The sequence below is a fragment of the Aliivibrio sp. S3MY1 genome (assembly GCF_028765575.1).
Classification (GTDB): domain Bacteria; phylum Pseudomonadota; class Gammaproteobacteria; order Enterobacterales; family Vibrionaceae; genus Aliivibrio.
The window spans coordinates 57672-115342 of record NZ_JARACO010000003.1; the positions used below are offsets into that span (position 1 = coordinate 57672).

The following is a 57671-nucleotide window of genomic DNA, read 5'->3' on the forward strand; positions in this document are numbered from 1 at the left end:
GTACACAGCTTTGGCATGCAAGTGGGTGATTACACCATTGCTTCTTGTGACTATGGACAACCGTTTACTGCTGCATTACAAATGGGTAATTATTACGGTGTTCAGTTTCACCCAGAGCGCTCAAGTAAAGTGGGTTCAAAGCTTATTCAGAACTTTTTGGAGTTGTAAGAAAAGCAGGGTTCAGAATAGAAAGAGTTCAGATCGGTCGCAAGCTCCCTTGCAGAGTTCAGAGGAAGGTGAGGTGATAATCAATGTTATAGCGGCTTTTCTGAATTCTTTAAGCGAAGCGATCTGAACTCTATTACTCTGAAAGTACAGTATTGATAGCGTAAATAAAAATTAGGAACTCACCGTAAAGTGAGACGTAAAAGGATATTTATGATCATTCCAGCATTAGATTTAATTGAAGGCCAAGTAGTTCGTCTTTTCCAAGGTGACTACGGGCAAGTAACAGAATACAAAGTTGATCCGGCTGAGCAGTTCAATCTGTATCACCAAGCAGGTGCAAACTGGCTACACCTTGTCGATTTAACGGGGGCAAAAGACACAACGGCGCGTCAATTGGACTTAATTTCTCGTTTGTTAGCAAGTACCCCTGCTAATATCCAAATTGGTGGTGGTGTACGTAACGAAGCAGATGTTCAAGATCTATTAAACGCCGGTGCACAACGTGTGGTTGTTGGTTCAACAGCAGTAAAGCAACCAGAATTAGTTAAAGGTTGGATGGAAAAATACGGTGCTGAAAAAATCGTATTAGCACTAGATATTAACATTGATGAAAACGGCACGCGTAACGTGGCTATTTCAGGTTGGCAAGAAGACTCAGGCGTGACGATTGAAGCGCTGCTTGACGATTACCTAACGGTTGGTCTTAAGCACGTGTTATGTACTGACATATCACGCGATGGTACGTTACAAGGCTCGAATGTAGAACTGTACGTAGACCTATGTAAACAGTACCCACAAGTGCAATTCCAATCATCAGGTGGCATAGGGTCATTAGATGATATTGCAGCGTTAAAAGGCTCTGGTGTTGCAGGTGTGATTGTTGGTCGAGCACTGCTTGATGGTAAGTTCACCGCAGAGGAGGCATTCCAATGTTGGCAAAGCGAATAGTTCCTTGTCTTGATGTAAAAGATGGGCAAGTGGTCAAAGGCGTTCAATTTCGTAATCATGAGATCATTGGTGATATTGTTCCGTTAGCACAGCGTTATGCAGAAGAAGGTGCGGATGAGTTGGTATTTTATGATATTACCGCATCAAGTGATGGCCGCGTAGTAGATAAAAGCTGGGTTGCACGTGTCGCTGAGGTGATTGATATTCCATTCTGTGTCGCGGGTGGTATTAAGACCGCCGAAGATGCCGCAAAGATTTTAGAGTTTGGTGCTGATAAAGTATCAATTAACTCACCTGCACTGGCGAATCCAGAGCTGATCACAGAGCTTGCGGATAAATTTGGTGTTCAGTGTATCGTGGTAGGTATTGATTCTTATTTTGATAAAGAAACGGGTAAATACCAAGTTTATCAATTTACTGGTGATGAAGAGCGTACCAAAGCAACCAAATGGGAAACCAAAGATTGGGTGCAAGAAGTTCAAAAACGTGGAGCAGGCGAAATCGTATTAAACATGATGAACCAAGATGGTGTTCGTAATGGTTACGATTTAGAACAATTGAACATGGTACGAGAAGTGTGCCATGTTCCATTAATTGCGTCAGGTGGTGCCGGTGAAATGGTTCACTTTGCGGATGCTTATAAGAAAACCAATGTTGATGGTGCGTTAGCAGCGTCAGTATTTCATAAACAAATCATCAATATTGGTGAGTTGAAAGAATATTTAGCCGAACAGGATGTAGAGGTGCGCCGATGAGCCAACAAGAACTAGCAACACGAATTGATTGGGAAAAAGTGGATGGTTTAGTGCCTGCTATTATTCAAGATTTTGCTTCAAGCCAAGTCTTGATGATGGGTTACATGAACCAAGAAGCCTTGGCGAAAACGCTAGAGACAGAAAAAGTCACGTTTTTTTCTCGTACTAAAAACCGTTTATGGACCAAAGGTGAAGAGTCTGGCAACAGCTTGAACTTAGTTAATATTTCACTGGATTGCGATAACGATACACTGCTTATTAAAGTAAACCCCGTGGGTCCAACGTGTCATACCGGAACCACTACCTGTTGGGATGGTGATAAAACCGAAGAAACGCAATTGGTGTGGCTTCATCAGTTGGAACCGCTACTTGCCGAGCGTAAGAATGCTGATCCTGATTCCTCTTACACAGCAAGTCTCTATGCCCGTGGCACCAAACGTATTTCGCAGAAAGTGGGTGAAGAAGGCGTTGAAGTCGCGCTTGCAGCGACGTCGGGTGACAAGGCGGAGCTAGTGTGTGAATCAGCCGATTTAATGTATCACTTGTTTGTTCTGCTTCAAGATCAAGGCCTATCGTTCGATGATGTGATTAATAAACTAAAAGAACGTCATAAGTAAGCCTCTTTAATTATAAATAATAACTCAACGCCGATCATCAGATCGGCGTTTTTATTGGAATTGAGATACCATCCTCGCTATACTCTGCGCTCAATTTTAGGAGCGCCAATGTTCGATATCCTTTATCAAAATTCAGATTTTCTTGTTATAAATAAGCACCCAAACATCAGTGTTCATAAAGACGATGGTGAAACCTCATTATTGATTGAGTTAGCTAAAGTTACTGGTGATAAACAGCTTTATTTAATTCATCGTTTAGACAAGATGACATCAGGGCTATTGCTTATTGGTCGTAATCAGTCTGCTGCAAGTGAATTATCACAGTTATTTGCAAAGCGTTTAGTTGAAAAATACTACCTTGCTATCGGTGATAAAAAGCCTAAGAAAAAACAAGGTTTGGTTATTGGCGATATGGAACGTTCACGTCGAGCGTCATGGAAGCTGATTAACAGTAAAGAGAACCCTGCGATTACTCAGTTTTTCTCAACGGCTGCACATAATGGTAATCGCCTGTTTTTATGTAAACCTCATACAGGTAAAACTCATCAAATTCGAGTCGCATTAAAGAGTGTTGGTTCAGGCATACTAGGCGATTCAATTTACAGCTCATCTAAAGCTGATCGCGGTTATCTTCATGCGTATGCTTTACGCTTTACTTATCAAGAGCAAGCGTTTGAATTTGTTGAAACACCAAAGCAAGGCGATGAGTGGCAAGATGACACCATTCAAGCAGGATTAGCGCAGTGGCAAACACCGTGGACATTAACTTGGCCAGAGATTAAGAAGAAATCATGAAGATAGAAGCATTAGATACCTTATTTACCCATTTAGAAGCACAGTTAGCAACCCCACAGAATGAGCTTCGACGTTTATTTCATGGCCGAGGTCAGTGCTTTGAAGGCTTAGAACAACTTACCGTTGACTGGCTTCAAGGTCAGGGTTCTCAAAGTCAGAGCTCTCAAGGCCAACTAGTGGTGGCGTTATTTAAAGAGCAAGAACCTACTTTTGTTGAAGCTTTAGAATCAAAGCTGAACGCATTTGCTGGATCTGATACATGGAAAAATGCTAAAGGCCAAGCCATTTTATTGCAACATCGTTATCAAGAATTAGCACCGACTCAAGTGGTGTGGGGCAATGAAGAGACTTTCCCAGTTGCGATTGAAAATGGCCTAAAATATCAGTTAGAGCTTAAAAAGAACCAGAACATGGGGCTATTTTTAGATATGCGCTATGGTCGTAAATGGGTTCAAGCGCACAGTGAAGGCAAATCAGTATTAAACTTGTTTGCATATACGTGTGGCTTTTCTGTTGCTGCGATTGCGGGTGGCGCGACTCAAGTGGTTAATTTAGATATGGCGAAAGGGCCGTTGAGTCGTGGTCGTGATAACCATCGTTTAAATGAGCATGACCTGTCTAAAGTTAAATTCTTGGGTCATGATATTTTTAAGTCGTGGGGTAAGATTAAGAAATTAGGCTTGTATGATTTGATCATCATAGATCCGCCAAGTTTCCAAAAAGGCAGCTTTGCACTGACCAAAGATTACCAAAAGATCTTACGCCGTTTACCAAGTTTATTGAGTGACACCGGTGAAGTATTAGCTTGTGTGAATTCGCCAGCAGTATCAACTGACTTCCTGATTGATGGTATGGCTGAAGAAGCGCCAGAGCTGAAGTTCGTAGAGCGTTTAGATAACCCGCCAGAATTTGCAGATATTAATCCTGAAAGCGGCTTAAAAGTGATGCGTTTTACACGCTAGATCAGTAATTAGCTGCATTGGTATTACAATATTAGCCATGCCCATTTAGAAAAAAGCCCTCTCACTTACACTCAGTGAGAGGGCTTTGTATTTAAAGTTATTACTTGTCGTTCAGTTATTCTCTATCTAAACAAGATTGCTCTGTGACTAAAATATCATTCTGTTTTTGGCCACGAGAATTACGAATAAGATAACGATATGAAACGCCTTTTTCTAGTACCGGACGGATTTCTTGGTCTTTGCAGTAAGTCGTGATGCTGTTCTCGATAATTTGCGTGGTACTAACCTCGCCATTACCGCCATCTAAAAATACCATTTCAACCACACCTTGCTTCTCTTTTACTTGAATTAAGGTGAGTTGTCCCATCTCTAATGGAAGAGTACTAGCAAGAATACTGGCGCGATAATCGGCCAACATTTCTATTTTTTGTTGCTGTTCGTTAGAAGCACAACCTGAAAGCAGAATAGCGCTTAACGCAGTAAGAATAAGTATTTTCATTGTGATTCTTTTTAGTTAAATACAAGTGAGTTATGAACATGAATAGAGTAATGGATCATGTTTAAACAGGAAATTAAGCAGGAAGCACTTTTTTAAATGGTTTCACGATGACATTCGCATAAACCCCAGCATCAATATATGGGTCGTTATTTGCCCATTCTTTAGCTGCATCGAGTGAATCAAATTCTGCAATAACGGTGGAGCCAGTAAAGCCTGCTTCACCCGGGTTTTCTGAATCGATTGCTGGCATTGGACCTGCTACTAATAAACGACCTTCATTTTGTAGTAGGGTAAGACGTTCTAGATGTTTTTCACGAACACTTAAACGACGTTCTAAACTGTTTTCAACATCTTGAGAAAAAATTACATACCACATAGTTGAGTCCTTTTATTTTGTATCATCATTGATATAACCATCATAAAAAAAGCTCCGGCTATAAACCAGAGCTTTTTACTAATTAATCAGAAAAATTCTAATAACTACGCAGTTTTAGGGATTGGACGCGGTTTTCCTTTCGCATCAATCGCAACATAGTTAAATGTAGCGTCACATACCATAAAGCGGTCACCAATACCGTGCTCTTTAATTGGTTTAACCCACACCTCAAGATTAATCGACATTGAAGTATGGCCAATTTTTACACATTCGCCATAGCAACAAACAACATCACCTACTTTTACTGGTTTTTTAAAAGTAATACTAGAAACAGACACGGTAACAATACGGCCACCAGAAATTTCTTTAGCTAAAATACCACCAGCTAAATCCAGCTGTGACATGATCCATCCGCCAAAGATATCACCATTGGCATTGGTGTCTGCTGGCATTGAAAGAGTACGTAGAAGGAGTTGGCCTTTAGGCGCTTGTCCAAGAGATGATGGAGTTGTCAAATTGATTTCCAATACAACTAAAATGAAATTATGCAGAGTCTACCATAAAAAAACAGATATAAAAAAGCCGTGCGATAAAGCAGCACGGCTTATGTCTTTTTGTTTGAGTTTTTTGTTACTCTTGTTTTTCTTTTTTCTCTTTTGGCATGTGTTTATAAACGTACATACCAGTAAGCAGTGTATATAAAAAGGTTAATCCAAGTAAGCCAAAGACTTTAAAGTTAACCCATACATCCAATGGCATTTCGAATGCTACGTATAAGTTGGCAATTGCACATACGGTGAAAAATAAGATCCAAGCGTAGTTGATCTTGTTCCACTGAGAGTCAGTAAGCGTCACTTCTTTGCCTAGCATACCTTTGATTACAGGCTTTCCAATGATCTGAGAAACCATTAAACCAGCAGCAAAAACGCAGTATACAATCGTTACTTTCCATTTAATGAAGTTGTCATCATGTAAGAAGATCGTCATTCCACCGAAGACGGTTACCATAAGAAAGGTGATTAGCTGCATTTTTTCAACTTTCTTATAAAGAACGTAAGTCAAAACAAGTTGAACAGCTGTTGCTATGATAAGTGCGCCTGTTGCGGTGTAAATATCGTACATTTTGTACAGGGTAAAAAAGATAATCAGTGGGATAAAATCTAAAATCTGTTTCATATTTATAGGTTGAGCCAATAATTAATTATGTAGCGAGTGTATCTAAAATTTAGAGGGGAGGGAATCGCTAAAAATTGCTTGTTACATTTTATGCGTGCTTGTTGGTGAAAAAGAAAAGCCAACTCATATGCTTTCAGCTAGAAAGAGCAAATGTGAGTCGGCTTAATAATATCTGATGTAAAGAAGTAATGAATTTATGCTTCTTTATTTTCTGTCGCTGTTTCGACTGTTTCTTCAACCATTGAGTCAACAATCACTGCACACGCAGCATCACCAGTGATGTTCAGAGCAGTACGGATCATGTCAAAGATTCGATCCAATGCAAATAGAAGTGGTAGACCTTCGATTGGGATACCAGCAGCAAGTAGAACAGCAACGACTAGGAAAGAGGGACCAGGAACACCGGCTTGACCAACAGCACCTAGCGTTGATGTCACAATAATTGCAACATAAGCCCCAATTGACAGATCAATGTTGAACAGTTGAGCAAAGAAGATAGCTACGAGACCGTAGTAAATTGCATTACCAGACATGTTGATCGTTGCGCCTAATGGCAGAACAAATGATGCGGTAGAGTTACGAACACCTAAATCTTTTTCAACGGTTTCCATAGTGACAGGAAGTGTTGCCATTGATGACGCTGTTGATAATGCAACAGCTTGTGGCTTCTTCATTGCAATCAGGAATTTCTTTGCAGAGGTTTTAGTTAGTAGGCCAACCATTAATGGATAAGCAATAAAACCAAACACAAGAATAGCAGCAACATAAACAACGAATAGTTTAAATACGACCATTAGCGCGCCGAAACCAAACGTACCTACAGCCTCAGCCATTAAACCAAACACACCGATAGGGGCGATGATCATTACTTTATTTAATATGGTAAGTGATTGAAAAGGTTTGATTAATTATTTTTTATTGTTTTAGCTAGCTAAGTGTCTGATTGAAAGGAATTGTTTTCTAAACTTTACTTTTTATTACTGTTTTGTTCACAACTAGGCATAAAGCTACTCAAATTGTGCTTTATGCCCGTTACATTGACAATTAGTTCCAGTTTTTAATTATGTTTTCTAGCTCTAAGCAAGAATTATTTTCTTCCATTACTTTTCTTAGATTAGAAAACTCTTTTGAAATTTCATATGAGTTTTGATTGCGTTTCTTTTTATCAGTAAATCTAGTTTTTTTTATGACATTAAGGCTGACCAATTTGACAAGTGTCTGAGAATCTTTCTTCATCTTTCTTTCTATATCTTCTTTGGTCATCACTTTAAATTCACTATTAAACCAAAATAAGGAAATGCATTTCAGAATCTTGCTCTTCAAGTCAAAGCTATCAGAATTTTTATTGGAAAGGTGCTTCAATATTCCAGTCATATTACAATTCGATGTTTCGAAGTTATCTAAACTTAAGTCAATGTTTCCTGAAACTAATTTCCCTAAAAACTGGGAATTGTTGAAGAAAGTTTTTTCATCAAACTTACAATGAGACAGGCAGTCATAATTTTCAAAGTGACTCTTATCAACTGTTAAACCAGTGAAGTTAAACGTTGGTTTTTTAGCTGATGATGAATGAACATTGAATAAGCATAAGTTGTTGATTTTATTATCTGAAACTCCAAATAAATCCATCATTAATATGGTTCTTTCATTTATGTCTTTTAATTCTAGCAAAGTTAGAAGGAATAAAAATAACGATGATACCAACTTTTTATTTTGGATTTCCATTTCATCAGATTTTAATGATTCAATGAAGATCCATATGTTGTCTTTTATGTCGCTACTATTAATATCCTCACTTTTTAGTCTATTAAATAGCTCCTTTTCAATAAAACCGCCGTATTGAACATCACTAGTAAAAATATCTTGAATATGCTCATCAATATTTTCTAAATGATCATCTCGAATCGACTTTAGAATGCTGAGACATTTGAAATGATCGTTAAAGAAATCATATCGGAACCAAGCTAAAGTCGAGTCTTGGTTAGAGCGCATTAGAGGATGAGCAAAAAATTTGTCAATATTTTTCTCTGAATTTCTAATCGTACTCTTACTTAGTATTTTAGATAGCTGTTCTTTTGTAACTGTACCACTATATTTATTTGCGATATCTAGGAAAACATTAACCTGCGAGTCGATGCTATTATTATCTAGTTTTTTTATTTCACGTTCACATGACTTTGCTATGATGACGTCATTCGTAAAATTTTGGTTAAGTAAACTGGATTCTGAAATTAATGCTTCATCTTTGGAACCAAACAGGTTGTCTTTTATCATATCCAAAATATAAGGAATATAAGACTTATCATCATCTTTATTTAGTGCGAAATGTTTCGCTAAATCAATTGCTTGTTTGTATTGCCTTTCTGTTTCATCAAAATGTTTTTTGAAGTATTCTTCTGTTAATTTCTTATCAAATGGTAATAATTTCACTTTCTTTATTTGTGAACTGTACTCTGTTTCATCCTCCCAAAAATAATCTCTACATGTTAATAGAATTTTAGCCTTTGCAAAATTATCTGAGTATTTTTCAAAAATTGTTTTTATAAACTCTGTATTGTTAAATTTTTCACCTAACTTACTTATTACTTCATCAATTCCATCAATTGCAATAATTAATTGACCATTATCTATGGAAAGCTCAAGTTGACTAGCATCGATACTGTTATTAACGTTTTTCTTTTGAGCTAGGGCTTTGTAGAAGTCAAAAATGTTATCAATTTTTCCATTGTTAATAATCTCATTTATTATCTCGTGAGAGTTAATGAATAGTACATTACAATCATTATTTTTTGATTTACTTACTTGGTCTAAGAAATATTTAACAACGGTTGTTTTTCCAATACCACCAGTTCCTTTAAGTACCATTAAGGGGCACTCGGTAGCATTAAACCATTCCCATAGTAAAATATCAGCTGTTTTATCTTCCGATTTTTCAGTATATGGTCTAACAAAATCATCAATATTAAATCGTCCTTGATGGAAAATGTTCATTTCGAACAGGTCGTTACACAAACTCTGATTTGAAAATTCTGATAAGGTATAAATGTCAATATCGGATATTTTTTTAGAAAAAAGATCTTTAATTCTTGATTTGTCCAAACTACCACCTTGCCTATTTTCATTATCTACAAGAATGATAGTTTTGATGTTTTCTATAATTTTAGTTTCTATTAGATGCTTAGCTATTCTATTTTGGCTAGTATACTTACTGAAATAAATAAACTGAACATGACCGAACATGCCGTTCAGTTTATATACTTCATGACAGTTTCCATTTGAATAAGTATATTCACGGGATACTTCATCTAACTTCGAAGATGGGAGGTGTTTTGATTTGAAGATATTGACATATTTACTAACCGATATGTTTCGTTTTGGCATATTTTGGTCGGAAATTAACTTTAATATTTTTGATATTTCAGTGTGACTAGCTATACAATTTTCTGGATCGCTTTCTTCTTTGTAATTCCGAATCAATACAGTATTTTTTCTGTACGTTGACTTCTTATCAACGATATCTTTTTTTATCTCAAGTATATATGGTGCGTTGTCAATTGAGATTGCGAGTAGTTTCTTCCCTTGATACTCAAAAGTATTAATTTGATATAAACTATCAATTTCAGGTAAATCAATGTTTTTATCTTCAGGGAGTGTTGAGAAGTGCTTCTTAACTCTTTTTGTTAACTCATCCTTCAGTTTTTCGGTCTTTTTAATTAAGTCGGGGGCTAGTTCATCGCTAATATGAAAATCACAGAATTCTTTAGAGTCATCATCATAACCAAAAATTAAATGTTTTTTAGATTCGTCAGAGCTTTGGACATTAAATAGTGCGGAGAAATCCTTTAAAAATTCCCCCCATTCTTTTTGAATATCTTTATCTTTATCTTTATTTGTCCAATACCAAGTTTTTTTAAACTCAGTGGTTAAAGTTTCCCCATTAGCTGTGAAACTTTCAATTGTGATTTCGTTCATATTAAATAGTGCCAATCCGATAGTTTATTAAACTATACAGTCTTGTATGCTGGAATGCGATCGGAGTATGATTTTATTTTGATTCTACTCAAAAAAAGCCACTTATAAAAGTGGCTGTTTCTAATCAGAGTGAAGAATTGAAGCTTCTATTTCTTTACCTCTACTGCCTTTTCGTCTTCAACCATTGAGTCAACAATCACAGCACACGCAGCATCACCAGTGATGTTCAGAGCGGTACGAATCATGTCAAAGATACGGTCTAATGCGAATAGAAGTGGTAGACCTTCGATTGGAATACCTGCAGAAAGTAGAACAGCAACGACTAGGAAAGAGGGACCAGGAACACCGGCTTGACCAACAGCACCTAGCGTTGATGTCACAATAATTGCTAGATAAGCCCCAATTGACAGATCAATATTGAATAGCTGAGCAAAGAAGATAGCGACTAGACCGTAATAAATGGCATTACCAGACATGTTGATGGTTGCGCCTAATGGCAGAACAAATGATGCAGTAGAGTTACGAACACCTAAGTCTTTCTCAACCGTTTCCATTGTTACTGGCAGTGTAGCCATTGAAGAGGCTGTAGATAGTGCAACCGCTTGTGGTTTCTTCATTGCAAGAAGGAATTTTTTGGCTGAGGTTTTAGTTAGTAGGCCTACCATTAATGGATAAGCAATAAAACCAAATATAAGAATAGCAGCAACATAAACAACGAACAGTTTAAACACCACCATTAGCGCGCCAAAACCAAACGTACCTACGGCTTCTGCCATCAAACCAAACACACCGATAGGGGCGATGATCATCACTTTGTTGATCATCCAAACCATGACATCAACAATGCTATTAACCGCATTGATCATTGGCTCGCGACGCGTTTTTTCTAGTTTAGAAAGACCAATACCAAAAAATAAGCAGAAAACGAGAATTTGTAGAATGTTTGCTTCATTTAATGATTGGAATACGTTAGTTGGGATCATTCCTGTGATGGTTGCCCAGAATGTTGGTAGCTCACCTTTCGCAGCGTATGCTGATGAGAACATGCCTTCAACACCAGAGAGATCAATGCCTTTACCCGGTTCAAAAATCTCACCCATGAACAGTGCAAGTACAACAGCAAGCGCTGAAGTGATACCAAAGTAACCTAAAGTCGTTAAACCAACTTTACCTGCGTTACTACTATTACCCAGACCTGCGGCTCCAGAGATTAGAGCAACAGCAACCAGTGGGATCACTAGCATTTTTATTAGGTTAATAAAGATTGTACCTAAAGGAGCAAACATCGCGGCAGATTGCCCCATTGTTGCACCAACCATGGTACCTACGATCATCGCAATAACGACTTGAACGCCAATATTGTTGAGAAGTCCTTTTTGTTGTAACACTTTGTTCACCTCTGTTCTGTTTTAGTAACAAGATAAGGCCTGCATATCTTGTTAAATATGTGTTTATTGGTTAAATATATTGGAGGTTGTTTTACACGTAATATTTACATCTATCAACAGTTTTATCAAATAGATCTCAACTTATGTGGTTTTATGTAGGGTGTTTGTTTCTTTTTTGTGCGCAGTGATGGTTGTTATTACTTATTGGATAAGTAGACCCTTAATTAATATTTAACGTAATAAAGCGAACAGAAAAAGGGAGGGATAAAAAAGAGCTCGTGATGAGCTCTTTTGGGGTGGGGTAATATGTTAAATGTTACTTTTGTGTTGCAGCTTTCATCGATGAAGTAAATGATGAAAGCGCTTCAAGTAAAGCGGCTGGATTATTTTGATGTTGTTCAATGAGCCTTACGGTCGCAGAGCCAGAAATAGCCCCTGCTGCGCCCGCTTTAATCGCTTCTTCAACTTGTGCTGGCTCTGAAATACCAAAACCTAGGATAGCAGGTGGTGCATCAAATTGGTTTAAGCGCTCTAATAGTTGAGCAACAGGCATACCTGCTTTGGTTTCTGCGCCAGTAACACCTGCACGAGAAAGAAGGTAAGTGTAGCCGCCACCTAATTTAGCAACGGTTTCTAACGTTTCATCTGATGCTGATGGTGGAGCGATGAAGATTGGATGAACATTATGCTTAAGTGCATTTGCTCTAAATTCTTCAGATTCATTGGTTGGTACATCTGCAATTAGTACTGAATCCACACCGGCTTGTTGGCATTTAGCATAGAAAGTATCAATGCCATTTGCGAACACAAGGTTAGCGTAAACCAATAGGCCAATTGGCGTTTCAGGGTATTTAGCGCGGATTTTTGAGATCAATTCAAAACAAATTGTTGGCGTTGTTTTGCTGTCTAGCGCGCGAATGTTTGCGCCTTGAATAGTGGGGCCATCCGCTAAGGGATCTGAAAATGGAATGCCCAATTCAAGTGCATCTGCCCCTGATTCAATTAAGGTTTCCATGATCTGATAAGAAAGCTCTGGGTTTGGATCGCCAATGGTTACAAAAGGAACAAAGGCACCTTGGTTTTTGTCTGCTAATTTAGCAAATAGGTCTTGATAACGATCCATTAGATCTCTCCCTTTTCTTTTAGAATGTCATGAACAGTGAAGATGTCTTTGTCACCACGGCCTGATAGGTTAACAACTAACAACTGTTCTTTTTCTGGTTCAGCATGCGCTAATTGAAGTGCATAAGCCAGAGCGTGAGACGATTCTAATGCAGGAATAATCCCTTCGCCTTTTGCTAAGGTTTGGAATGCTTCTAGTGCTTCATCATCGGTAACGGATCCATATTCAGCACGACCAATGGCATTTAAATGCGCGTGTTGTGGACCAACCGATGGGAAATCAAGCCCAGCAGATACAGAGTAAGATTCTTCAATTTGACCATGTTCATCTTGCATCAATGGTGCTTTCATACCAAAGAAGATACCCGTTTTACCATGCTTAAGTGGCGCGCCATGTTGGTCGGTATCAATGCCTTTACCTGCGGGTTCTACACCAATTAATTTCACATCTTCTTCTTCAATGAAATCAGCAAACATACCAATCGCGTTTGAACCGCCACCTACACAAGCAATCACCGCATCAGGAAGACGGCCTTCACGAGCAAGGATCTGCATTTTTGTTTCTTCGCCAATCATTCGTTGGAAATCACGAACAATGGTTGGGAATGGGTGAGGGCCCGCGGCTGTCCCTAATAGGTAATGCGCAGTTTCATAAGTTGCAGACCAGTCACGTAGTGCTTCATTACACGCATCTTTTAGCGTTGATGAACCTGAATGAACAGGGATCACTGTTGCACCCATTAACTCCATTCGGAATACATTTGGGCTTTGACGTTCAATATCTTTAGCGCCCATGTAAACACGACACTTTAAGCCAAGCAGAGCACAAGCAAGCGCAGTTGCAACGCCGTGTTGACCTGCTCCCGTTTCAGCAATGATCTCTTCTTTACCCATGCGTTTTGCAAGTAGTGCTTGACCTAATACTTGGTTGGTCTTGTGAGCGCCGCCGTGCAGTAAATCTTCACGCTTTAGGTACAGTTTCGTTTTAGTGCCCTTGGTTAGGTTACGACAAAGCGTAAGTGCGGTAGGACGGCCTGCGTATTCTTGCAGTAACGTCATAAACTCAGCGCGGAAATCGTCATCTGCTTGTGCATCAATAAACGCTTGCTCAAGTTGGTCCAATGCAGGTACTAAAATTTGTGGAACGTATTGACCACCATATTCACCGAAGTAGGCATCTAATTTTGCCATGATATTTTCCTTAATAATCTCGTAATGCGCTAAATACGGCGCGTAATTTTTTGTGATCTTTTTTACCAGGTGCCGATTCGACCCCAGAGTTGAAATCTAACCCGTAGCAGCCAAGTTGCGCAGCTTGTTTGGTATTTTCTAGTGATAAGCCACCAGCTAACATAATGTCGTTATGTGGCAGTTTGCTCCAATCAAAACTAACGCCAGTTCCGCCTTCTTGTGAGCCAACTTTGCAATCTACCAATACCTTATCAGCAAGGCTTTGAGCAAGGGAAATGCTTTGTGCCTCATCTGACACAGAAATAACATTCCACACTTGGCAACCCGCTGGTAGCAGTTGTTTTAGCTCTGCAATGTAGTCTTCGCTTTCAGACCCATGTAGCTGAATTACCGCAAGAGAAAGCTCATTCGCTATCTTTGCTACATTTTCTATGCTGCCATTTTGAAACACACCAACGTAATTCAATTTTGTCGCTTGAGTAATTGTTTTCGCCATTTCTACTGATACATAACGAGGGGATTTCTCTACAAAGATTAATCCCCCGTATACGGCTCCTGAATCATAGACTGCTTTTGCATCTTCAATAGAGGTTAAGCCACACACCTTGTTTTCACCCAAAATAACTTTACGCGCCGCAAGCTCTAGATTGTCTTCTGCCATTAATGAACTACCAATTAAAAAGCCTGTAGCGTGTTTTGCTAGATCTTTTACTTGCTGATGGTTATAGATACCAGACTCAGAAATAATGGTTGTGCCTTTTGGCAGCAGTGGGGCAAGCTCTTTAGTGCGGTTCAAATCGGTGGATAAATCACGTAGATTACGGTTGTTAATGCCGATCACTTGCGCTTTTAATGCGACCGCTCGGTGTAACTCTTCTTGATTACTGACTTCAGTGAGTACCCCCATGCCAAATGAATGAGCGATTTCTGCAAGCGCTTTGTACTCTTCATCGTTAAGCACAGAAAGCATGAGTAGAATCGCATCGGCACCGTAATGGCGAGCTAAATAGACTTGGTATGCATCAATCATAAAATCTTTGCATAGAATAGGCTGATTAACTTGGTCACGAATAATGGGTAAGAAATCAAAACTGCCTTGAAAATATTTTTCGTCCGTTAACACAGAAATTACACTGGCGTGCTTGTTGTAGACTGAAGCAATGTATTTAAGATCAAAATCTTGGCGAATTAAGCCTTTTGATGGCGATGCTTTTTTGCATTCCAGAATAAATTCGGTTTTGCCTGTTTTTAAGGCTTGGTAAAAACGGCGATCAGAGTTGGTTAGGCTATTCTTAAAGGTATCAAGAGGCTGTGTTTCTTTGCGCTCATTTATCCAAATCGCTTTATCTTTGACAATTTTTACTAGCACTTCGGCCATTTGGGTGTTTTCTACTGAGATGTGCTCAGACAATTGGTGTGTCATCTTTCTTATCCTCGTGCCGCCAGTTGTTGAACTAGCTCAAATGCTTTACCTGAGTTCATCGCATCAATGGCTTTTTGTGCATTGGCTTTTAAATCTTCATGACCAAACAGGCGCATTAATAGTGAAACGTTAACCGCAATGGCACCTAATTGAGCGTCGGTTCCTTTACCAGTCAGAATATCGGTAATAATCGCTCTGTTTTCTTCTGGCTCTCCGCCTTTAATTTCGTCAAGCGGATAAGTGTCTAAACCAAAATCTTCAGGCGTTAATGTGTATTCTTTGATTTTACCATCAATAATTTCAGCGACGGTGGTTGGGCCATGAATCGCGACTTCATCTAAACCTGACCCAAAGACAACGGCTGCGCGTTTCATTCCCATATTCACCATGGTTTCTGCGATAGGGCGAACCAGAGACTCATCGTATACCCCCATTAATTCAATATTTGGGCGAGCAGGATTGATTAATGGACCAAGGATATTAAAAATGGTACGTGTTTTCATGGTTTGACGAATTGGCATCGCGTGTCGAACCCCACCGTGATAATGAGGTGCAAATAAGAAGGCAACACCTAAGTCATCGACTGCTTTTCGTGTGTCTTTTGCTGACATGGCTAAATTAATACCAAATGAATCTAATAAGTCTGAAGATCCTGATTTACTTGATACACCACGGTTGCCGTGTTTTGCGATTTTAAGACCACATGCTGCAGCAACAAATGCGGCAGTGGTGGAGATATTTATCGTATTTGAACCGTCACCACCTGTACCAACAATGTCGGCGAAATCGTAATCAGGGCGAGGGAATTCATTGGCATTATCAAGCAGGGCTTTTGCTGCGCCTGCAATTTCGTTTGGTGTTTCCCCTTTGATTTTTAAACAGGTTAGGGCGGCGGTAAGTAGAATAGGCTCTAACTCGCCTTTAATGATGGCATCAAAAAGAACTTGGCTTTCTGTTTCTGAAAGCGAATGTTGGTCATACAATTTAGTGAAGATGGCTTCAATTGGAGTCATGAGAATATCCTTATTCTTTATTATCTGAATGGCTTGAATCTAAATTTAAAGCCCAGTTTAATGTATTAATTAGCAGCTCAGCGCCTTGCGTCGTTAAAATGGATTCAGGATGAAATTGGAATCCACACACCTTATCTTCTTCCTGAATAACTGCCATGACTAAATCATTAACAGTTGCGGTAACAGTGAGTTGCTTTGTCACTTTTGTTGCGACTAAAGAGTGGTAACGAGCAATAGAGAGTGGATTTGGTAACCCACTAAAAATTGCGTGTTGGTTATGGCTCATCATCGCCGATTTACCATGAACGATTTCACCCGCACCGGCAACTGTCCCGTCATACGCTTCTACAATCGCTTGGTGGCCAAGACAAATCCCAATCATAGGTACTTTGCCTTTTAAACGTTGAATGACGTCAGGCATACAGCCTGCCTCGGATGGCGCGCCAGGCCCTGGAGATAACACAACCACGGGGTTTTCTAGTTTATTTACCGCCTTTTCAAAAGCGCTTGCAGACAAACTATTTCGGTAAATAGTGACTGGGTAACCAAGAGAGCGAAATTGATCAACCAAGTTATAAGTAAAGGAGTCGAAATTATCGAGCAATACAATATGAGCCATTAGTTTTTCTCCTTGATGTTTGTTGGTTGAGCTAAGTGCGCTTTTTGAATCGCAGAGATCACCGCTTGGGCTTTACCTCGTGTTTCATCCGCTTCAGCTTGTGGTTCTGAGTCATAAACCACACCAGCTCCGGCTTGAACTTGAGCGATACCATCTTCAACATAGGCTGAGCGAATAACAATACACGTATCCATGTTGCCATCGCCTGTTAAATAACCCACCGCGCCACCATAAGTGCCTCGGCGTGTTTTTTCTACATCACGAATGAGCTGCATTGCACGAATTTTTGGTGCGCCAGTTAATGTCCCCATATTCATGCATGCTTGGTAAGCATGAAGGGCATCAAGATCGCCACGCAGTTGACCAACCACACGAGAAACAAGGTGCATGACATGACTGTAGCGGTCTACTTTTAATAAATCAGCCACATAACGAGTGCCGGCTTCTGAAATACGGGCCACATCATTACGAGCTAAGTCAACCAACATCATGTGTTCTGCGTTTTCTTTAGTATCACAGCGCAGTTCTAATTCAATGCGGCTGTCTAAATCATGGTTAATAGAACCATCGCTGTTTTTTCCGCGCTGACGAGTACCTGCAATTGGGTAAATCTCAACTTGGTTGGTTTCTTTGCCGTATTTCAATGCAGATTCTGGCGATGCACCAAACAGGGTGAAATCACGATCTTGCAGATAAAACATATAAGGGCTTGGATTGCCGATTTTGAGTTCACGATAAGCCGCTAAGGGAGCAGGGCATGGCAAAGTAAAACGTCGAGAAGGAACAACTTGGAAAATATCACCTTTAATTACAAATTCTTTTAAATTTAATACGGTTTGACAGAAATCTTCATCAGACACACTTGGAATGGCGTCACAGTTTTCTAGCGTAGGTGCGCTGGGCACGGTATGTGGCTCTGAGCAAAATTCTTTAATTTCAGCAAGTCGAGCAGAAACACTGGTTTTGATGGTCTCACCAGCATTAAACAGTGAACCCTGAAGTACCGAAGACTCGGTTTGGTGATCGATGACCAAAAGTGATTCGGCAACATAAAACACATAGTCAGGACACTTATTGGTTGTTTCTGCATTACCAAGGTTTTCAAAATTCGCGACTAAGTCATAAGCAAATAGCCCACCTAAAAAGAGCGCATTAGAGGGCAATCCAGTTACATCAAAGTGATTCTGAATAAAACGCAGAGCATCAAAAGAAGAAAGCTCACGTAAACGACTGTCTTCATCCAGATCTTGATTAATATTTGGGAACTGTAATGTCAGTATGGAGTTAGAAGAAAGGGTAATAAGAGAAATAGGAATAGATTGAGCTAAGGAGTGTAATAAGGATTCTCCATTTGCTGTTAACGCTTCTAGTGTCACTTCTTTATCAAAACAATGAATTCGTACCGCCGCATCAATCAGCATTAAGCTTATGATATTTTGTTTTGAATTAACTTCAGCCCCTTCGAGTAATAGACTCATCTCTTTATTTTCACATAGAGTGGCATAAAGTTGGGTTGGATCAGAGACGTATGGAACGTCAAGGGAAAGCACTTCTAGTTGACCATCATTGGACATTACTGACTGCATTTCAGCCTCCCTGCTAATGCGTTGAATTGATGTTAAATTTTTATTAGTTTTCATAGTCGCATATTTCACTTTTGTTGCCACTCTTTTCTTAAAACTTGTGAGGGCTGAATGACTGACTGTTTAGATTTTCATCTATTATTAGTTTACTTATTGGTCGTGCTTAAGGCATAAAAAAACCCGCTAGATGGCGGGTAAGGTTTTTATGTCAAATTAACTAAGCACAAAAACACTACCCGAAGTAGTGCCACCAACGTTTAGTCATCACGCTAGTTTTTAAGAATGCTTGTTGTTTGCTAAGCTGTGACATAAAGTACCTACTATTAAAACAAAGATAATATCAATTATTTATTGAGAAAGCGTTTAACTGTGTACCAGTAAACTAGTACGCGAGATGGAAGTCAAGAATTATTATGAAAATAGACCTACATAGTCACACAACTGCGTCGGATGGACGTATGTCTCCTGCTGAATTAGTAGAAAGAGCGGTTACTTTTGATGTGAAGGTGCTTGCTATCACCGATCACGATACCGTTGCAGGCTTAGCAGAAGCTCACCAAACGATTAAAGAAAAAGCATTACCAGTGCATTTAATTGATGGTATTGAAATTTCTACATTATGGAGCAACAAGGATATTCATGTTGTTGGCCTTAATGTTGACGTTAATCACCCTGAATTAATTGCATTGATAGAAGAACAAGCGCAACGTAGAGACTCAAGAGCACGAAAAATGGCTGAGCGTCTTGAGAAAGCCGGTTATGTGGGAGCATTTGAAGGTGCGGTGGCTCTTGCTAATGGCGGATCATTAACACGAGCGCATTTTGGCAAGTGGTTAGTTGACCAAGGTCACGCAAAAACGATGCAAGCGGTATTTAAAAAGTTCTTAACACGCAATAACATAGGGTATGTTCCACCGGATTGGTGCTCAATCGAAGAAGCCGTTAAAGTGATTCATAATGCGGGAGGAACGGCAGTATTAGCTCATCCTGGGCGTTATAATTTAACAGCAAAGTGGATTAAACGACTATTAATTGCTTTTGTTGAAGCAAAAGGGGACGCAATGGAAGTTGCTCTACCTCAGCAAGGCGTACAAGAGCGACGAGTGCTAGCAAACTATGCAATTGATTATGAATTACAAGCGTCACAAGGTTCAGATTTCCATTATCCGTCCCCTTGGACTGAGCTTGGAAGAAATTTATGGCTACCTGAAGGGGTAGTTCCAGTATGGCAAGAATGGGATTTACCAACATTTGAGTAGGCTTAATCCTTAAATAATAACAATGACCTGCTAGGCAGGAGGAATAATGAGCCAATTTTTTTATGTACATCCAGATAATCCACAAGCCCGCTTAATTAGCCAAGCGGTTGCTATCATTCGTGATGGTGGGGTGGTTATTTATCCAACCGATTCAGGCTATGCATTAGGTTGCCAGCTTGAGAATAAACAAGCATTAGAACGTATCTGTCAGATCCGTCGTTTAGACGATAAACATAACTTTACGTTGTTATGCCGCGATCTGTCTGAGCTTTCAATTTATGCTCGTGTTGATAACAGTGTTTTCCGTTTATTGAAAAATAATACGCCAGGTGCGTACACATTTATCTTTAAAGGCACTAAAGAAGTCCCTCGCCGTCTAATGAATCCAAAACGTAAGACAATTGGTATGCGTGTGCCGGACAATAAAATTGCGTTAGATCTGCTCGAAGCATTAGGGGAGCCGCTAATGTCGACAACCTTAATCTTACCGGGTAACGAGGTGGCTGAGTCTGATCCAGAAGCGATTCGTGATCAACTTGAGCATGCGGTGGATTTGATTATGAATGGTGGTTACTTAGGTGAACAACCAACAACGGTTGTTGATTTTAGTGATGATGAAATCAATGTGGTTCGTATTGGTGCCGGTGATCCTACTCCGTTTCAATAATTAGAAAAAACAGAGTGTTTAAATAGCCAGCAGTGTCTGGCTATTTTTTTATCCATTTTTCGAGAGTGTGCAGTAATTGTGGTTTAACTATTGGTTTGGTTAAATAATCATCCATTACTGATGTGATGTTTACTATCTCTTCATGACTCGATTCACCAGTTAGAGCGATGATGGGAATGGATGGGTGAGTCGCTTTAATTGCTGCAGCCGCTTCAGCGCCATTCATCACAGGCATTCGGGAATCCATGAAGATCAGGTCAATATGGATTTTACTCACAATTTGAACCGCTTCAGATCCGTTTTCGGCTTGAATAATAGTGAGATGCTCATTGGCAATGAAAGTTTGTATTAACATTCGTTGTACTTTTTTATCATCAACAATCAGTATTGTTTTTTCCGAGTTATTGTTTGCAATATTCATTTCTAATGTGATGTCTTGCTGCACTTGTCGAGGCTGAATTATTGGCTGTTTATCATTACTAACTTTAGGAAAACTCAGAACGAATTCAGTAAATTCCCCTTTTTTTGAATAGCAGGCAATATTTCCACCAAAGGAGTGCATAACTCTTAGGCAATAAGATAGCCCTAAACCAGTGCCTCCTTTCTTATTATGAGTAAAAAAGTCATCAAAGATATTTGGTAATATATTTGCATCAATTCCAGGACCAGTATCCTTAAAGATTAAAGAATTGGTTGTATTCCCTTTAGTTAACTGTATTGATATTTTACAGTCTGAGTCATCAAAATAATGAATGGAGTTACGTAATAAGTTAAAGAGGATAAAACCAAATAAAGTATCGTTAACATGTATGGTGAAATCATCGCTTAGATTAACGTTAATACGGTTACGAATCTTTTCTGAGTCAAAAGCATATTCATTTATAAACTGATTGGTTAATTCTGAAATTGAATAATAGTTAAATAAATGTGGGTTTATTTCTGAACCTTTACTTTCATTGAGAATGATATCAATGAGTTGGGCGCCACGTTGGATCGCCAATTGGCCTTTTTGTAATTCATTCTTGATCGTTGTTTCGTTTGAATGCGCGCCAATACGTTCAAAGTGGTACTGGAGTTGTGATAAAGGGTTACGCATCTCATGGGCGATAGAGTTTGCAAGAGCTTGAGACTGGCGTACTTTACGTTCATTTTCAATATACCCTTGAACTTTAGTTAATACCCACTGTACAGCGGTAATCTCTTCATTAGAAAAAGTGGATCCATCTTGTTTGTTTGCAGAGATAAGTAAATGAGAAATCAGCTTATTTTTTCCAAAAACAGGCAGTATTAAGGCTGTTTTATGGGAATCCATCTCTTTTTGGATTTGATGCAGCTCAGAATGATTTGATTCTGGAGCATAATGAATTTGATAATCTAACTCATCCTTCACCAATGCCGAATTTGATCGGTTCAAATGTGGTATGAAGATATTGTAGTTTGTGTTTTTACCGACTAAGAGCAGATCATCTTGTGGTGTTCCAAGCAGAGAAGCCAATTTCTCGATAGCATGTTGAGTTGAATATTTAAATTCATCCGCTATTTCATATATTTTATCGACCGGTGTTTTTTTATCTTTATAGATTAATAAGCTAGAGAGCACTTTAGCTTTTGAAAGTATTTTATTCCAAAACAAACCAGTGAGTATTATTAATAAAATACTACTATAGAATAAACCGCTTTCTTGGTGGTTATTATAGAAATACAGAAAAGGGCTAAGGAAGACGATTAAGGTCATCGTATAGGATGCTACCCAAAAAGAGATATAACGTAAGCTGTATAAGCGATGATAAAGTAAGGTATAACCAATTAAAACGGCTTCTGTGACAGAAAGAACGGGTGGTATCCAAGCAAATGAAAAGTCGTGCCATACCGTCGGTATTATTATTTGAGAAATAATAGTGGAAGACATAAAGATTAAAATACCAAACAATAAGTAAGTCGATTTTTCTTTATTCAGTTTTATTTTACTTTTTCTTAATTTTGAAAAGTTATAAATTATTAAGCCAATAAATACGAAGGCATTAAGAAAAAATAGAGTCGCAAATGGACCGAAATGAATAGTAAAAAGTCCTTTGTCAATAATAGTAACGCCAGTAACGGTTAAGTTTGGTATTAGATTGATAGTAAGAGCAAATGTCGTTTCTGCATAAAAAAGAATCACGTGCCAAGTTTTTAATTTTTTGTTTTTCTCTGTTGATACCAGTCGACAGGAAAATAAGAAGGCAAAACTAAATGCAAAATATGAGCTTAAGTTAGCAAGTAGAGCTACTTTTATCGCGGTACTCTCAGTAAATGTAACTAATAGATTAGATTGAAAATAGTAATTAGTCAAAATCCAAAGAATGATAAAAATAGAATAGGCAATATATGGATGATAAATTTTAGGGTCAACTTCCATCCGATCTTTAAATAAAGAGCGAATAAAGTAGGCCACCCATAATAAGATAAAGACGGCAATAAACAGTAATAAATTATCTTTTGGGAGGCCACTTAACATCTATAACAAACTCATCATTATTTTAATAATTTTCTTCTTTGGATAATTTTAACATTATATTCTTTAAAATTATATCGGTTGAAAACATAACGGGCATTTTTTGTAAGACAAATTCCTTTATATGTGACTAATCCTGAATTATTTATATCTTGGGAGCCAGTAAAAACAAAAGGCATATGCTCTCTTTCTATGTTATTCATCTCTTGATAGAACAGTATCATTGCAGGTTGTTCTATAATAGAAAAAATCATATCCCTTCCTGAAAGGAACAAGGCATTTGCTAATCCTTTTTGTGCGAGATACAGGTGGTAGTTAAGTTTTATTTTAGGTCCGTTGACGGTAAAGCGAATGACACCACACATACGTGTTTTATCTACTATAGAAGAAAACATCGCATTTTCGAGTTCAGAGCAAGAAAGGGTATTAAAATAATCATGCGGTTGGTTTTTTTGGGAAGCTAGATCTGGAAAGAATTGGTCAATATATGTTGAATTTACTATGTTATCCCATTTGTTACTTTGAAAAAAATCATCGAAGAATAGCCAGTTTTTCTTTTGATGATAAGGTTCAATAAGCGCTGATGAAATAATGTTAGGGTAGTCATTTTCGTCATCAAATTGATACAAGATAAAATGTTCCCCTTTTGACGAAATATTAAGGATCTTTAGCATTTCATACCATTTATGTTCTTTAATGAAAGTGGCTATATTTATCAGAACAATAGCATCAGAGAGTAACAGTGGTTGGTCACAAAATTCAGTATGAAATAGGCGAGTATCTAGTGCTGTATCACTGATAATCTCATAATGGTAATGATCATCTATGACTTGAGCCGTTGGGTATGTCTGTTTTTGTTTTTTGTTATCGGAGGGGTGCTTTGAGTTTTGAATGGTTCTAAATATTTCGAATTCTGTCCAACATATCAATAAACAACCAAAAATACGTTGGGAAAGCTGCTCAATAATAAAGTATTGTTCGGGAAGTTGCTTACACGGGGATTTTGCTATCAACTCTTTAGCTTCTGGTGTTGAAAATATAGAAGCGAGATTTCCAGAGTAACGGTGACCTATTTTGCCTAATATGGTCTCTTTTCTATGTTCGATTATCTCCTGAAAAATATGTGGATTATCTATTTCTTTACTGTATTGATAAATGACTTCGATGAGTTCTATTGAGTCGTTTTTTTTGGATCATTTCAGTATTAGGGCTAGAAGTGATTGATGTATATAATTGATGTAAAGTATTCATTTTGATTCCTTTTGATGATAAAAGTTGCTGTTAGACATTCAGCATTTTTATCATACGGGAAATCATATTATGTGATTACTTTTTATTTTCAATACTCAGGTCCATTTTTCTAAAATGTGCACTAGCTGTGATTTAGAAACAGGTTTAGTTAGGTTGTCATCCATAATGATTGACATTTTCTTTAATTCATCATGATCTGCTTCACCAGTTAAGGCGATGATAGGAATTAATGGGTGGGTCTGTTTTATTATTTTTGCTGCTTGGAGTCCATTCATTATTGGCATACGGGAGTCCATAAGGATGAGGTCAATGTTATTATTATTAACAATATCGATGGCCTGAGCACCATTTTCAGCTTGTAGGGTATTAACGTTATCATTTTTAATAAATGTTTGGATTAACATTCTCTGTACTTTTTTGTCATCAACAATAAGAATGTTTTTAATCGACTTACTTATTATTTTTTGTTCTTGAGTTTTATTTCCCTTGCAAGTAACGTCAGTTTTACTATGAATAATGGTATTTGAACTATTTTTATTTTTAATTTTTGGAAAGCTAAGAACGAATTCAGTAAATTCTCCTTTCTGTGAATAGCAAGAAATATTGCCTCCAAAAGAGTTCATCGCTCTTAAACAATAAGATAGCCCTAAACCACTGCCGCCCTCTTTATTGTAAGTAAAGAAATCATCAAAGATATTTGGTAATATTTTTGAGTCTATACCTGGACCGGTATCTCTGAAAACTAAGGAGTTAACAGTATTTCCTTGAATTAGTTTTATTGATATTTCGCTGTCACTACTTTTAAAATAATGAATAGCATTGCGCAATAAATTAAAGAGAATGAAGCCAAAAAGCGTGTCATTAACATTAATGGTAAAATCATCACTAAGGTTGATTTTTATGCGGTCACGAATATCTTTTGATTCAAAAGCGTACTCATTTATAAATTGATTTGTTAATGCTGAGATTGAGTAATATTTAAATAAGTCCTGATTGATTTCAGAACCTTTACTTTCACTTAAAATAACATCAATTAGTTGAGCTCCGCGTTGAATCGCTAGTTTACCTTGCTGCAATTCAGCATCGATAACGGCTTCGTTTGAATGTGCGCCAATGCGTTCAAAATGGTATTGGAGTTGTGATAGTGGGTTTCGCATCTCATGAGCTATAGAGCTTGCTAATGCTTGAGATTGATTTACTTTACGCTCGCTTTCAATATAGCCTTGAACTTTGCTTAATACCCATTGAATTGCTGTAATCTCTTCATTTGAAAAGGGAGTACCATCTCGTTTATTCGATGAAATGAGTAGATGCGTGATAAGTTTATTTTTTCCAAAAATAGGAAGAATTAATGCTGTTTTTGTTGAGTCCATTTCTTTTTGGACTTGATGAAGTTCTGCTTGAGAATATTGAGATGCATAATGGAGTTGGTAGTCTAATTCGTCCTTTACTAATGCTGAATTTGATTGGTTAAGATGGGGTATGAAAATATTATAATTTGCATTCTGCCCTACAAGTAGAAGATCTTCTTGTGGCGTGCTGAGTAATAGAGCAAGTTTTTTCATTGCCTCATTACTCGAATATTTAAATTCTTCAGCAATCTCAAATATTTGTTCTACAGGTGTTTTTTTATTCTTATATATTAATAAGCTAGATAATATTTTTGTTTTATTAAGCGTACGTTTCCATAGTAGGCCGATAGAGATACCAAATCCGATTAATAATAAATTGAATGTTAAGTCCATAGTATAGAGTGCTGCTATAGGTATTAAATAAACAATGGCATTCATTACATAGGATAAGGCCCAATAAGAAATATACCTTAAGCTATAAAGACGGTGGCAAACTAAGGTATACCCTATTAATAAAGCCTCTGTGATTGAGAGTGTTGGTGGTAACCAAGTATAAGAAAAATCATTCCAGATTATTGGGATAATAATCTGAGATGTGATTGTTGATGACATATAAATAAAAATACCAAACAATAAATAGATGGATTTTTCTTTGTTGAGTTTGATGTTGCTTTTTCTTAATTTTATGAAATTAAAAATAGTGAAAATAATAAAAAGAAAGGCATTAGCAAAAAAGAAAGGCGCGAAAGGTCCGAACTCAATGGTAAAATTACCTGGAGCTACAATATCAACACCAGTTACAGTCTGATTAGGTGTTAAATTTAGTATAAATGCGAGTACCGTTGCTGTAGTTGTTAACCAAAATTGCCACGGAGATAGTTGCTTATCTGCTCTGTTAGATGAAAGATAACACGAGAATAAAAAGGCAAATGCAAAAGCAAGGTAGGAGGTAATATTGGCAATAATAGCCATTATTATTGCCACGTTTTCAGTAAATCGGACTAATAGTGACGACTGAAAGTAAGCATTGCTTAGTATCCATAATACGATAAATACAGCATAAAGAACGTATGAAAAGTAAATGTTTGTATTAACCTTTGTCCGTTCTTTATAGTGAGAACGGACAAAAAAGCCAACCCAAAGCAATACCGTTGCACTGGTTAGTAGTAGTAAATAAACTTTAGGTAAGGCTAGTTGCATTTATAAAACTCAATGGTTTCGTAATAGTTTTCTTAACTCAATAATCTTAACATTATACTCTTTAAAATTATATTGATTAAAAGCAAGTGTTGCATTATTTAGGACCCAAATGCCTTTATAGGTGACAATCCCGTTTTTATTGATATCTTGCGCACTTGTAAAAAGGTAAGGTGCTGCTTCTGGTGTATGAATATTGATAGATTGATAGAACAAAACCATCGCAGGTTTCTCTATGATAGTAAAAACCATATCACGACCACTCTCTTTTAAGGCATTTGCTAACCCTTTTTGTGCCAAATATAAGTGAAAATTGGCTTTCGATTTATCTCCACTAACGGTAAGTCTAATCGCTTCGCATACTTTTGAGTGATCTAAAATAGAAGAAAAGAGACCTTTTTCAATATCATATGATGATTTATTCATTAATTGAGACTGACTTAATGCCGTTGAAACTTTAGTTGCGCATTTTAAATTGAAGATTGAATGTGATTGCTGGATTGGTTGCCACTTTGGACTTTGGAAAAAATCATCAAAAAAAAGCCAATTACGAGAAGTTGAAGGTGAATTAATTAAGGCAGAAGAAATGATATTTGGGTAGGCACTTTTATCGTTAAACTGATATAAAATAAAGTGTTCACCTTTTGATGAAATATTAAGCATGCCGAGCATTTCATACCATTGATGCTCTTTAATAAATGTGGCGATATTAATCAGTACAATAGCATCAGAAAGCCGTAATGGTTGCTCACAAAACGCAGTATGAAATAGTCGCGTATCTAATGCAATATCTGCAACTATTTCATAATGGTAGTGTTCATTTATTACGGGAGAATTGTAACTATGATGAGCATGATTAGTACAGTGTGAAAAGGAAAGCGCAGCGTTTTTAATTGTTCTGAATATTTCCAATTCAGTCCAGCAGGACAGTAAGCAACCAAAAAGTCGTAGAGCAATTTGTTCAATAAGAAAATAGTGTTTGGGTAGCGTGGGGCTCGCTTGTTTTCCTATGGTATCTTTGGCCGTTTGAGTCGAAAATAAATCGGCTAAATTACCTATACTAGATTCACCTAGTTGACTTGAAATAAACATTTTTCTGTTTTCTATGATCTGCTGCAGAAGGTTGGGATTGTCTGTTTTATTACAGTATGAATCGAATATTTCTATAAAATAGTCACACTGTTTTTTTTTGTGCGGCCCCACTTTCAAGATCACGAGATAAAGTATGAAGTAAACGGTTTAATTTTTTCATTTGAATTCCTTTTTGTGTTAATAAAATGCTGTTATACGTTCAGCATTTTTCATCATACGGAAAATCATTTAATGTCATAATTTTTTGCTTAATTTTTTACCATTCGTCACAACCTTATTGTATAATCACCTTCCATCGAATTTTAAAGTGATTGAGAAATGGTATCTAATTTAGGTATCTTCTTGATTAATAAAAGTTAATTGACGCCTGTGAAGGCGACATAATAAGGTAAAAAATGAGCGAAAAATTACAGAAAGTATTAGCACGAGCTGGTCTTGGTTCTCGTCGTGAATTAGAAACGATGATTCAATCTAATCGTGTTAGTGTTGATGGTCAGATTGCAAAGCTAGGTGACCGCCTAGAAAATGTTGATGCGAGAATTCGTATCGATGGCCATGTTGTATCGGTAAAAGAGTCTACTGAAGTAATCTGTCGTGTTCTTGCTTACCATAAACCAGAAGGTGAGTTATGTACTCGCCACGATCCAGAAGGTCGTCGTACCGTTTTTGATCGTTTACCAAAAATCAAAGATTCTCGTTGGGTATCTGTTGGTCGTCTAGATGCAAACACCGCTGGTCTGCTGTTATTTACAACTGATGGTGAACTAGCAAACCGTTTGATGCACCCAAGTCGTAAAGTTGAACGTGAATACATGTGTCGTGTATTTGGTGATGTTAACGACAAAATGGTTAAAAACCTTGTTTCTGGTGTAAAACTAGAAGATGGTGAAGCTCGTTTTGAAGACGTAATGTACGCTGGCGGCGAAGGTATGAACCATACTTTCTATGTGGTAATCAATGAAGGTCGTAACCGTGAAGTACGTCGTTTATGGGATTCTCAAGGTGTAACCGTTAGCCGTCTAAAACGTGTTCGTTACGGTGATATTTTCCTAGAGAAAGCATTGCCTCGTGGTGGTTGGATGGAGCTTGAACTGAAGGATGTTAACTACCTTCGTGAAATGGTTGAGCTACCACATGAAAAAGAAAGTCTTTTAGATGTAGATAAAGAATCACGTAAGCGTGCTAAATCTAAATCTCAAAAGATCCGTCGTGCAGTTAAGCGTTACGATGAGCGTACAACAGAGGAGCGTAACGTTCCTGCTGGTCGTCGTGGTCGCAACAATAAGAAACCTGTGGGCGGTTCATTGCCTTCTGCAAAACGCAGTTCAACGGGCGACGCTAAGCCTGCTGCTGGTAAGCCAAGCGCTAAAGGTAAGAAGCCTGCACCAGGTGCTAAACCGATAAGAAGTAAATTCTCTCCAAATGGTAAAGCACCTAAATCAGCACCAAGACAGCGTTAAGTTGAATTGTTGAGTTGACTTAGAAAACAAACAAATAAAAAGGGTTGAAGCCATATGGTTTCAACCCTTTTTTATTCTTTTTATCAATATCAGAAACTATTTCGGTTGTGCATCAATACACTGACCATTAACGTCAAGGCTTTCAGGGGCCATTAAATAAACATATAGCGGCATTAGATCTTTAGGTGTTTTTAATAAGCTAATATCTTCAGCGGGGAAAGCTTGTGCACGCATACGAGTGTGAGTACCGCCCGGATTAATAGCATTTACTTTTATTTGAGTGCCTTCCATTTCATGAGCCAATGTTTGCATCATGCCTTCTGTTGCAAATTTAGAGATAGCATAAGCCCCCCAAAAAGCACGGCCTTGATGACCAACGGTAGAAGTCGTAAAAATAATGCGAGCATCATCAGACTGGTGTAATACCGGGAGCAAAGCTTGAGTCATTAAGAATTGTGCTTTAACGTTGATTTGCATTACTTCATCAAAGATAGCTTCTTCAAATTGCTCAAATGGACTTAGCATACCAAGAAGGCCGGCATTATGTAGTAAGCCATCTAATTTACCGAATTGGCTCTGTATTGTTTCTGCCATATCAACATAATGTTGTTTTGTGGCGCCTTTTAGATCTAAAGGAACAATGGCAGGGGTTGGATAGCCCGCGGTTTCAATTTCATCATAAACCGCTTCTAATTTAGCGACAGTGCGCCCTAGAAGGATCACGGTAGCGCCATGTTGAGCGTAATGTAGTGCTGCTTGTTTACCAATGCCATCTCCTGCACCAGTAACGAGAATTGTTTTGTTTTTTAATGCGTCAGCTGAAACCTGATAGTCCACTCTGTCATCCTTGTCTTTATTACGTCCACCTTAAGAAATATTTACAAATAAATGTGATAAATTGGTGTAAAAATGCGCGTTTAGTGCGATTTATTATCTTAAGGTGAATTAACTTTGAGGTAAGTCGAGTACAATACACGAAACGTACTTAAGAGGGTATTACATTGGAATTTTTGTTTGATTACGGTCTCTTTTTGGCAAAGATAGCGACAGTGGTTGTTTCTATTATCGCCATTCTAGTTGTCGCTAAAGCGGTAGGTGGTAAATCTGCAAGTGCTAAAGGTGAGTTAGAGGTTACTAATTTAACTGAACAATATAAAAATACGGTTGCCGAATTAGAGTATCACTTGTTTGATGATGCTGAGTTAAAAGCACGCGAAAAAGCAGAGAAAAAAGCGGCGAAAGAAGCCGAAAAAGAAAAACAAAAGGAAGTGAAGCAGGCTGCAAAATCTGGTGCTTTAGAGTTTAAACGTGATGCTCGTTTATTTGTTTTAGATTTTAAAGGCAGTATTGATGCCAAAGAAGTAGCAAGCCTTCGTGAAGAAGTTTCAGCTATCTTAGCTATCGCAGTTGAGGGGGATGAAGTTCTTGTTCGCCTTGAAAGTGGCGGTGGTATGGTCCACGGCTATGGCCTTGCTTCATCACAATTAGATCGTTTACGTGATGCTAATATTACGCTAACGATTTCAGTCGATAAAGTAGCCGCGTCTGGTGGTTATATGATGGCATGTATCGGCGAGAAAATTATTGCAGCGCCATTTGCGATTGTTGGTTCTATTGGTGTCGTTGCACAGTTACCAAACTTTAGTAAGTTACTGAAAAAGAATGATATTGAGTTTGAACAACTGACCGCTGGTGAATACAAGCGTACCTTAACAATGTTTGGTGAAAACAGTGATAAGGCACGTGAGAAATTTCAATTAGAATTGGAAGAGACTCACGTATTATTCAAAGACTTCATCCATGAGCACCGTGCAGAATTAGACCTTGAAAAAGTGGCTACTGGCGAGCATTGGTTTGGAAAGCAGGCTCTAGAATTAGGCTTGATTGATGCGATTCAAACCTCAGATGATTACCTAACTAAGGCATGTAAGGATCGTGAAGTATTAGCGATTCATTACGTACAGAAGAAAAAATTAGGCGCTAAAATTGCGGGTATTGCAGGGCAGTCTGCAGAAAATGTATTTATGCGTTTAATCAGTAAAGGACAACGTCCAATTCTTTAATTGCACGGATGTTTTTGATATTAAAAAAGGCTGAATTATTCAGCCTTTTTTTGTTGTTTGTAATTAGCGAAAATTACTTAACGCTGAACTCTTTTGATAATTGGTGAGCAAGGTGTTTAAACATATTAAATACAGCGGTTGTCTTCTCCGTTGGCAGGCCTTGGTCAGACAAGAAATACTCACCCTTAAAAACTAAAACCTCTTCTTTTTCTTCAACACTCGTTGCTCGCATACCTTCAACGTAGTTTTCGTGATCTTGAATGATTTGGTTGGCGATTAACAGTAAATCAGCCTCAGAAATGGATTTTTTATGGCTCATATCTCACTCATTTTTTGCTATATAAAAGAGGGATTCTAAGCATAAAGAATTAAAAATACAATTAATGTAAGTTATGGCGAGTAAAATAAAAATTAATGAGAGAACGGCAATTTTATTGTGAGCTAGTGCAAGATATTGAGCTCACGTTTTGAGCTATTAGTCAGTAAGTGATAATAGAGTCGGCCTGTAAAAGGGAACTCTGATGATGGGGTTATTTGTAATTACATCTATTTAACAACTGCCCAAACTACGACCATTCAGTAGCGATTGTAAAAAAAGTGGTTGACGTAGTGCCATCCTCCCTCAATAGTAATATATAGATAAAAGTTCAATTTATAGCTGTGGACATCATTATTTTCGACAGCATTTTATTTCAGCACGAGGACGTTAGTGAGACATTATGGGTAAATCTCTAGTTATCGTGGAGTCACCAGCCAAAGCAAAAACAATTAATAAATACCTTGGCAAAGACTTCATCGTAAAATCCAGTGTAGGTCACGTTCGTGATTTGCCTATGGGTTCGACAAGCACTGGTAAAAAAGCAGCAGCACCGTCGACCAAAGGTATGAGTGTTGAAGATAAAGCACGCATTAAGAAAGAAAGAGACAAAAAGAACCTGATCAATAAAATGGGTATTGACCCATACAATGATTGGGCCGCTAATTATCAAATTTTGCCAGGCAAGGAAAAAGTCGTCGCTGAATTACAAAAGCTGGCTGAAAATGCAGACACTATCTATCTCGCAACCGATTTAGACCGTGAAGGGGAAGCTATTGCGTGGCACCTTCGCGAGATCATCGGTGGTGATGATTCACGCTATAAACGAGTAGTTTTTAACGAAATTACAAAAAATGCGATTCAGCAAGCGTTTGAAACTCCGGGCGAGCTAAGCATGCCAGGTGTAAACGCTCAACAAGCACGACGCTTCCTAGACCGTGTTGTTGGTTTCATGGCATCACCATTGCTATGGAAAAAAGTGGCTCGTGGTTTATCTGCAGGTCGTGTTCAATCGGTTGCTGTTAAGGTCTTGGTTGAACGTGAACGTGAAATTAATGCGTTTATTCCTGAAGAGTTCTGGGATATTCATGCAGACACGTTAACCGCGGGCAAAGAAAACTTCCGTCTACAAGTTGCGCAGCGTAATGGGTCTGTATTTAAACCACTAACGCAAGCGGATACAGAAGCGGCAGTAAGTATTCTTGAAAAAGCAGAATATGAAGTGTGTAAGCGTGAAGATCGCCCAACGAAAAGTAAGCCATCTGCCCCATTTATTACCTCAACATTGCAGCAAGCGGCAAGTACTCGCTTAGGCTACGGTGTGAAAAAGACCATGATGCTAGCTCAGCGCCTCTATGAGGGCGGTTACATTACCTACATGCGTACTGATTCAACTAACTTAAGTAAAGAAGCTGTAGAGACGTTACGTGAGTTTATTGGTTCTGAGTATGGCGACAGCTATTTACCAGCAGCACCAATTATTTATGGAAGCAAAGAAGGCGCACAAGAAGCTCACGAAGCGATTCGTCCTTCAAGTGTCGATGTGAAAGTAGACGACCTACAAGGTATGGAAGCGGACGCACACAAACTTTACAACCTAATTTGGAATCAATTTGTGTCGTGTCAAATGACACCAGCACAATACGATTCAACGACATTGAGCGTAAAAGCGGATGAATTTACCCTAAAAGCGAAAGGTCGTATCCTTAAGTTTGATGGTTGGACTCGCGTGCAACGTCCAATGGGTAAGAATGAAGATCAATTATTACCAGCAGTTCAACTTGGCGATAAGCTAAAACTAGAACAGCTTGATCCAAAACAACACTTTACTAAGCCACCAGCGCGTTTCACAGAAGCTGCATTGGTTAAAGAACTTGAGAAAAAAGGCATTGGTCGTCCATCGACTTACGCATCAATCATCTCAACCATTCAAGACCGTGGTTATGTTCGTGTTGAAAGTCGTCGTTTTTATGCAGAGAAAATGGGTGAGATCGTAACAGACCGTCTAAATCAGTCGTTTGATGATTTAATGGATTACGACTTTACTGCTCGTATGGAAGGCAACTTAGATAAGATTGCAGAAGGTGATAAAGATTGGAAAGATGTGCTTAACGCTTTCTTCCAAGATTTTACAGACGATATCGCTAAAGCTGAGCTTGATGAATCAGAAGGCGGCATGTCACCAAATAATATCGTAGAAACTGATATTAAATGTCCGACGTGTGACCGCAATATGGGTATTCGTACCGCATCAACTGGAGTATTCCTTGGTTGTTCAGGCTACGCATTACCACCAAAAGAACGTTGTAAGACAACCATTAACTTAGGCAATGAAGAGGGCATTATTAATGTTCTTGAAGAAGACGTAGAAACCGCAGCATTGCGTGCGAAGAAGCGTTGTCCTAAGTGTGAAACGGCGATGGACCCTTACCTGATAGATCAAGATCGTAAACTGCATGTTTGTGGTAACAACCCGAACTGTGACGGTTATATTGTTGAGAAAGGTGAGTTCCAACTTAAAGGCTATGATGGCCCGATTGTCGAGTGTGACAAATGTGGTTCAGATATGGAACTTAAGAACGGTCGTTTTGGTAAATATATGGATTGTACGAGCGAGACATGTAAAAACACTCGTAAGATCCTTAAAAATGGCGAAGTTGCGCCACCAAAAGAAGATCCTGTTCATCTTCCTGAATTGGAATGTGAAAAATCAGATGCATACTTTGTATTGCGTGATGGCGCATCAGGCTTATTCTTGGCAGCAAGTACGTTCCCTAAATCACGTGAAACTCGTGCTCCGTTAGTGGAAGAACTGGTTCGCTTTAAAGATCGTCTGTCTCCTAAGTTTATTTACTTAACGGAAGCACCAACACACGATCCCGATGGTAAGCCAGCAGTGATTCGTTTTAGTCGTAAAACGAAAGAAAACTATGTTCGTACTGAAAGTGATGGCAAGCCATCAGGTTGGACTGGTTTATACATTGATGGAAAATGGGCAATTACCGATAAGCGTAAAAAGCCAAAAGCTGAGAAAGAAGATAAATAATCTTTTTAAGAAGTAGTTAACGAAAAAGAGCCGCAAGAATGTGGCTCTTTTTTTATGTCGCCAAATCACAATCTTTCATAATTTTAATTATTTTACTATATTCATTGATCTAACACGGTATACCGAACAGCAACTAAGACCATAATAAGGAAATATATTTTTACTGTTCTATGGAAGTCGGTAGCGTTATGCGTCAATACATGAAGTATTTAATCCCAACAGTTATTCCTTTAATTATTTTATTACTCCCTCTGTCGGCTTTTCCTTTTGAAGGAATGACAATAATTCAGCAGCGTGTGATTGCTATCTTTTTATTGGCAGCCTTGTGCTGGGTATTTGAGCCAATCCCTATTTATGCCACTTCTGTTGTTATTATTGTTCTCGAACTCTTAATGGTTTCTGATAAAGGCTTTATTTTGTTTAAGCTTAATCAAGAATCACCGCAATTTGGTGAGCTACTTAATTACAGTGACATCATGGCCACTTTTGCTAGCCCAATTATTATGCTGTTTTTAGGTGGTTTTTTCTTAGCAATGGCGGCCACAAAATATCGATTAGATGTCAACTTAGCCAGAGTATTACTTAAACCGTTCGGAACCGATCCAAAATATGTCATGCTTGGCTTAATGTTGATAACGGGTATTTTCTCAATGTTTATGTCGAATACGGCAACAACGGCGATGATGCTATCGATATTGACGCCAGTTATTGCCGTATTTGGCCCTAAAGACCCAGGTCGAGTTGCGTTTGCTTTGTGTATTCCTATTGCCGCAAATATTGGTGGTATTGGAACCCCAATCGGAACCCCGCCAAATGCAATTGCCTTGAAGTATCTTGTTGGAGATAACCTAATCACATTCGGTGAATGGATGGTATTTGGTGTGCCATTTGTTATCGTGATGATGGCGCTTGCTTGGTTTTTAATTACCTATTTGTACCCAGCAAAACAAACCACAATGAACTTAGATATTAAAGGCAAGTTCTTAAAAACACCCAAAGCAATCACGGTTTATATTACGTTTGCGGGTACGATCTTATTGTGGTTAATGGGATCAAGCCATGGCATGAACTCATATACTGTTGCGCTAATTCCAGTTGCGGTTTTCTCTCTGACTGGGATCATCAACAAAGAAGATCTTAAGAAAATATCATGGGATGTGCTGTGGTTAGTTTCAGGTGGTATCGCACTTGGTTTAGCGTTAGACAAAACAGGCTTGGCTAAGTTAGTGGTTCACAGTATTCCTTTTGATGCTTATTCTCCTTATGTGGTTTTATTTGGTGCGGCATTCTTATGTTTAGTCATGGCAAACTTCATGTCTCATACAGCAACGGCCAACTTATTGATGCCGATCATGGCAGCGTTAGGTACATCAATGACGTCATTGACCCCATTAGGTGGTGAGCTAACCTTAATATTAATAGTTACGTTTGCAGCCTCTCTAGGCATGTCGCTGCCAATCAGTACACCACCAAATGCATTGGCGCATGCTACCGGTAATGTTGAAAGTAGCCAAATGGCAAAAACAGGTGTGATATTGGGTGTGGTTGGTGTGCTATTAAGCTTTGTTATGGTATGGATCCTTCATACTGTTGGACATATTGGATAGGCTATGAATCAAGAGAAATTGCAGCGTTTGATTGATGCTTATTTCAGTCAAGAAGAGCGAAGAATTGTCATTCCTGCAGGTGAAACGATCTTAGAGCAGGGTGCAGACAATGACCGTCTATACTATGTTTGCTCTGGTGAGTTAGAAGGGTTCTATCAAGAAGAAGAGAGTGAAAGCCAAGTTATGGTATTTAGTGCCTCTGAAGGTGCATTCATCGGCGTTCATAGTTTTTTTTCTGAAACCTTAATTGCTTCATCAACTGTAGTGAGTAAAACAGAAAGTGAACTTGGGTGGATAGATACAAAAACCACGGCAGTTGAGCTAGAGCGCTATGGGCCACTTACCGCGCAGTTTACGCCGATTATTGTTAATGAACTTTCTCGTCGTCAGCGCAGAGCGATGCAAGAATCGATAGAGAAAGAAAAAGCACTGCAAAAACTCTATTCTGCAGAGCAAATGACCACACTTGGTCAACTGGCTGCGGGTATTGCTCATGAGCTTAATAATGCGGTTGGGGTCTTAAGTAGTAAAACAGAGCGGCTGCAATCTATTATTTTAGAGTTACTAGAAGAGAGACACCCAGAAGCGAGCAGTTTTGTTGATCAAGGTTTGATGAATGGTCAAAGTATTAGCTCATCAGACGTTCGCACAAGAGGACGTGAAATAGAAGAACGTTATGGCTTTGAAAGAGATCTCGCTCGTGAATTAGCTCGTGCGATACCTAGTGGAGAGTTATCAACGTATTGGTTAAGCGCTCCTGAAAAAGCCATACGCTATTGGAATATCGGTCGAGATCTACATGACATGAGATTGGCAGCAAGGCATTCTGTTGGTATTGTTCGTTCAGTGAAGCAACTTGGTCGCACGGATATAGATACTGATGAAATTCTTGATGTGAATGATAGCATTAATAAAGCGCTCGTTTTATTACAGAGTGATTTGAGACGTGTCTCTGTGCATATGAGCCCAGCAGTAATGCCAATGGTAAAAGCATCAGCAACGGAGTTGGTGCAGGTGTGGGCTAATGTGATTAAAAATGCCAGCGATGCCATGGATAAAACCCAAACACCTGAAATTGAAATTTCGACTCGAGTATCAGACCGATTTGTTTTAGTGACGATTGCGAATAATGGTCCAGAGATAGATGAGGTGACTCGACGTAAAATATTCCAACCGAACTTTACCACCAAAAAGGGCGGACTTTCTTTTGGTTTAGGATTAGGTCTAGCCATCGTAAAACGTATTATTACAGGGTATGGTGGTTCAATTGCAGTAAAGAGCAACCAAGAGAAAACTATTTTTAGAATTAAATTGCCAGTCGAGGATGGTCATGGAAAAGCTTAATCTGATTTGTGTAGACGATCAAAGGGAAGTGCTGAGTGCCGTTTTGCAAGATCTCACGCCACTTAAATCATGGATTAATATCGAGGAATGTGAATCAGCGGGTGAAGCGTTAGACTTGATGGATGAGCTAGACAGTGAAGGAGGATATATCGCTTTAGTATTATCCGATCACGTAATGCCAGGAAAAAATGGAGTTGAATTATTGACTGATGTTTCACAGGATTATCGCTTCTTAAGAACTAAAAAAGTATTGTTAACAGGGCAAGCCACTCATCAAGATACAATTATCGCTATTAATCGTGCGCGTATTGAAAGTTATATTGAAAAACCATGGAACGGGGACGAATTAAGATCGTTAGTTACTCGTCTAGTGACGGAATATATTTTTGATAAAGGATTGGAATATACTGACTATCAAGAACATTTGGATCAACAAGTTGTTCTTAGCCGCTTAAGATAACGCCTACATAAAAACGCCTTACATCAGTTTCTATGTAGGCGTTTTGATAAGGTTATTAGGCTTGAATTAATTCGTTACCAGAGGGTTCACCTTTTGCAAAGGCATCAATGCTGCCCAGTGTTGTTGCTGCAATATTATCCAGAGCTTCTTCTGTTAAGAAGGCTTGGTGGCCTGTAAATAGAACATTGTGACAAGCTGATAGTCGACGGAATACATCATCGGTAATAATATCATTTGATTTATCTTGGAAGAAAAGCTCTTTCTCATGATCATAAACATCTAAACCGAGCGCACCGATTTTTCCTGCTTTTAAGGCTTCGATAGCGTTGGCTGAATTTAATAATCCGCCACGACTGGTATTAATGATCATTACGCCATCTTTCATTTTTTCAAACGAATCAGTGTCTAATAAGTGCGTGTTTTCAGGTGTTAATGGACAATGTAGTGTAATTACATCTGATTTCGCAAAAATCTCATCTAGGGTAGTGTATCTCACTCCTAAATCTATCGCTACTTGGCTTGGGTATGGGTCATAACACAAGATATCCATTCCTAACCCTTTAAGAATTCGCATGGTTGCGAGCCCAATTTTACCCGAGCCAATAACACCAACCGTCTTACCAAAGAAATTAAACCCAGTTAATCCCTCTAGAGAGAAGTTGGCATCACGAGTTCGTTGATACGCTTTATGGAAACGACGGTTTAAGCACATCATCATTCCGACGGCGTGTTCGGCGATCGCTTCTGGAGAATATGCAGGAACTCGAACCACTTGAAGGCCAAGCTCTTTAGCAGCTTTAAGATCGACGCGATCAAAGCCTGCACAACGCATGGCGATTAATTTTGTACCTTGTTCGGCGAGTTTAGCTAGGACAGGCGCAGACAAATCATCATTGACGAAGGCACAAACTACATCGGCACCATCTGCAATAGGCGCTGTACTTTCAGTGAGTTGAAAGTTGAAAAATTGACATTCGAATTGGTATTTTTGATTGATACTATTGAAAGAAACTTCATCATAAGATTTAGTACTGAACATTGCGATTTTCATATAATATCCTTACAAATAAACAGGTTATATTAATACTGACTGTTTCTACTCTATCATTTCTTTACGTAAAAATAAGAGAAAATCATGAATAAAATATTTTTAAACTTTATACGTTAATGTATTTACGTATTAGAGTGATAATTTGTTCATAGTTAGCGATTATTTTCCTGAGTTTAGCGATTGCGCTCATGTAATTGATAATAGATATCATCTAGACTTAATGAATATTCAGTAATGAGGTTTTTATTATGATGCAGAAAATAACAAATTGGTTGAGTAGAGATCCAGAACCAAGAACTCGAGAAGAACTTCAGTACCTTGTCGATATTGGAAGCGTGGCAGAATTAGAAGACCGCTTTTCTTCTCGGCTTCAATTTGGTACTGCTGGATTGCGAGGAAGGGTAGGAGCAGGACCTAACCGAATGAATCGTCTGGTAATTCAAGAAACAGCCACTGGATTAGGTCATTACTTAATAGATAAGATCACGAATGCCAGCGAAAGAGGTGTTGTTATCGGTTATGACGGTCGTACGGATTCTCAACAATTCGCTCATGATACCGCTAGCGTTTTAACGGCATTAGGCATTAAGGTTTTTTTAACAACCAAGGTTGCAGCAACGCCTATTGTGGCTTATGGGATCAAGAAGTTTAATGCAGCCGGAGCCGTTGTCGTCACTGCAAGTCATAACCCACCAGAATATAATGGTTTTAAAGTGTATTGGGAGAATGGGGCGCAAATTATTCCGCCGCATGATTCAGGTATTGCCAATCAGATCGATATTGCAGCCACAAAGCCCATTTCACTAATGCCATTGAGTGATGCCGAGGCTCAAGGACTTTTAGTCTGGCTAGATGATGAATATTATCAAAGCTACCGCGATACAATGAACAGCAATCCGCTGCTTTCAAACCATACTAACCCATCAGCAATCTCAATTGCTTATACTGCGATGCATGGTGTGGGTGCTGATATGGCAGAAACCTTATTGCGTGATGCAGGCTTTAACCATGTGGTGAGCGTGGCAGAACAAAGAGAGCCAGATGGTACTTTTCCAACCGTAAACTTCCCTAACCCTGAAGAAAAAGGGGCTATGGATATGGTTATCGCGTTAGCCGATTCAGTACAGGCAGAGCTTGCATGCGCTAATGATCCTGATGCGGACCGTTTCGCTCTTGCAGCACGAAAAGCAGATGGCAGTTATCAAATGCTCACAGGTGATCAAGTGGGTATTTTATTTGGTCATTATCTGTTGAAACATTCAGAACCAAGTAAACAACTCGTTGGTAATACCATCGTTTCGTCTACGCTATTGAAAAAGATTGCTGAATCAAAAGGGGCCGAGTATTTCCAAACCCTAACAGGCTTTAAATGGTTAACGAATGTTGCGATGCAAAAGCAAAGTGATGAGAAGCAATTTCTTTTTGCTTATGAAGAGGCGCTTGGGTACACCATTGGCAGTGAAGTGTGGGATAAAGATGGTTTATCTGCGTTAGTTGCTTTTGCTCAATTAGCGGCAGAGCTGTCAACACAAGGTAAGAGTGTTTGGGATGAGTTGGAATTAATTTATCGCACTTACGGATTGTATATAAATGCACAGCGCAGTATCGCTTTAGCACCAAACTCTCCACCGGTCGGAGATAAGCTAAGAGCCAACCCACCAAAGCAAATTGCTGGAGTGAATATTGCGGTTACTGAAGATTTAAAAGCGTCACTGCGCTATTTTTCAGATGGCACGACAGAATCAATTGATTTACCAGCCAGTGATGTCGTGATTTATCATTTAGACGACGGCTCTCGTATTATTGTTCGCCCATCAGGCACTGAGCCAAAACTGAAGTGTTATTACGAAGTGGTGGCAGCGATTGCACCAACAGATGAATACTCGGTCATTCAAACGAAAGCCAATGAAGCGATGGTTCATTTAATTGAAGAGCATCAAAAGAGCCTAGTTTAAAAGTGAGAAGTTCAAGAAACTAAGCTTTTAAAAAGTAGGTTAGAAACAAAAACGGTGAGCTTAATGCTCACCGTTTTTGTATATCTGAATTGAATTAAAGCGCAGTAACAAAAGAGCTCAACATCCACAGTGCAAGAATGATAAAAATCCCACCCATGAATTTATGCTGATAGGTTCTAAATTTCACGTTATTGATTAGCGATTTTCCAAGTGTCCCCACTAAAGCGACCAAGATTAAGTTAAACACCAAACCAAGTACGTTAAGCAATAAGCCAAGCACCAACATTTGCTCGCCAGAGGTTGCCGCAATATTGGTTGAAACAAACTGTGGCAAAAACATCACAAAGAAGACTAACGCTTTAGGGTTCAATAAATTACTGACTAAAGCACGTTGGTAAAACGTGGTTGCCATTGTCGCACCTTGTTGTAATTCTGGTGCTTCATCTGCTTCTGCTCGAATACAATCCCAACCCATTTTTAATAAGTAGGCACCACCAACAAGATGTAGTGCTTTTAAGGCAATAGGGCTCATTGCAATTAAGGCCGATACGCCTAAAGCAGCAAGTAAGGTTAAAATAATACCAGAAGTCGCATTACCTAAGCTGGCAAATAATCCGACTTTACGGCCATAACTCATGCTTGAACTTGCAATCAACAGCATATCAGGGCCTGGTAATAAAAGTAAGGCGATAACAGCGGTTAAGTAAACCGGAAGAATAGTAATATCAATCATTATTTTATTTTGAATTATAAATTAGGAGGCGGATTTTATAGTAGTAAGATCTACTTTTCCATTTTTAAAGCGCCATCATAGAATAAATAATCAGCATATTAAAAAATAATGATACATTTGTTATTTGGGGGTGTTTTTAATGTATTTTTTACGTTTCCAGATTGATGGGGTTACCACGGTAACTTGTCATTTCGCTTATCTTGCAACCCACTCAGCTTCAATCAGTGTTTTTCCATCGAGTTTTAAGCGACTAAGAAAAATATCACCCATGTGAATTTCACCAACGCCTTGAGGTGTACCTGTCATAATGACATCACCATCATACAATTGGGTATAGGATTTTAAATCAGCAAGGATAGTTTCTGGAGAGTAAATCATCTGGCTAACTTGACCACATTGGACTCTCATACTGTTAATAAAGAGCTCAATTTGAAGTTGATTAATGTCGATACCATCAAGAGGGATGAAACGGCTAAATACCGCTGAGCCATCAAAGGCTTTTGCTCGCTCCCAAGGAAGTCCTTTGCTTTTTAACTCAGATTGTAAGTCTCGTTTGGTTAAATCAAAACCTATTGCAACGGCAGATAGCTGTTCTTTTTCGATAAGAAAGCAGATCTCAACTTCATAATGTAAACGTTCTTGATGGAAAGAAGATAGGGTTGAAGTGATGCATGAATTGGGTTTATTAAACACCACCATTTGTTCAGGGATCGTATTATTTAATTCATTAATATGGGCAACGTAATTACGGCCAATACATAATAATTTAGATGGAGTAATTAATTTTTCTCCAAAACGAACCGAATTCATTTTCCTATCCTTGGTTTTTAAATATGCAATGCAGAGTGTACCTGAACTCCTCTTTTTTCAATCGTACTCTGTTGAGTTTTTAGTTAAAAATTAGATCTCTAGCTCAACTACGAATAGGATCATATAGATAATTATGGTGATCTGTTGTGCTGTTAATGAGATAAATTATTAGGATATAAAAAAGTTATGTTTATTCGGGGGAATGGAAGATTGAATAAAAGCGACAGTTTGATCAAAAAACCGCACCACCTAAAATTCTCACAAAATAGGGTAGTGCGGTTTTAATTGTTTATTCTACGCATCAGCCATTGAGGTGGACGTATATAATGATATCCAGATTAACGGATAATCATTTGCTCACGCTCAGGACCAACAGACACCATACTTACTGGCACGCCCATCAGTTCTTCAATACGCAGTACATACGCTTGAGCCGCTTTTGGTAGGCTTTCGAAAGTACGACAACCTGTGATGTCTTCTTGCCATGCTTCCATGTTTTCGTAAACAGGGCTTAGTGCAGATGTTTGAGGCCAGATTGGATTTTCAGTGTGTTCGCCAGCGTAAGACGTACAGATTTTAAGATCCGCCATACCACTTAAACAGTCAATTTTTGTTAGTGCGATTTCAGTTGCAGCTTGTAGTTCAACACCGTTGCGCGTTGCTACTGCATCGAAGTAACCCATGTCACGTGGACGACCTGTTACTGCGCCATATTCGTTAGCCGCTTCACGGAAGTTATCTTGCTCTTCCATTGCAGTAACTAACGTACCTGTACCAACCGATGAGCTGAATGATTTCGCGACAGCGATAATACGCTCAGGGCGTAATGCAGGTAAGCCACTGCCGATACCCGCATAAGCCGCTGTTACGTTTGAAGAGGTAGTCCATGGGTATTCACCGTAAACTAAATCACGACCTGCGCCTAGTTGTGCTTCAAACAATAAGTTTGCATCGTTTTTCTGCATTACTTTTAGAGGCTCTGTCACGTTACAGATAAACTCACGCCAAGGAGCTGTCACTTCTAATAGCCATTCTGTCATTTCTTCTGCTGTTTGGCTGAAATCACAGGTTGGGTATAGAGCGTTAAGTTGTGGCATTTTCCAATCAAGCATGAATTGAATACGCTCAAGCAATACTTCAGGTTGCATTAACCAACCCACAAGGATGCCTTTCTTCATTACACGGTCACCATACGCAGGAGCAATACCTTGACGAGTTGAACCGTAAGCACCGTCACCTAAACGTAATTCTTCTAATGTATCTTCAAGTGCATGGATTGGAAGGCAAAGTGTTGCACGATCAGATATGTGCATTTTAACTTCAATGCCAGCCGCTTTAACTTCTGCGATTTCTTCGCTTAATGCCGCAGGGCTAATGACCATACCAGGGCCAAGAACCGCTGTACAATCTGGGTTAAAAATACCGCTTGGAAGTTGGTGTAGCTTAAAGGTGCCGAAGTCATTTACCACTGTATGACCGGCGTTATTACCGCCCTGAAAGCGAATACTTGCAGACGCATCAGCAGCAAGAAAATCAACGATACGGCCTTTACCTTCATCGCCCCAATTAGCACCAACAACAACAATAGACGGCATAACACAAACTCCTAAATGATTAAGAGGCTATGTTAAGTGTAGAATCTTAATATGAGAAATTAATTATAATTATCGACTTGATAAGAAATCCATATATCATATTGAGTGAAATGCATTCAAAAAGAGAGTATAGACATGCTTGATCTTAACTGGCTTAAAACATTTGTCACGTTAGCAGAGTTAAAACACTTTGGAAAAACGGCGACAGCCCTTCATATGACACAGCCCAATGTCAGCTTACATATTAAACAGTTAGAAAGTTCGACTCGAGTAAAGTTGATTGAGAGAAATCCTTTCCATTTAACGGAAGCAGGGACTCGTTTATTACAAACCAGTCAAGATACGCTAATGGCATTGCAAGTGTGCCAAGCTGATTTGAATGCGATTAATGATTTGAGCCGTGGGACGCTAACTATTGCAGCCAGTGATATTATTTCTCGTTTATTGTTAATTGGACCATTTCAATTATTCAAACAAGAATTCCCTGGAATTGATTTTTCCCTATTAAATACGACATCTTCACAAGCGTCTGAATTGGTAAAAAGTGCCGAAGCAGACCTTGGATTTGTTATTGCGCAAAAAGAGAGCCAACCACTTCATTTTACTGAACTCCAGCAAATAAAATGGTGTGCATTGGGTAATCACCTTGAAAAGTGGCAACAAGCGAATCTAGATCCTACAATTCCTCTGGATGATGAGCCGACGTTGATTTTATTGGGCCACGATACACGAACGCGAGATTTACTCGATTTAGCCTTACCGTCTTTGAATTTGCCGAAATATCGAATCATGGAAGTAGGCAGTGTAGATGCTCAGATTGATTGGGCTGAGGCTGGATTTGGTGTGGCAATTGTGCCTGAATTTTCGATACATCCAAAGCGCAACCTTAAAGCGACGGTAACGCCATTACCTAAGTTTCCAACGACGAATTTAGGTTATATTGTTAGGCAAAATCAGGTGTTGTCTAAAGCGATTAAACAGCTATTAAAGTGGGTAGATGGAGAGATAATTCGCTCGCAAAATAGCCAGTTTAACAACATGCATTCTTTATAAATGACATTGACATTGATTATCAAAGGGTCTAGAAATGTAAATAAATATTACTGAGTAACTAATTGACATTATTGTTAATTACTCATTGATTAAGGCCGGATTTTGTTAATTCGACAGTTTATATTCTTAATTGTTTATTCAATTTAATGGAGCTAAAACGTATGCCTCTTCATTCAAAAGATACAGTCAGAGATGATCTCCTTGACGATGTTTATTCGTCAGCTGACCTTTCGTTATCTATGCCAAAATATAAAATGCCTGAACAAGAACATGACCCTCGTCATGCCTACCAAGTCATTCATGATGAACTCATGATGGATGGTAATTCTCGACAGAACTTAGCTACGTTTTGCCAAACTTGGGTTGAAGATGAAGTCCATAAATTAATGGATGAGTGCATCGATAAGAATATGATCGATAAAGATGAGTACCCCCAAACGGCTGAACTTGAAGCGCGTTGTGTGCACATGTTAGCGGATTTATGGAACTCACCAGATGCGGAAAATACATTAGGTTGTTCTACAACTGGGTCAAGTGAGGCAGCAATGCTCGGCGGAATGGCCTTAAAATGGGCTTGGCGCGAAAAAATGAAAAAGCTCGGCAAACCAACAGATAAACCCAATATGATCTGTGGCCCTGTGCAAGTGTGCTGGCACAAATTTGCGCGTTACTGGGATATTGAATTACGCGAAATCCCAATGGAAGGTGATCGTTTGATCATGACGCCTGAAGAGGTGATTAAACGGTGCGATGAAAACACCATTGGGGTGGTTCCAACATTGGGTGTGACATTTACTTGTCAGTATGAACCTGTAAAAGCGGTGCATGAAGCACTAGATAAACTGCAAGCAGACACAGGATTAGACATCCCAATGCACATTGATGCGGCGAGTGGTGGTTTCTTAGCCCCATTCTGCGATCCTGATTTAGAGTGGGATTTCCGTTTACCTCGTGTTAAATCGATTAATGCGTCAGGCCATAAATTTGGCTTGAGTCCACTCGGTGTGGGCTGGGTTATCTGGCGTGATGCGTCGGCCTTACATGAAGATCTGATTTTCAATGTGAATTACTTAGGTGGCAATATGCCGACTTTTGCATTGAACTTCTCTCGCCCTGGTGGCCAAATTGTAGCGCAATACTACAACTTCCTACGTTTAGGCAAAGAAGGGTATCGTAAGATCCACCAAGCCTGTTACGACACGGCTGTTTATTTATCATCTGAAATTGAAAAACTGGGTATGTTTGAGATTATCTATGATGGTAAAGGGGGCATTCCTGCAATGAGCTGGTCATTGAAGGAAGGGGTTGATCCCGGTTTTAACTTGTTTGATCTATCGGACCGAATTCGTTCTCGTGGTTGGCAAATTGCGGCTTATGCAATGCCACCAAAACGTGAGGACTTAGTCATCATGCGTATTTTGGTTCGTCATGGGTTCAGTCGAGATCAGGCTGATTTATTGGTTGCGGACTTAAAACATTGTGTTGAGTTTTTTGCTAAGCATCCTATTTCTCATGGCAGTGATGAGTTGGAATCGTCAGGTTTTAATCACGGTTAATCCCTTTAGTGGTTAAATAGAAACAGTGTTTTTAGATCCTCTATTGTTCGGTAGAGGATCTTCCCTTCCTAAAAATATAGGAAATAATTATGAATATCGGTCAAATAGGTCGTCCATTTACTTGGGTCCGTTCCAAAGGTTGGGTTCAGTTATTTACTTTGCTATACGTTACCTTTTTCAGCCATTTGGCGTTGGCTGAATCATTAGAAAGTCAGGCTGCTCAAGATGCATCTGGTGTCTTTGGTTTTCTCTTTTCTTATATTGCTCACAATCCATTTGTGTTTCTTTTCTTAAGTATTGCTATTGGCTATCCGTTAGGAAAAGTCACCATTAAAGGAATTAATCTAGGATCAACCGCGGGCACCTTAGTTGTTGGTGTTGCTATCGCATTAACGGCTTTCTCTGTTTATGGCTTACATATAAATGCACCGGGATTGGTGTCTGATATCTTCTTAATGATGTTTATGTACGCCATTGGTATGAAAGTTGGGCCTCAATTTTTCTCTGGCTTAGCACGAGGAGGATTAGATTTTGTCGTTATAGGACTCATTGTTGTATTTAGTAACTTTCTTATCGTGTTCTTTGGTTCGAAATTATTGGATTTAGCACCCGGTTATGCGGCAGGGATTATCTCGGGAAGTTACACAGTAACCGCCGTGATGGGAGTTGCTCAATCTGCTATTGATTCTGGGGCGGTTAAAGCGCCTGCGGGGATGACGCTTGATCAAATAAGTGCCAATATCGCTGCGGGTTATGCCATCAGTTATATCTTATCTAGTGTCTTTATTATCTTATTGATTAAATATTTGCCAGCCATGTTTGGGGTTGATCCGGTTAAAGCAGGTAAAGATGCTGAGGCCGAATTTGGTGCGGGTGGCGATACAGAAGCATTACCAAGTACTAATGGTTTCTCTAATTTAGGCGTGCTTCCTTTAGATATTCGAGCTTATCGTGTTGATCACCAAGAATTGGTTGGTCAAAATGTAGAAACGCTCTTTCATCGTTACCCTCACGCTGCGATCCTTAAAGTGGTTCGTGGTGATAAGGTTATTGACTCTTCAGATAATCCACAGTTACAGCTTGGTGATATTATCGGTATTCGCGGTGATTACCATGTTTTAATCGAGGGTGGGGAATCTACGGTTGGTGTTGAAGTTGATGAACCAAGAGCGCGTAATGTTGATATAGAAGTGGCTGATATTCACTTAGGTAAATCGACTTACACCGGCAAAACTATTGAAGACATCAGCAAAGAAGTTGGCTTTGGTATCTACATGAAAGCCTTATTTAGACAAGGGCATCAACTTCCTATTTTGCCGCAAACCGTAGTTGAAGTTGGGGATGTGATCCGTGTTGCTGGCTCTGATTGGTGTGTTCAGCAAACCGCGAAGAAACTCAATAGTAATCCAATCGTTGAAAGCACACTGACTGAAACCTTCTACTTAGCACTTTCTTTATTGATTGGTTATGTATGTGGTCATTTGAGTGTCACTTTAGGCGGTATTCCATTTGCATTAGGGACGTCTGCAGGTTGCATGTTGACGGGGATTGTCTTCTCATTCCTACGTACTCGCAACCCTGCATTTGGTGGCCCTATGAGTGAAGGGGCTCGTAGCTTCTTACAAGATATTGGTTTGAGTTTGTTTGTTGCGGTATTAGCTGCGACCGTTGGTCCTAAGATTCTAGCGTCGTTCCAAGGTATTGTGGTTATTAAAATTGCAGGTCTAGGTTTAGTTGCTGCGTTACTTCCACCGCTGCTTGCTTGGATTTATGGTTTCTATTTCCGTAAGATGAACCCTGCGATTCTCGCTGGTGCTTGTGCTGGTGGGCGTAATAGTACCCCTGCAATGAAAGGGGCTCAGGACGAATGTCAAAGTGATATGCCTGCGGTAGGCTACCCGGTTCCTTATGCTCTTACTTCTATGATTGTGCTCGTTCTTGGTTATCTCACAATGGTCTTGTATTAATATCAATGCCACTAATATGATCAGCTAATTAATTACATTGGTACAAGATTGTAATCTATAAAAAAGCCACAGTGATGAAATATCATTATGGCTTTTATATTCTTCTTTTCTTTCTCTTTTTTGGTCTTTTTTTCTCGAGTACATTAGTGAGCAGTTCCCTTTGTGGCTCAGAAACCGGGAACCTATCCATCAATTGGTTTTGAGCATTTAAAAGCAAGGTTTTTTCCCATGCTTTAAAGACATCGAACTCAAGTAAAATAGCATCATTTATTTTGATGAAAAGTTCATAGTCGTTCATAAGGCTCCTTAATTGTTGCAAGAACCATAACATAGATGGATTTTAAATATCGAGTTATCGAGCATTTTAACCAGCGAGGATGAGCAGTTATTTACTACGATTGGTATTGCAAAAGGAATGACGGCATTATTTATAGAAAGGCTATTTATTTCCCCTGATTTTATAGCAATATGCAATAATAGAAGAACATAATTACTCTATCGGAAATGGTCAAATATGATGGGTGAACATTATTCGATCAGTAAAAATAGCTTTGATGTTTTGCGCTTTTCAAAAAGGGAAGTCGATAAAATTGCTTTAGTGACGGAAGGTGGTGGTCAAAGAGGTGTGTTTACTGCTGGAGTACTTGATAGCTTCTTACAGGCAAACTTTAATCCATTTGATTTATTAATTGGCACTTCTGCGGGTTCTCTGAATTTAGCCTCTTATATTTGTGGGCATAAAGGACACGCTTACCGCATTATTGATCAAGTGACTCGCAGTCCTGATTTTTTCAAATTGTCTCGCTTTTTATTGACTGGCGAAGGGATGGATTTGGATTGGTTAATCGATAAAACTGAATCTGACATTCCTTTAAATTGGAAAGTAGGGGAACAACATTTAACGACTAAGCAGGTACTTGCTGTAGCCGCCCATGCAACCAATTTTGAAACTAAGTATTTTGACCTATCCACCAGTAACTGGAAAGACATCCTACGGGCCTCGTGCGCAATTCCTGCTTTGCATAAACAGCCAGTTATTATGGATGATAAACGTTGGCTTGATGGTGGTTTAACAACGCCTATTCCAGTGCAAGCGGCATATGATCGAGGTTTTCGGCATATCGTTGTTATTCGTACCGTACCTGTTGATTTTAAAGAGAATCACGATTGGTTGATCTCTCTTGCTAAGATGACAAAGAACAACACTCTGGATCATATGGCTGCGATGCTAGTGACTCATGAAGAGAACTATCGTAAGACCCAAGAATTTTTAGCGAACCCTCCTGACGATGTCATCATTTATGAAATCTCGCCAAATAAAGCGCTTCAATCTAAAGTGCTTGGTAGTACGAAAAAGCAATTAGATGCCGATTATCAACACGGTAAAGCGTTAGGTAATTTATTTCTTGAAACAATAGCTTCTAAATTGAGCTTATCGCACCTTCAACAAGAGCAGTTCTTAATACAGACTAGTGAAGAGCGTTTTACCGATGAAAGGAAACAGCAAGAGTACAATAATCAAATAGATGCTATTTGGAATAGTAAAATTTGCGGGGAGGTTCTTGGGGTTGAGCGTATTCCGTTAAAATGGATTAACGTTAATCCTAATAAGAAAAAGCAAACGTTAGTTATTGTAAATGGACGCAATGAAAGCTATTGGAAATATAAAGAAGTCATTTTAGAGCTGAGTCAGTATTACAATATTTATGCCTATGATCACCGTGGCCAAGGTGAATCAGGACGGATGACTCAAGATCACGAATTAGGTCATGTGGATGATTTTCATGATTATGTTATGGATCTTTATATCTTTATGGAGAGAGTTGTGAGGCCAAACTTGGAGGGGGAATGCTTTATGCTCTCTCACTCAATGGGAGCTGCGGTAATGACTCAATATTTATCGACATTTGACCATCCGGTGAAAGCGTCAGCGGCTACATCACCTATGTTTGGGGTCTATATTCCGGGTAAAGCTCATGGTTTAAAAAAGCAGACATTGAATCTACTTGATGTGCTAGCCAGTAAACCAAATTATGCATTGGGTCAAAGCCATTTCAAAAAAGTGAGATACGAAGAAAACGTACTTACGCACAGTAAAGCACGGTATCAAATATTTGTAGACTTGTTTGTAAATAACCCTAGATTACGATTAGGTGGAGCAAGTACGCATTGGATAACAGAATCAATAAAAGCAGGTAAAAAATGCATCGCTACTGCACATAAAATAAAAATTCCAATGCTGATCTTACAAGCCGGTGATGATCTTGTTGTGAGTAACATTGCGCAGTCGGAGTTTCATGAGAAGTGTAATTCAAGCCATTTAGAACAAGTTGAAGGCGCTTATCATGATATGTTGATAGAGAAAGACATTTATAGAGATATAGCGATTAATAAACTGCTCGATTTCTTTACAAGTGATTACCGTTTTTATTGATAAATAATGTTAAGCAGGGCAGTTTGAGTATTAAAATTTATAATTCAGACCTACAGTAACAATGTATTCTGACTCGTCATAGAAGATAATATTTGAATCGGTTGAGCTGTAACCCGCAAAAGAGATGAACGACCAATCTTGCCAATCCATGAATTTAGTGTACTCGTAAGCGGCAAAGAAGCTCAATTTGTTGTCTTTGCGAATCTCAGTATAAATTGGGTTTTCAGCACCGAATGTTCGTTGATTATAACCGGCAGTTAATACCAACTGGTGTCTTTGCATTATTTTAAAGAAACTGATTTCCGCACCGTATTGATCGTAAGAGCTTGCTTTTCCGTCCGCAGATGAAGATTGGTAAATAACAGAAGGTAGGACGAATGAAGTGCGACTTAATGGTAAACGATATTGACCCTTTAAGTAAATTGTATCTGCGTCTCTTTTTAGTACATCTACGACATCATCGTTCTCGATATCTTTGGTTGCATAAGCGCTATCAATAGTAAAATTTGAGCCCGCAATATTATTCACTTTAAAACGAAATGCATTGCCTGATGCATCTGTTTCTGTTCGAGCTGAGTCGACTAAATATGGGTTATCCCATGTCTTGCTTGACATAACGGTTGGTAAAATAGATACATCAACTACCATTCTTGAATCAAATTGATACTTATAACCCACCTCAAGAACAACAGTACCTGTGGCGATATCTTGGCGAGTGGTACCTGCATACACTTGCTGATTTAACTCTTGGCCAAATGTATAGGCTATGCTGCCAAGAGGAAAAGCCATAAATCCGTTATCGCTAGAGCCTTTTTGGTACACGGAGCTAATAGTATCTTCACCTTCGGTATTAAAATTGGATGTTGAAGATGTAAACCCTGTTGTTAATGCAATTTCACCACTAATGCCTTCTTTATCTGCAAGTTGAGCCATTGCCGAAGGTGTAACCACGCATAAAATGAATGAGAAATTACGTAAATTCATAAAGAGTCATTCCTTGAATTATTAATTAACCATAGTGAAACACTAACGCATAAATATCAACAAAGAAGTGCTATTTAGAAATTATAAACTCTGTTTATATTGTTTCGGCGTTGCGGCAACCATGTTTTTAAAGTTGCGATGGAAATGACTTTGGTCGGTAAAACCAAGATCTGTGGCAATCGAGGCGATATTTTCTCCTTCTTTTAGCAAGGCTTTGGCTTTATTTATCCGCATTACTATTTGATACGCATGTGGGGTAATGCCGTATTGCTTTCTGAACGAGTGGATGAGGTAATAATCACTTAACCCTGAGATTTCAGCAATTTCTGAAATGGAAATGTTTTTATTAAAGTTATCTGAAATATACTGATAAGCACACTCAATGGCTTTTTTAGATATGCTATCAAGAGAGGGACTATCGCTGTCTTTTAGGATTAACTCAGAGAAAAAATTAATCGCAGTTTGTTCAACTTTGATTGCAGATTCATCTTCTATTAGAGTTTTAGCCAGTGACTGGAATCCTCGATATAAGAAAGGACAATCACTGTGCGTCATTTGAATTGGTTGAAATTCTTGATTGCTTCCATTCGATATTTGAGATTGAAGATCGGCAATCCAGTCTGGTTCAACATAGAGCATTTTGTAGCTCCAGTGAGTGCCTTTTTGTGGGTTACATGAATGGACTTCTTCCGGGTTTACGATAACAGTTGAACCCGGTCGAATAGTTTGCTTTATATTTTGATATAAAGAATACATACACTACTGTTAATGCAAGCAAGCCTCCCATCGCTTGATTAAAGATTTTATAATGAATAGGGTGCTCAAGGTATTTACCAATGGTTAAACCTAATAAAGCCCAAGTTGATATACAGCAGTAACATACGATAAAAAATATCATACTAAATGCCCCGAGGTCTTCGATAGGAATCGCACCGTTACTAGAAAATACGGTGACACCAGACAAAGATACAATCCAAGCTTTTGGATTCAACCATTAAAATCAATTTCTCCTAATGGTGATGGGATATAAAATCCACCGTTTAATACTGCTTTAGTGGCTTGAAGTGTATGATGACAAATTGCATTCACTTGGAATGAAAGAGGAAGCATATCGTCAACTAATTGAAGATTTACGATCTCGTTAGCTTCTCTGTTTTCAGCTTCAAAATGTACTTTAGCTTTAGTTATTAAATGAATGGCAACATTCAGTGAATTAGAGAAGGGAGTAAGAGTGATATCAGAAAGCATAGTCATGAGAATCCTTGAGTAATGACGAGAGTTGATTTCAATGTAGATAAAGGCTCTTCATTTTGCAAATCGGTGCAATTGTAATTTGGGGTAAATTATGAGAAATGCTAATTTTGCATATTTGACGGTAAACCATAAATTATGTGGTGCGGTTTGTTGAGGCTTATGGACTGTGGCGAGAGCAGTTATGGACAGAATGGTTTGCCTTAATTAGCGGAGCGATCTTCTGACCTTTTGAGATATATGAAATGCTTTTCCATACGAGCCTATTAGGGATTGGCGTTTTTCTGGTTAATGTATTTATTGTCGCTTACATGGCGTACTCACTATTTGGAGTGAAGAGTAGAGAGTGCTCATCTGAAGCATAAACCTGCTTAGAATTGAGATAGTGATATTTTTAACTATTATGATGTTTACAATGTGGTTTATTACTTATATATTGATTTAGTTATCACGATAAACGACTAGGATACAGTCATGCTTTCTTCTACAGCCCTACAATTTGCTGCTTTGTGCAAAATGATGCTCGGTGCTGTGTCGCGTGTAACATCATCTATTATTGCTGTCATTCTAGTGATTATTAACTAGGCTGGCGGCACTTCCGTCAGCCAGGCTGATGGGAGACTGCTTTATTATCTTCTTGTTTTTCTCAGCCAATCTGACGGTCCACAATAAAAGCTACTAGGGTTAAGCCCAATAGCAATAAGGACTATGACATTGAAAAAACAAAATTTATTTGCTATCGGTTTAATGACGTTTGCCATGTTTCTTGGCGCAGGAAACATCATATTTCCTCCTTTTCTTGGTTTAGAAGCGGGCACTCAATATTTACCTGCCATGCTAGGATTTTTGCTTACCGCGGTTGGTCTTCCTGCTCTTACTTTGATTGTATTAGGGCGACTTAGCTCTAGTGGGCAATTAACCCAAGCTTTACCAAAGCCAGTCGCTATCGCTTTTTGGGTACTACTTTTTACAGCCATTGGTCCAGCTTTTGGTATGCCACGAGCGGTAACAGTGGCTTATGAAATGGGAATTAAACCATTTTTTTCTGGCGATCATTTGCTGATATTTTCTGTGATTTTTGTTGGCGTTACTCTGTTATTGGCTTTTCAACGAGGAAAGTTAGTCGATTATATCGGAAAAGTGATGACTCCATTATTGGTTCTTATGTTAGCAGCATTAGCAGTAGCAGCCATTATTACACCATTAGGCGTATTGAGTGAGCCAAGTGCAGCTTATCAAGCTAAAGCAGTAACGAGTGGGTTAATTCAAGGTTATATGACCATGGATGCTATTGCGGCGGTTGGGTTTGGTTGGGTAATAATTAAAGCAATTCGTGATAAAGGCTGTGAAACGCCACATGACGTTTTCCACGCGACAGTTAAAGTAACTTTAGTTTATGCAGTGCTAATGTCAGCGTGTTATTTAGCAATGGCTTATGTTGGTGCAACATCCACTTCGATTTCAGAAGGCGCAACCAATGGCGGTGAACTTTTAACTCGTTATGTCTCTGAGATATTTGGCCCTTTAGGTCAATATTTATTGGCAGGCATTATTATCATGGCATGTTTGACAACGACGGTAGGTTTAACGAATGCATGTGCTGAATATTATCAGCAAACTTTCCGCTCTCCATTTGCGATCACCGCTATCATAGTGACGGCATTGACAGGGGTAGTGGCAAACTTCGGCTTAGAGCAAATCTTAGCCATTAGCTTACCTGCAATACTTATTTTATGTCCAATAGCCATTGCTTTGGTATTAGCGGCTCTTTTCTTACCGACAACAAAGTGCAACTTATCTACTTATGTCATAATTGTTATTACTTCTTTGGCCTTTGGTAGTTTAGATGCTCTGCATATATTAGAGCTATTACCAGCCTCTTTAGCTGAGTCATTAACTTATTATGTCCCGTTATTTGAAGCTCATGCGAGTTGGTTGTTACCTGTTTTTATCATCATTGTATTGAGTAAACTGTTGAATAGAAAACGCTCAATGTAAATATAATCACTCACACTCAAATTACGTATATAAACCTATTATAATGGAACCGATAACCCAGCTTTAAAACAGTTCTTACCAGTGGTTGGGTTATCATCATTGTGAATATATTGTGTGTAAAATTTAATCGCTAATACAAACTTAAATTAACAATTATCGCCCCATAGCCCAGTGCTTTATGATAAATCTAGCAAAAACAAAGAGATAAGAATATGACATTTGAACAACCGAATAACGATGAAACTTACTCAGAGACAATCGACAAAGTTCTCCAAGCGTACAACGGTGAAATTTATGGTATTGCCTTTTTTGAGTATTTCATTACTCACTACCCGCACCCATCAAATACTCAATTTTGGCAAAAGCTCATTGATATAGAAATGCTAACAGCTAACATCCTTCATAAGTGGTTAGTTTCAGCCAATGTTGAGTTTGAAATTAATCCAGAATCAATGCAGCTTAAAGGGCAACTTGAAGCGAAAAAATGGATTAATTTACCTTGGTCAGAGCTGATTGAAACCTTATTACCATGGATTGCACCATACGAACACTTGTACTGCGAATGGGAAGATTCGGCACAGAAAGATCGCCAGATTTTTACGGTTATTGCTGAACATGAAACCGCACTTTATCATAGCTGGCAGCGAGAACAGCGCGGCGAAAACGGCATTGAATTATTAGACGCATTTATCAATCGATACGCTAAATTTTAATAAGTAAGGAATTTTCCTGCTTTATGTTGGTAATTAAAAGTAGAGTAAAAGGTAATGCAATTGTTTCTGTTTTGTTTAGCTAAATGTTAATAACAACAATAACTTATATAATTATTATTTTATTTTCACAATTATTAATGATGTGTGATCTAACGCTATTTATTAAATGAATAACGCGATTATTATCCTCTCGATTTTTGGAGTTTAAACTACTGACACCATGTGCGGTAATTTAATGAATATTATATAAAAGCTATCATCAGGGAGATTGATATGTTTTTAATCGAGTTTTTAATTGTACTTGTTTGTATTTTAGTTGGCGCCCGAATTGGTGGTATCGGTTTAGGTGTTATGGGTGGTATTGGTTTAGCCATACTGAGTTTTGTTTTTGGTTTACAGCCAACAAGTCCACCTATCGATGTAATGTTGATGATCATGGCGGTAGTAGCAGCAGCAGCAGCAATGCAAGCCGCTGGTGGTCTTGAGTATTTAATTAAAATTGCTTCAAGCATTCTACGTAAAAATCCACGTCACATTACTTTCATTGCTCCTTTAGTAACGTATATGTTTACTTTCTTAGCAGGTACTGGGCATGTAGCTTATTCTGTTCTTCCTGTCATTGCAGAAGTAAGCCGTCGTAGCGGAATTCGTCCTGAACGCCCATTAGGTATGGCAGTTATTGCATCACAATTTGCGATTGTTGCGAGCCCAATTGCAGCGGCTGTTGTTGCTTTGGTTGCTTTTTTAGAGCCTCAAGGCATTACATTAGCAAACGTATTGATGATCACGATCCCAGGTACTTTCTTTGGTTTAGCTACGGCTTGCGTTATCGTAAACAAGCTTGGTAAAGATTTAAAGGATGATCCTGAATACCAACGTCGTATGCAAGATCCTAAGTTCCGTAGCGAAATGGAACAAGAAGTTAAAGTTGAAGAGATTGAGATTAAACCAGGCGCTAAAAAAGCGGTAGGTCTGTTCTTATTCGGCGCAATTGTGGTGGTAGTTATGGGGGCATTCCCATCATTACGTCCTAACTTCAACGGTTCACCAATGGGTATGGCACATACGATTGAGATCGTAATGTTAGCAATGGCGGCGTTTATTATCTTACTTTGTAAACCTGATGGAAACGAGATCACTCAAGGTTCAGTATTCCATGCTGGTATGCGTGCAATCGTAGCGATCTTTGGTATTGCATGGTTAGGCGATACGTTTATCGCAGGTCATGATGCAATGGTTAAAGAGGCGGTATCTGGTTTAGTTGAAGTCGCGCCATGGACATTCGCCTTTGCTCTGTTTGGTTTATCTGTCATGGTGAACAGCCAAGGTGCAACAACCGCAGTATTAGTGCCTGTT

48 protein-coding genes and 2 pseudogenes (2 of these 50 cut by a window edge) are annotated in these 57671 nt (G+C 38.8%); 23 read left to right on the top strand and 27 right to left on the bottom strand.

Going from position 1 to position 57671, the window contains the following annotated elements:
* From hisH to PVK62_RS03115, 6 genes are all read left to right on the top strand, one after another.
* A protein-coding gene (gene hisH / locus PVK62_RS03090; RefSeq protein WP_274443321.1) for an imidazole glycerol phosphate synthase subunit HisH crosses the window boundary here: on the top strand, positions 1-168 show its end. It extends 447 nt beyond the left edge of the window; only the last 168 of its 615 coding nucleotides appear in the window; the start codon falls outside the window, past its left edge; its stop codon occupies positions 166-168.
* Between the two features lie 210 nt (positions 169-378).
* The gene (gene hisA, locus PVK62_RS03095; protein WP_274443319.1) at positions 379-1116 is read left to right on the top strand and encodes a 1-(5-phosphoribosyl)-5-[(5-phosphoribosylamino)methylideneamino]imidazole-4-carboxamide isomerase; all 738 of its coding nucleotides are present in this window, start codon (positions 379-381) and stop codon (positions 1114-1116) included.
* Positions 1098-1871 carry an imidazole glycerol phosphate synthase subunit HisF gene (gene hisF / locus PVK62_RS03100; RefSeq protein WP_274443318.1) on the top strand — a complete coding sequence of 258 codons (774 nt, stop codon included), beginning with the start codon at positions 1098-1100 and terminating at the stop codon, positions 1869-1871. The genes hisA and hisF overlap by 19 nt, the downstream gene beginning before the upstream one ends.
* The gene (hisIE, locus tag PVK62_RS03105) at positions 1868-2488 is read left to right on the top strand and encodes a bifunctional phosphoribosyl-AMP cyclohydrolase/phosphoribosyl-ATP diphosphatase HisIE (protein WP_274443316.1); all 621 of its coding nucleotides are present in this window, start codon (positions 1868-1870) and stop codon (positions 2486-2488) included. The genes hisF and hisIE overlap by 4 nt, the downstream gene beginning before the upstream one ends.
* Positions 2489-2596: 108 nt before the next feature.
* Positions 2597-3283 (top strand): TIGR01621 family pseudouridine synthase, encoded by a 687-nt coding sequence (locus tag PVK62_RS03110; RefSeq protein ID WP_274443315.1) that lies wholly within the window; start codon positions 2597-2599, stop codon positions 3281-3283.
* Positions 3280-4245, top strand: coding sequence for a class I SAM-dependent methyltransferase (locus tag PVK62_RS03115; RefSeq protein ID WP_274443314.1), 966 nt, complete (start codon positions 3280-3282; stop codon positions 4243-4245). Before PVK62_RS03110 ends, PVK62_RS03115 begins: the two co-directional genes overlap by 4 nt.
* Before the next feature lie 115 nt (positions 4246-4360).
* Here PVK62_RS03115 and PVK62_RS03120 read toward each other — a convergent pair whose 3' ends face one another.
* The 13 genes and pseudogenes from PVK62_RS03120 to PVK62_RS03180 form a co-directional block, all read right to left on the bottom strand.
* Positions 4361-4744 carry a GspS/AspS pilotin family protein gene (locus PVK62_RS03120; protein ID WP_274443313.1) on the bottom strand — a complete coding sequence of 128 codons (384 nt, stop codon included), beginning with the start codon at positions 4742-4744 and terminating at the stop codon, positions 4361-4363.
* 73 nt (positions 4745-4817) lie between these two features.
* Entirely contained in the window at positions 4818-5120 is a 303-nt protein-coding gene (locus tag PVK62_RS03125) for a YciI family protein (RefSeq protein ID WP_274443312.1), read from the bottom strand.
* A gap of 104 nt (positions 5121-5224) precedes the next feature.
* Positions 5225-5635, bottom strand: a complete 411-nt coding sequence (gene yciA / locus PVK62_RS03130) for an acyl-CoA thioester hydrolase YciA (RefSeq protein WP_274443311.1) — start codon at positions 5633-5635, stop codon at positions 5225-5227.
* Positions 5636-5750: 115 nt separating this feature from the next.
* Entirely contained in the window at positions 5751-6296 is a 546-nt protein-coding gene (locus tag PVK62_RS03135) for a septation protein A (RefSeq protein ID WP_274443309.1), read from the bottom strand.
* A gap of 194 nt (positions 6297-6490) precedes the next feature.
* Positions 6491-7177, bottom strand: a pseudogene (locus PVK62_RS03140) (dicarboxylate/amino acid:cation symporter); the annotation flags it as partial.
* Positions 7178-7340: 163 nt separating this feature from the next.
* Positions 7341-10268, bottom strand: coding sequence for an NACHT domain-containing protein (locus PVK62_RS03145; RefSeq protein WP_274443308.1), 2928 nt, complete (start codon positions 10266-10268; stop codon positions 7341-7343).
* A gap of 146 nt (positions 10269-10414) precedes the next feature.
* The gene (locus tag PVK62_RS03150; protein WP_274443307.1) at positions 10415-11656 is read right to left on the bottom strand and encodes a dicarboxylate/amino acid:cation symporter; all 1242 of its coding nucleotides are present in this window, start codon (positions 11654-11656) and stop codon (positions 10415-10417) included.
* Positions 11657-11972: 316 nt separating this feature from the next.
* Positions 11973-12779 (bottom strand): tryptophan synthase subunit alpha, encoded by an 807-nt coding sequence (trpA, locus tag PVK62_RS03155; protein ID WP_274443306.1) that lies wholly within the window; start codon positions 12777-12779, stop codon positions 11973-11975.
* Positions 12779-13969: a tryptophan synthase subunit beta gene (gene trpB, locus PVK62_RS03160; RefSeq protein ID WP_274443305.1), complete on the bottom strand. Its 1191-nt coding sequence runs from the start codon at positions 13967-13969 to the stop codon at positions 12779-12781. Before trpB ends, trpA begins: the two co-directional genes overlap by 1 nt.
* A 10-nt stretch (positions 13970-13979) precedes the next feature.
* Complete coding sequence (gene trpCF, locus PVK62_RS03165) at positions 13980-15392, bottom strand: bifunctional indole-3-glycerol-phosphate synthase TrpC/phosphoribosylanthranilate isomerase TrpF (protein ID WP_274443304.1); 1413 nt, start codon at positions 15390-15392, stop codon at positions 13980-13982.
* 5 nt (positions 15393-15397) lie between these two features.
* The gene (gene trpD / locus PVK62_RS03170; RefSeq protein WP_274443303.1) at positions 15398-16405 is read right to left on the bottom strand and encodes an anthranilate phosphoribosyltransferase; all 1008 of its coding nucleotides are present in this window, start codon (positions 16403-16405) and stop codon (positions 15398-15400) included.
* Between the two features lie 10 nt (positions 16406-16415).
* A complete protein-coding gene (locus PVK62_RS03175; RefSeq protein WP_274443302.1) occupies positions 16416-17024 on the bottom strand; it encodes an aminodeoxychorismate/anthranilate synthase component II in 609 nt (202 codons plus the stop codon).
* Positions 17024-18610, bottom strand: a complete 1587-nt coding sequence (locus tag PVK62_RS03180; RefSeq protein ID WP_443111753.1) for an anthranilate synthase component 1 — start codon at positions 18608-18610, stop codon at positions 17024-17026. Before PVK62_RS03180 ends, PVK62_RS03175 begins: the two co-directional genes overlap by 1 nt.
* A 410-nt stretch (positions 18611-19020) precedes the next feature.
* Between PVK62_RS03180 and rnm the strand changes: the two genes are divergently transcribed.
* Together rnm and PVK62_RS03190 are read left to right on the top strand one after the other, a co-directional pair.
* Positions 19021-19866 (top strand): RNase RNM, encoded by an 846-nt coding sequence (gene rnm, locus PVK62_RS03185; RefSeq protein WP_274443299.1) that lies wholly within the window; start codon positions 19021-19023, stop codon positions 19864-19866.
* A gap of 46 nt (positions 19867-19912) precedes the next feature.
* Positions 19913-20533, top strand: coding sequence for an L-threonylcarbamoyladenylate synthase (locus tag PVK62_RS03190; RefSeq protein WP_274443298.1), 621 nt, complete (start codon positions 19913-19915; stop codon positions 20531-20533).
* Positions 20534-20573: 40 nt separating this feature from the next.
* On the opposite strand, the gene PVK62_RS03195 is transcribed toward PVK62_RS03190, so the two are convergent.
* The 4 genes from PVK62_RS03195 to PVK62_RS03210 all read right to left on the bottom strand — a co-directional run bounded on the left by PVK62_RS03195 (position 20574) and on the right by PVK62_RS03210 (position 28042).
* Positions 20574-23030, bottom strand: a complete 2457-nt coding sequence (locus PVK62_RS03195; protein ID WP_274449335.1) for a hybrid sensor histidine kinase/response regulator — start codon at positions 23028-23030, stop codon at positions 20574-20576.
* A gap of 17 nt (positions 23031-23047) precedes the next feature.
* A complete protein-coding gene (locus tag PVK62_RS03200; protein ID WP_274443426.1) occupies positions 23048-24202 on the bottom strand; it encodes an acyl-homoserine-lactone synthase in 1155 nt (384 codons plus the stop codon).
* Between the two features lie 171 nt (positions 24203-24373).
* Positions 24374-26830, bottom strand: a complete 2457-nt coding sequence (locus PVK62_RS03205) for a hybrid sensor histidine kinase/response regulator (protein ID WP_274449336.1) — start codon at positions 26828-26830, stop codon at positions 24374-24376.
* A 9-nt stretch (positions 26831-26839) separates the two neighbouring features.
* Positions 26840-28042 (bottom strand): acyl-homoserine-lactone synthase, encoded by a 1203-nt coding sequence (locus tag PVK62_RS03210; protein ID WP_338000266.1) that lies wholly within the window; start codon positions 28040-28042, stop codon positions 26840-26842.
* A gap of 272 nt (positions 28043-28314) precedes the next feature.
* On the opposite strand from PVK62_RS03210, the gene rluB reads away from it, so the two are divergent.
* Positions 28315-29379, top strand: coding sequence for a 23S rRNA pseudouridine(2605) synthase RluB (gene rluB / locus PVK62_RS03215; RefSeq protein ID WP_274443293.1), 1065 nt, complete (start codon positions 28315-28317; stop codon positions 29377-29379).
* A gap of 96 nt (positions 29380-29475) precedes the next feature.
* Here the strand turns inward: rluB and PVK62_RS03220 are convergent, their stop codons facing one another.
* Positions 29476-30216, bottom strand: a complete 741-nt coding sequence (locus PVK62_RS03220; RefSeq protein ID WP_274443292.1) for a YciK family oxidoreductase — start codon at positions 30214-30216, stop codon at positions 29476-29478.
* Positions 30217-30380: 164 nt separating this feature from the next.
* Between PVK62_RS03220 and sohB the strand changes: the two genes are divergently transcribed.
* Entirely contained in the window at positions 30381-31442 is a 1062-nt protein-coding gene (gene sohB / locus PVK62_RS03225; RefSeq protein ID WP_274443291.1) for a protease SohB, read from the top strand.
* A gap of 73 nt (positions 31443-31515) precedes the next feature.
* On the opposite strand, the gene PVK62_RS03230 is transcribed toward sohB, so the two are convergent.
* Positions 31516-31761, bottom strand: a complete 246-nt coding sequence (locus PVK62_RS03230) for a YciN family protein (RefSeq protein WP_274443290.1) — start codon at positions 31759-31761, stop codon at positions 31516-31518.
* Positions 31762-32161: 400 nt separating this feature from the next.
* On the opposite strand from PVK62_RS03230, the gene topA reads away from it, so the two are divergent.
* The 4 genes from topA (at position 32162) to PVK62_RS03250 (ending at position 38215) form a co-directional block, all read left to right on the top strand.
* Complete coding sequence (gene topA, locus PVK62_RS03235) at positions 32162-34804, top strand: type I DNA topoisomerase (RefSeq protein ID WP_274443289.1); 2643 nt, start codon at positions 32162-32164, stop codon at positions 34802-34804.
* Positions 34805-34992: 188 nt separating this feature from the next.
* Positions 34993-36411: an SLC13 family permease gene (locus PVK62_RS03240; protein ID WP_274443288.1), complete on the top strand. Its 1419-nt coding sequence runs from the start codon at positions 34993-34995 to the stop codon at positions 36409-36411.
* 3 nt (positions 36412-36414) lie between these two features.
* Positions 36415-37755, top strand: coding sequence for an ATP-binding protein (locus tag PVK62_RS03245; RefSeq protein WP_274443286.1), 1341 nt, complete (start codon positions 36415-36417; stop codon positions 37753-37755).
* Positions 37742-38215, top strand: coding sequence for a response regulator (locus PVK62_RS03250; protein WP_274443285.1), 474 nt, complete (start codon positions 37742-37744; stop codon positions 38213-38215). Before PVK62_RS03245 ends, PVK62_RS03250 begins: the two co-directional genes overlap by 14 nt.
* A 55-nt stretch (positions 38216-38270) precedes the next feature.
* Here PVK62_RS03250 and PVK62_RS03255 read toward each other — a convergent pair whose 3' ends face one another.
* Positions 38271-39266 carry a 2-hydroxyacid dehydrogenase gene (locus tag PVK62_RS03255; protein ID WP_274443284.1) on the bottom strand — a complete coding sequence of 332 codons (996 nt, stop codon included), beginning with the start codon at positions 39264-39266 and terminating at the stop codon, positions 38271-38273.
* A 248-nt stretch (positions 39267-39514) separates the two neighbouring features.
* On the opposite strand from PVK62_RS03255, the gene PVK62_RS03260 reads away from it, so the two are divergent.
* A complete protein-coding gene (locus PVK62_RS03260; protein ID WP_274443283.1) occupies positions 39515-41221 on the top strand; it encodes a phospho-sugar mutase in 1707 nt (568 codons plus the stop codon).
* 94 nt (positions 41222-41315) lie between these two features.
* On the opposite strand, the gene PVK62_RS03265 is transcribed toward PVK62_RS03260, so the two are convergent.
* From PVK62_RS03265 to PVK62_RS03275, 3 genes are all read right to left on the bottom strand, one after another.
* On the bottom strand, positions 41316-41954 hold the full coding sequence (locus PVK62_RS03265) for a LysE family translocator (RefSeq protein WP_274443282.1): 639 nt from the start codon (positions 41952-41954) through the stop codon (positions 41316-41318).
* A gap of 195 nt (positions 41955-42149) precedes the next feature.
* Positions 42150-42764 carry a fumarylacetoacetate hydrolase family protein gene (locus PVK62_RS03270; RefSeq protein WP_130086761.1) on the bottom strand — a complete coding sequence of 205 codons (615 nt, stop codon included), beginning with the start codon at positions 42762-42764 and terminating at the stop codon, positions 42150-42152.
* A gap of 338 nt (positions 42765-43102) precedes the next feature.
* Positions 43103-44359, bottom strand: a complete 1257-nt coding sequence (locus tag PVK62_RS03275; protein ID WP_274443281.1) for an adenylosuccinate synthetase — start codon at positions 44357-44359, stop codon at positions 43103-43105.
* A gap of 135 nt (positions 44360-44494) precedes the next feature.
* Here PVK62_RS03275 and PVK62_RS03280 point away from each other — a divergent pair, with 135 nt between their 5' ends.
* From PVK62_RS03280 to PVK62_RS03290, 3 genes are all read left to right on the top strand, one after another.
* Positions 44495-45412 carry a LysR family transcriptional regulator gene (locus PVK62_RS03280; protein WP_274443280.1) on the top strand — a complete coding sequence of 306 codons (918 nt, stop codon included), beginning with the start codon at positions 44495-44497 and terminating at the stop codon, positions 45410-45412.
* Positions 45413-45573: 161 nt separating this feature from the next.
* Complete coding sequence (locus PVK62_RS03285; RefSeq protein ID WP_274443279.1) at positions 45574-46968, top strand: glutamate decarboxylase; 1395 nt, start codon at positions 45574-45576, stop codon at positions 46966-46968.
* A gap of 89 nt (positions 46969-47057) precedes the next feature.
* The gene (locus PVK62_RS03290) at positions 47058-48935 is read left to right on the top strand and encodes an aspartate:alanine exchanger family transporter (protein WP_274443277.1); all 1878 of its coding nucleotides are present in this window, start codon (positions 47058-47060) and stop codon (positions 48933-48935) included.
* A 94-nt stretch (positions 48936-49029) separates the two neighbouring features.
* Here the strand turns inward: PVK62_RS03290 and PVK62_RS03295 are convergent, their stop codons facing one another.
* Positions 49030-49233, bottom strand: a complete 204-nt coding sequence (locus PVK62_RS03295) for a hypothetical protein (RefSeq protein ID WP_274443276.1) — start codon at positions 49231-49233, stop codon at positions 49030-49032.
* 216 nt (positions 49234-49449) lie between these two features.
* On the opposite strand from PVK62_RS03295, the gene PVK62_RS03300 reads away from it, so the two are divergent.
* Positions 49450-51369 (top strand): alpha/beta fold hydrolase, encoded by a 1920-nt coding sequence (locus tag PVK62_RS03300; RefSeq protein WP_274443275.1) that lies wholly within the window; start codon positions 49450-49452, stop codon positions 51367-51369.
* 30 nt (positions 51370-51399) lie between these two features.
* On the opposite strand, the gene PVK62_RS03305 is transcribed toward PVK62_RS03300, so the two are convergent.
* The 3 genes from PVK62_RS03305 to PVK62_RS03315 all read right to left on the bottom strand — a co-directional run bounded on the left by PVK62_RS03305 (position 51400) and on the right by PVK62_RS03315 (position 53607).
* Entirely contained in the window at positions 51400-52353 is a 954-nt protein-coding gene (locus PVK62_RS03305; protein ID WP_274443274.1) for a DUF2860 domain-containing protein, read from the bottom strand.
* 81 nt (positions 52354-52434) lie between these two features.
* Positions 52435-53109 (bottom strand): AraC family transcriptional regulator, encoded by a 675-nt coding sequence (locus PVK62_RS03310; protein ID WP_274443273.1) that lies wholly within the window; start codon positions 53107-53109, stop codon positions 52435-52437.
* 231 nt (positions 53110-53340) lie between these two features.
* Positions 53341-53607, bottom strand: a complete 267-nt coding sequence (locus PVK62_RS03315; protein ID WP_274443272.1) for a DUF1993 family protein — start codon at positions 53605-53607, stop codon at positions 53341-53343.
* A gap of 140 nt (positions 53608-53747) precedes the next feature.
* Between PVK62_RS03315 and PVK62_RS03320 the strand changes: the two are divergent.
* The 4 genes and pseudogenes from PVK62_RS03320 to PVK62_RS03335 all read left to right on the top strand — a co-directional run.
* Positions 53748-53969 (top strand): annotated as a pseudogene (locus tag PVK62_RS03320) (DUF2127 domain-containing protein).
* Positions 53970-54318: 349 nt separating this feature from the next.
* The gene (brnQ, locus tag PVK62_RS03325; RefSeq protein ID WP_274443271.1) at positions 54319-55602 is read left to right on the top strand and encodes a branched-chain amino acid transport system II carrier protein; all 1284 of its coding nucleotides are present in this window, start codon (positions 54319-54321) and stop codon (positions 55600-55602) included.
* A gap of 212 nt (positions 55603-55814) precedes the next feature.
* Complete coding sequence (locus PVK62_RS03330) at positions 55815-56315, top strand: hypothetical protein (RefSeq protein WP_274443270.1); 501 nt, start codon at positions 55815-55817, stop codon at positions 56313-56315.
* Positions 56316-56588: 273 nt separating this feature from the next.
* Positions 56589-57671, top strand: partial view of an anaerobic C4-dicarboxylate transporter family protein gene (locus PVK62_RS03335; RefSeq protein ID WP_274443269.1) — the 5' portion only. Its footprint extends 231 nt past the window's final position; only the first 1083 of its 1314 coding nucleotides appear in the window; it begins with the start codon at positions 56589-56591; the stop codon falls past the right edge of the window.

Coding starts and splice junctions, on each gene's coding strand:
- PVK62_RS03145 (WP_274443308.1), bottom strand. CDS start 10,268: ATGAACGAAATCACAATTGAAAGTTTCACAGCTAATGGGGAAACTTTA.
- PVK62_RS03110 (WP_274443315.1), top strand. CDS start 2,597: ATGTTCGATATCCTTTATCAAAATTCAGATTTTCTTGTTATAAATAAG.
- PVK62_RS03295 (WP_274443276.1), bottom strand. CDS start 49,233: ATGAACGACTATGAACTTTTCATCAAAATAAATGATGCTATTTTACTT.
- PVK62_RS03195 (WP_274449335.1), bottom strand. CDS start 23,030: ATGTTAAGTGGCCTCCCAAAAGATAATTTATTACTGTTTATTGCCGTC.
- PVK62_RS03135 (WP_274443309.1), bottom strand. CDS start 6,296: ATGAAACAGATTTTAGATTTTATCCCACTGATTATCTTTTTTACCCTG.
- PVK62_RS03125 (WP_274443312.1), bottom strand. CDS start 5,120: ATGTGGTATGTAATTTTTTCTCAAGATGTTGAAAACAGTTTAGAACGT.
- hisF (WP_274443318.1), top strand. CDS start 1,098: ATGTTGGCAAAGCGAATAGTTCCTTGTCTTGATGTAAAAGATGGGCAA.
- PVK62_RS03265 (WP_274443282.1), bottom strand. CDS start 41,954: ATGATTGATATTACTATTCTTCCGGTTTACTTAACCGCTGTTATCGCC.
- rluB (WP_274443293.1), top strand. CDS start 28,315: ATGAGCGAAAAATTACAGAAAGTATTAGCACGAGCTGGTCTTGGTTCT.
- PVK62_RS03230 (WP_274443290.1), bottom strand. CDS start 31,761: ATGAGCCATAAAAAATCCATTTCTGAGGCTGATTTACTGTTAATCGCC.
- PVK62_RS03310 (WP_274443273.1), bottom strand. CDS start 53,109: ATGTATTCTTTATATCAAAATATAAAGCAAACTATTCGACCGGGTTCA.
- PVK62_RS03190 (WP_274443298.1), top strand. CDS start 19,913: ATGAGCCAATTTTTTTATGTACATCCAGATAATCCACAAGCCCGCTTA.
- PVK62_RS03305 (WP_274443274.1), bottom strand. CDS start 52,353: ATGAATTTACGTAATTTCTCATTCATTTTATGCGTGGTTACACCTTCG.
- PVK62_RS03330 (WP_274443270.1), top strand. CDS start 55,815: ATGACATTTGAACAACCGAATAACGATGAAACTTACTCAGAGACAATC.
- topA (WP_274443289.1), top strand. CDS start 32,162: ATGGGTAAATCTCTAGTTATCGTGGAGTCACCAGCCAAAGCAAAAACA.
- PVK62_RS03245 (WP_274443286.1), top strand. CDS start 36,415: ATGAATCAAGAGAAATTGCAGCGTTTGATTGATGCTTATTTCAGTCAA.
- hisIE (WP_274443316.1), top strand. CDS start 1,868: ATGAGCCAACAAGAACTAGCAACACGAATTGATTGGGAAAAAGTGGAT.
- trpD (WP_274443303.1), bottom strand. CDS start 16,405: ATGACTCCAATTGAAGCCATCTTCACTAAATTGTATGACCAACATTCG.
- PVK62_RS03270 (WP_130086761.1), bottom strand. CDS start 42,764: ATGAATTCGGTTCGTTTTGGAGAAAAATTAATTACTCCATCTAAATTA.
- PVK62_RS03250 (WP_274443285.1), top strand. CDS start 37,742: ATGGAAAAGCTTAATCTGATTTGTGTAGACGATCAAAGGGAAGTGCTG.
- PVK62_RS03275 (WP_274443281.1), bottom strand. CDS start 44,359: ATGCCGTCTATTGTTGTTGTTGGTGCTAATTGGGGCGATGAAGGTAAA.
- PVK62_RS03120 (WP_274443313.1), bottom strand. CDS start 4,744: ATGAAAATACTTATTCTTACTGCGTTAAGCGCTATTCTGCTTTCAGGT.
- PVK62_RS03255 (WP_274443284.1), bottom strand. CDS start 39,266: ATGAAAATCGCAATGTTCAGTACTAAATCTTATGATGAAGTTTCTTTC.
- PVK62_RS03205 (WP_274449336.1), bottom strand. CDS start 26,830: ATGCAACTAGCCTTACCTAAAGTTTATTTACTACTACTAACCAGTGCA.
- PVK62_RS03290 (WP_274443277.1), top strand. CDS start 47,058: ATGAATATCGGTCAAATAGGTCGTCCATTTACTTGGGTCCGTTCCAAA.
- PVK62_RS03300 (WP_274443275.1), top strand. CDS start 49,450: ATGATGGGTGAACATTATTCGATCAGTAAAAATAGCTTTGATGTTTTG.
- trpCF (WP_274443304.1), bottom strand. CDS start 15,392: ATGACACACCAATTGTCTGAGCACATCTCAGTAGAAAACACCCAAATG.
- PVK62_RS03115 (WP_274443314.1), top strand. CDS start 3,280: ATGAAGATAGAAGCATTAGATACCTTATTTACCCATTTAGAAGCACAG.
- PVK62_RS03180 (WP_443111753.1), bottom strand. CDS start 18,610: ATGCAGTCAGTAATGTCCAATGATGGTCAACTAGAAGTGCTTTCCCTT.
- trpB (WP_274443305.1), bottom strand. CDS start 13,969: ATGGCAAAATTAGATGCCTACTTCGGTGAATATGGTGGTCAATACGTT.
- PVK62_RS03175 (WP_274443302.1), bottom strand. CDS start 17,024: ATGGCTCATATTGTATTGCTCGATAATTTCGACTCCTTTACTTATAAC.
- rnm (WP_274443299.1), top strand. CDS start 19,021: ATGAAAATAGACCTACATAGTCACACAACTGCGTCGGATGGACGTATG.
- hisA (WP_274443319.1), top strand. CDS start 379: ATGATCATTCCAGCATTAGATTTAATTGAAGGCCAAGTAGTTCGTCTT.
- trpA (WP_274443306.1), bottom strand. CDS start 12,779: ATGGATCGTTATCAAGACCTATTTGCTAAATTAGCAGACAAAAACCAA.
- PVK62_RS03240 (WP_274443288.1), top strand. CDS start 34,993: ATGCGTCAATACATGAAGTATTTAATCCCAACAGTTATTCCTTTAATT.
- PVK62_RS03315 (WP_274443272.1), bottom strand. CDS start 53,607: ATGACTATGCTTTCTGATATCACTCTTACTCCCTTCTCTAATTCACTG.
- PVK62_RS03260 (WP_274443283.1), top strand. CDS start 39,515: ATGATGCAGAAAATAACAAATTGGTTGAGTAGAGATCCAGAACCAAGA.
- PVK62_RS03280 (WP_274443280.1), top strand. CDS start 44,495: ATGCTTGATCTTAACTGGCTTAAAACATTTGTCACGTTAGCAGAGTTA.
- PVK62_RS03285 (WP_274443279.1), top strand. CDS start 45,574: ATGCCTCTTCATTCAAAAGATACAGTCAGAGATGATCTCCTTGACGAT.